54 protein-coding genes and 1 pseudogene (2 of these 55 running past the window's edge) are annotated in these 56696 nt (G+C 60.2%); 30 read left to right on the top strand and 25 right to left on the bottom strand.

Translation table 11 applies throughout. The annotated features are described in order from the left end of the window. A protein-coding gene (locus tag LOY70_RS04920; RefSeq protein ID WP_265033839.1) for a 2-hydroxyacid dehydrogenase crosses the window boundary here: on the top strand, positions 1-949 show its 3' portion. The gene continues 23 nt to the left of window position 1, outside the view; 949 of the gene's 972 nt are visible here — the last part of the coding sequence; its start codon lies beyond the left edge, outside the window; it ends in the stop codon at positions 947-949. 45 nt (positions 950-994) lie between these two features. Here the strand turns inward: LOY70_RS04920 and LOY70_RS04915 are convergent, their stop codons facing one another. Beyond that, positions 995-1897, bottom strand: coding sequence for a DMT family transporter (locus LOY70_RS04915; protein WP_265033837.1), 903 nt, complete (start codon positions 1895-1897; stop codon positions 995-997). A gap of 136 nt (positions 1898-2033) precedes the next feature. Here LOY70_RS04915 and LOY70_RS04910 point away from each other — a divergent pair, with 136 nt between their 5' ends. The 4 genes from LOY70_RS04910 to fecA all read left to right on the top strand — a co-directional run bounded on the left by LOY70_RS04910 (position 2034) and on the right by fecA (position 6932). Beyond that, positions 2034-2909 (top strand): helix-turn-helix domain-containing protein, encoded by an 876-nt coding sequence (locus LOY70_RS04910; protein WP_265033835.1) that lies wholly within the window; start codon positions 2034-2036, stop codon positions 2907-2909. A gap of 129 nt (positions 2910-3038) precedes the next feature. Further along, the gene (locus tag LOY70_RS04905; RefSeq protein ID WP_265033834.1) at positions 3039-3527 is read left to right on the top strand and encodes a sigma-70 family RNA polymerase sigma factor; all 489 of its coding nucleotides are present in this window, start codon (positions 3039-3041) and stop codon (positions 3525-3527) included. Between the two features lie 8 nt (positions 3528-3535). Further along, positions 3536-4483, top strand: coding sequence for a FecR domain-containing protein (locus LOY70_RS04900; RefSeq protein ID WP_265033832.1), 948 nt, complete (start codon positions 3536-3538; stop codon positions 4481-4483). A gap of 109 nt (positions 4484-4592) precedes the next feature. Next, on the top strand, positions 4593-6932 hold the full coding sequence (fecA, locus tag LOY70_RS04895) for a TonB-dependent Fe(3+) dicitrate receptor FecA (RefSeq protein WP_265033830.1): 2340 nt from the start codon (positions 4593-4595) through the stop codon (positions 6930-6932). A 100-nt stretch (positions 6933-7032) separates the two neighbouring features. On the opposite strand, the gene LOY70_RS04890 is transcribed toward fecA, so the two are convergent. Further along, positions 7033-7443 (bottom strand): HPF/RaiA family ribosome-associated protein, encoded by a 411-nt coding sequence (locus LOY70_RS04890; protein ID WP_060740719.1) that lies wholly within the window; start codon positions 7441-7443, stop codon positions 7033-7035. Positions 7444-7947: 504 nt separating this feature from the next. Between LOY70_RS04890 and LOY70_RS04885 the strand changes: the two genes are divergently transcribed. After that, on the top strand, positions 7948-8265 hold the full coding sequence (locus LOY70_RS04885; protein ID WP_123342718.1) for a DUF3509 domain-containing protein: 318 nt from the start codon (positions 7948-7950) through the stop codon (positions 8263-8265). On the opposite strand, the gene LOY70_RS04880 is transcribed toward LOY70_RS04885, so the two are convergent. Beyond that, positions 8262-8762, bottom strand: a complete 501-nt coding sequence (locus LOY70_RS04880) for a phosphate-starvation-inducible protein PsiE (RefSeq protein ID WP_123342719.1) — start codon at positions 8760-8762, stop codon at positions 8262-8264. The two genes, LOY70_RS04885 and LOY70_RS04880, sit on opposite strands and share 4 nt — an antisense overlap. Positions 8763-9020: 258 nt before the next feature. On the opposite strand from LOY70_RS04880, the gene LOY70_RS04875 reads away from it, so the two are divergent. After that, positions 9021-9281: a YebG family protein gene (locus LOY70_RS04875; protein ID WP_003205410.1), complete on the top strand. Its 261-nt coding sequence runs from the start codon at positions 9021-9023 to the stop codon at positions 9279-9281. 77 nt (positions 9282-9358) lie between these two features. On the opposite strand, the gene LOY70_RS04870 is transcribed toward LOY70_RS04875, so the two are convergent. Beyond that, positions 9359-10747, bottom strand: coding sequence for a PLP-dependent aminotransferase family protein (locus LOY70_RS04870; protein WP_265033825.1), 1389 nt, complete (start codon positions 10745-10747; stop codon positions 9359-9361). A gap of 342 nt (positions 10748-11089) precedes the next feature. Here LOY70_RS04870 and LOY70_RS04865 point away from each other — a divergent pair, with 342 nt between their 5' ends. Then, positions 11090-12295, top strand: coding sequence for a benzoate/H(+) symporter BenE family transporter (locus LOY70_RS04865; protein ID WP_265033824.1), 1206 nt, complete (start codon positions 11090-11092; stop codon positions 12293-12295). A gap of 69 nt (positions 12296-12364) precedes the next feature. Here the strand turns inward: LOY70_RS04865 and LOY70_RS04860 are convergent, their stop codons facing one another. Then, positions 12365-13384: a Glu/Leu/Phe/Val dehydrogenase family protein gene (locus LOY70_RS04860; RefSeq protein WP_123342722.1), complete on the bottom strand. Its 1020-nt coding sequence runs from the start codon at positions 13382-13384 to the stop codon at positions 12365-12367. Positions 13385-13570: 186 nt separating this feature from the next. On the opposite strand from LOY70_RS04860, the gene LOY70_RS04855 reads away from it, so the two are divergent. Beyond that, positions 13571-14374, top strand: a complete 804-nt coding sequence (locus tag LOY70_RS04855) for a SirB1 family protein (RefSeq protein WP_265033821.1) — start codon at positions 13571-13573, stop codon at positions 14372-14374. A 141-nt stretch (positions 14375-14515) separates the two neighbouring features. On the opposite strand, the gene maiA is transcribed toward LOY70_RS04855, so the two are convergent. The 3 genes from maiA to hmgA are packed head-to-tail and all read right to left on the bottom strand — an operon-like array spanning position 14516 to position 17777. Next, positions 14516-15154 carry a maleylacetoacetate isomerase gene (maiA, locus tag LOY70_RS04850; protein ID WP_265033819.1) on the bottom strand — a complete coding sequence of 213 codons (639 nt, stop codon included), beginning with the start codon at positions 15152-15154 and terminating at the stop codon, positions 14516-14518. Positions 15155-15164: 10 nt separating this feature from the next. After that, positions 15165-16469 (bottom strand): fumarylacetoacetase, encoded by a 1305-nt coding sequence (gene fahA / locus LOY70_RS04845; protein WP_265033817.1) that lies wholly within the window; start codon positions 16467-16469, stop codon positions 15165-15167. Positions 16470-16472: 3 nt separating this feature from the next. Further along, positions 16473-17777 (bottom strand): homogentisate 1,2-dioxygenase, encoded by a 1305-nt coding sequence (gene hmgA, locus LOY70_RS04840; RefSeq protein ID WP_265033815.1) that lies wholly within the window; start codon positions 17775-17777, stop codon positions 16473-16475. Between the two features lie 163 nt (positions 17778-17940). On the opposite strand from hmgA, the gene LOY70_RS04835 reads away from it, so the two are divergent. Then, positions 17941-18762: an IclR family transcriptional regulator gene (locus tag LOY70_RS04835; protein WP_265033813.1), complete on the top strand. Its 822-nt coding sequence runs from the start codon at positions 17941-17943 to the stop codon at positions 18760-18762. Here the strand turns inward: LOY70_RS04835 and LOY70_RS04830 are convergent. From LOY70_RS04830 to LOY70_RS04815, 4 genes are all read right to left on the bottom strand, one after another. Beyond that, positions 18727-19428, bottom strand: coding sequence for a hypothetical protein (locus LOY70_RS04830; RefSeq protein WP_265033811.1), 702 nt, complete (start codon positions 19426-19428; stop codon positions 18727-18729). The two genes, LOY70_RS04835 and LOY70_RS04830, sit on opposite strands and share 36 nt — an antisense overlap. 131 nt (positions 19429-19559) lie before the next feature. Then, complete coding sequence (locus tag LOY70_RS04825) at positions 19560-22112, bottom strand: helix-turn-helix transcriptional regulator (RefSeq protein ID WP_265033809.1); 2553 nt, start codon at positions 22110-22112, stop codon at positions 19560-19562. Between the two features lie 151 nt (positions 22113-22263). Beyond that, a complete protein-coding gene (locus tag LOY70_RS04820; protein ID WP_025211902.1) occupies positions 22264-23631 on the bottom strand; it encodes a DUF1329 domain-containing protein in 1368 nt (455 codons plus the stop codon). A 22-nt stretch (positions 23632-23653) separates the two neighbouring features. Then, entirely contained in the window at positions 23654-25447 is a 1794-nt protein-coding gene (locus LOY70_RS04815; RefSeq protein ID WP_123342731.1) for a DUF1302 domain-containing protein, read from the bottom strand. A 620-nt stretch (positions 25448-26067) separates the two neighbouring features. Between LOY70_RS04815 and LOY70_RS29970 the strand changes: the two are divergent. From LOY70_RS29970 to LOY70_RS04790, 5 genes and pseudogenes are all read left to right on the top strand, one after another. Beyond that, a pseudogene (locus LOY70_RS29970) lies at positions 26068-27685 on the top strand (S-type pyocin domain-containing protein); the annotation flags it as partial. A 57-nt stretch (positions 27686-27742) separates the two neighbouring features. Further along, complete coding sequence (locus LOY70_RS04805) at positions 27743-28156, top strand: HNH endonuclease (RefSeq protein ID WP_413776637.1); 414 nt, start codon at positions 27743-27745, stop codon at positions 28154-28156. Next, entirely contained in the window at positions 28153-28404 is a 252-nt protein-coding gene (locus tag LOY70_RS04800) for a bacteriocin immunity protein (protein ID WP_265033807.1), read from the top strand. The genes LOY70_RS04805 and LOY70_RS04800 overlap by 4 nt, the downstream gene beginning before the upstream one ends. A 123-nt stretch (positions 28405-28527) precedes the next feature. Continuing rightward, positions 28528-29316, top strand: coding sequence for an ATP-grasp domain-containing protein (locus LOY70_RS04795; protein WP_265033806.1), 789 nt, complete (start codon positions 28528-28530; stop codon positions 29314-29316). A 351-nt stretch (positions 29317-29667) separates the two neighbouring features. Next, positions 29668-30435 (top strand): N-acetylmuramoyl-L-alanine amidase, encoded by a 768-nt coding sequence (locus LOY70_RS04790; protein WP_265033804.1) that lies wholly within the window; start codon positions 29668-29670, stop codon positions 30433-30435. 42 nt (positions 30436-30477) lie between these two features. Here LOY70_RS04790 and LOY70_RS04785 read toward each other — a convergent pair whose 3' ends face one another. The 4 genes from LOY70_RS04785 to LOY70_RS04770 form a co-directional block, all read right to left on the bottom strand. Beyond that, positions 30478-31389, bottom strand: a complete 912-nt coding sequence (locus tag LOY70_RS04785) for an SDR family oxidoreductase (protein WP_123342736.1) — start codon at positions 31387-31389, stop codon at positions 30478-30480. A 266-nt stretch (positions 31390-31655) separates the two neighbouring features. Continuing rightward, a complete protein-coding gene (locus LOY70_RS04780) occupies positions 31656-32558 on the bottom strand; it encodes an alpha/beta fold hydrolase (protein ID WP_265033802.1) in 903 nt (300 codons plus the stop codon). Next, positions 32558-33340, bottom strand: coding sequence for a class II aldolase/adducin family protein (locus LOY70_RS04775; protein WP_265033800.1), 783 nt, complete (start codon positions 33338-33340; stop codon positions 32558-32560). The genes LOY70_RS04780 and LOY70_RS04775 overlap by 1 nt, the downstream gene beginning before the upstream one ends. Positions 33341-33505: 165 nt before the next feature. Beyond that, positions 33506-33958, bottom strand: a complete 453-nt coding sequence (locus LOY70_RS04770) for a flavodoxin (RefSeq protein ID WP_265033799.1) — start codon at positions 33956-33958, stop codon at positions 33506-33508. A 156-nt stretch (positions 33959-34114) separates the two neighbouring features. On the opposite strand from LOY70_RS04770, the gene LOY70_RS04765 reads away from it, so the two are divergent. Together LOY70_RS04765 and LOY70_RS04760 are read left to right on the top strand one after the other, a co-directional pair. After that, the gene (locus LOY70_RS04765) at positions 34115-34591 is read left to right on the top strand and encodes a PAS domain-containing protein (protein ID WP_123415421.1); all 477 of its coding nucleotides are present in this window, start codon (positions 34115-34117) and stop codon (positions 34589-34591) included. A gap of 54 nt (positions 34592-34645) precedes the next feature. Then, on the top strand, positions 34646-35251 hold the full coding sequence (locus LOY70_RS04760) for a hypothetical protein (RefSeq protein ID WP_265033797.1): 606 nt from the start codon (positions 34646-34648) through the stop codon (positions 35249-35251). Between the two features lie 21 nt (positions 35252-35272). Here LOY70_RS04760 and LOY70_RS04755 read toward each other — a convergent pair whose 3' ends face one another. Next, positions 35273-36232 carry a MerR family transcriptional regulator gene (locus tag LOY70_RS04755; protein WP_265033796.1) on the bottom strand — a complete coding sequence of 320 codons (960 nt, stop codon included), beginning with the start codon at positions 36230-36232 and terminating at the stop codon, positions 35273-35275. Between the two features lie 243 nt (positions 36233-36475). Between LOY70_RS04755 and folM the strand changes: the two genes are divergently transcribed. The 6 genes from folM to LOY70_RS04725 all read left to right on the top strand — a co-directional run bounded on the left by folM (position 36476) and on the right by LOY70_RS04725 (position 40429). Then, positions 36476-37186 carry a dihydromonapterin reductase gene (gene folM, locus LOY70_RS04750; RefSeq protein ID WP_265033795.1) on the top strand — a complete coding sequence of 237 codons (711 nt, stop codon included), beginning with the start codon at positions 36476-36478 and terminating at the stop codon, positions 37184-37186. Positions 37187-37206: 20 nt separating this feature from the next. Beyond that, positions 37207-37767, top strand: coding sequence for a GTP cyclohydrolase I FolE (gene folE / locus LOY70_RS04745; protein WP_265033794.1), 561 nt, complete (start codon positions 37207-37209; stop codon positions 37765-37767). Beyond that, the gene (gene folX / locus LOY70_RS04740; protein WP_025211888.1) at positions 37768-38148 is read left to right on the top strand and encodes a dihydroneopterin triphosphate 2'-epimerase; all 381 of its coding nucleotides are present in this window, start codon (positions 37768-37770) and stop codon (positions 38146-38148) included. A 99-nt stretch (positions 38149-38247) separates the two neighbouring features. Then, on the top strand, positions 38248-38544 hold the full coding sequence (locus tag LOY70_RS04735) for a DUF1244 domain-containing protein (protein WP_265033793.1): 297 nt from the start codon (positions 38248-38250) through the stop codon (positions 38542-38544). After that, entirely contained in the window at positions 38537-38875 is a 339-nt protein-coding gene (locus LOY70_RS04730) for a HopJ type III effector protein (RefSeq protein WP_265033792.1), read from the top strand. The genes LOY70_RS04735 and LOY70_RS04730 overlap by 8 nt, the downstream gene beginning before the upstream one ends. Before the next feature lie 303 nt (positions 38876-39178). Further along, complete coding sequence (locus tag LOY70_RS04725) at positions 39179-40429, top strand: aspartate aminotransferase family protein (RefSeq protein ID WP_265033791.1); 1251 nt, start codon at positions 39179-39181, stop codon at positions 40427-40429. Positions 40430-40612: 183 nt separating this feature from the next. On the opposite strand, the gene trxB is transcribed toward LOY70_RS04725, so the two are convergent. Continuing rightward, complete coding sequence (gene trxB / locus LOY70_RS04720) at positions 40613-41575, bottom strand: thioredoxin-disulfide reductase (protein WP_265033790.1); 963 nt, start codon at positions 41573-41575, stop codon at positions 40613-40615. A gap of 311 nt (positions 41576-41886) precedes the next feature. Between trxB and cysZ the strand changes: the two genes are divergently transcribed. Beyond that, positions 41887-42642, top strand: coding sequence for a sulfate transporter CysZ (gene cysZ, locus LOY70_RS04715; RefSeq protein WP_123342749.1), 756 nt, complete (start codon positions 41887-41889; stop codon positions 42640-42642). 40 nt (positions 42643-42682) lie between these two features. Further along, positions 42683-43882 (top strand): glycosyltransferase family 4 protein, encoded by a 1200-nt coding sequence (locus tag LOY70_RS04710; RefSeq protein ID WP_265033789.1) that lies wholly within the window; start codon positions 42683-42685, stop codon positions 43880-43882. Between the two features lie 137 nt (positions 43883-44019). On the opposite strand, the gene LOY70_RS04705 is transcribed toward LOY70_RS04710, so the two are convergent. The 3 genes from LOY70_RS04705 to LOY70_RS04695 form a co-directional block, all read right to left on the bottom strand. Then, positions 44020-45123 (bottom strand): NADH:flavin oxidoreductase, encoded by a 1104-nt coding sequence (locus tag LOY70_RS04705; protein WP_265033788.1) that lies wholly within the window; start codon positions 45121-45123, stop codon positions 44020-44022. 313 nt (positions 45124-45436) lie between these two features. Next, positions 45437-45919 carry a glutathione peroxidase gene (locus LOY70_RS04700; protein WP_265033787.1) on the bottom strand — a complete coding sequence of 161 codons (483 nt, stop codon included), beginning with the start codon at positions 45917-45919 and terminating at the stop codon, positions 45437-45439. A gap of 114 nt (positions 45920-46033) precedes the next feature. Further along, entirely contained in the window at positions 46034-46519 is a 486-nt protein-coding gene (locus LOY70_RS04695) for an FKBP-type peptidyl-prolyl cis-trans isomerase (protein WP_123342753.1), read from the bottom strand. Here LOY70_RS04695 and LOY70_RS04690 point away from each other — a divergent pair. Genes LOY70_RS04690 through LOY70_RS04680 form a run of 3 tightly spaced genes read left to right on the top strand, consistent with a single transcriptional unit; the run spans position 46488 to position 49895 of the window. Next, a complete protein-coding gene (locus tag LOY70_RS04690; protein WP_123342972.1) occupies positions 46488-46826 on the top strand; it encodes a DUF3565 domain-containing protein in 339 nt (112 codons plus the stop codon). The two genes, LOY70_RS04695 and LOY70_RS04690, sit on opposite strands and share 32 nt — an antisense overlap. A gap of 60 nt (positions 46827-46886) precedes the next feature. Next, positions 46887-48986, top strand: coding sequence for a phosphate acetyltransferase (gene pta / locus LOY70_RS04685; protein WP_025211879.1), 2100 nt, complete (start codon positions 46887-46889; stop codon positions 48984-48986). Further along, on the top strand, positions 48987-49895 hold the full coding sequence (locus tag LOY70_RS04680; protein WP_265033786.1) for an acyltransferase: 909 nt from the start codon (positions 48987-48989) through the stop codon (positions 49893-49895). Positions 49896-50070: 175 nt separating this feature from the next. On the opposite strand, the gene cysN is transcribed toward LOY70_RS04680, so the two are convergent. The 4 genes from cysN to LOY70_RS04660 all read right to left on the bottom strand — a co-directional run bounded on the left by cysN (position 50071) and on the right by LOY70_RS04660 (position 54393). Next, positions 50071-51969: a sulfate adenylyltransferase subunit CysN gene (gene cysN / locus LOY70_RS04675; RefSeq protein WP_025211877.1), complete on the bottom strand. Its 1899-nt coding sequence runs from the start codon at positions 51967-51969 to the stop codon at positions 50071-50073. Between the two features lie 53 nt (positions 51970-52022). Then, a complete protein-coding gene (locus LOY70_RS04670; RefSeq protein ID WP_265033785.1) occupies positions 52023-52364 on the bottom strand; it encodes a four helix bundle protein in 342 nt (113 codons plus the stop codon). Positions 52365-52467: 103 nt separating this feature from the next. Beyond that, positions 52468-53385 carry a sulfate adenylyltransferase subunit CysD gene (gene cysD / locus LOY70_RS04665; protein ID WP_003178041.1) on the bottom strand — a complete coding sequence of 306 codons (918 nt, stop codon included), beginning with the start codon at positions 53383-53385 and terminating at the stop codon, positions 52468-52470. Between the two features lie 249 nt (positions 53386-53634). Continuing rightward, positions 53635-54393: a Nif3-like dinuclear metal center hexameric protein gene (locus LOY70_RS04660; protein WP_265033784.1), complete on the bottom strand. Its 759-nt coding sequence runs from the start codon at positions 54391-54393 to the stop codon at positions 53635-53637. Positions 54394-54497: 104 nt separating this feature from the next. Here LOY70_RS04660 and algW point away from each other — a divergent pair, with 104 nt between their 5' ends. Beyond that, positions 54498-55658, top strand: a complete 1161-nt coding sequence (gene algW, locus LOY70_RS04655) for a Do family serine endopeptidase AlgW (RefSeq protein ID WP_265033783.1) — start codon at positions 54498-54500, stop codon at positions 55656-55658. 296 nt (positions 55659-55954) lie between these two features. Beyond that, positions 55955-56696: the 5' portion of a TonB-dependent siderophore receptor gene (locus tag LOY70_RS04650; RefSeq protein WP_265033782.1), read on the top strand. It continues 1364 nt past the right edge of the window; the window shows 742 of its 2106 coding nt (coding positions 1-742); the start codon lies at positions 55955-55957; the stop codon falls past the right edge of the window.

Raw genomic sequence — 56696 nt, 5'->3', positions numbered from 1 at the left:
CAGCCGTATCACGCCCCCCATGATCGAACGCCTGCGCCAGGACTTCGACGTGATCGTCCCCAACCCGTCGAACGGCGACATCAACGCGCAATTCAACGAAGCCTTGCCCCACGTCCATGGCCTGATCGGTGTCGGGCGCAAGCTCGGCCGCGAGCAACTGCAAAGCGCCACGAACCTGCAAGTAGTGTCGAGTGTGTCAGTGGGCTACGACAACTACGACCTGGCCTATTTCAATGAACGCGGGATCATGCTCACCAACACCCCCGACGTACTCACCGAAAGCACCGCCGACCTGGCCTTCACCTTGCTGATGACCAGCGCCCGTCGCGCCGCTGAACTGGACGCCTGGACCAAGGCCGGGCAATGGCAAGCGACCGTCGGCCCGCAACTGTTCGGCAGCGATGTGCACGGCAAGACCCTGGGTATCGTCGGCATGGGCAACATCGGCGCGGCCATTGCCCGGCGTGGTCGGTTGGGGTTCAACATGCCGATCATCTACAGCGGCAACAGTCGCAAGACCGAACTGGAAAACCAGTTGGGCGCACAATTTCGCGAGCTGGATCAGTTGCTGGCCGAAGCGGACTTTGTCTGCCTCGTGGTGCCATTGAGCGAGAAGACCCGTCATCTGATCGGCCAACGCGAACTGGCCTTGATGAAACCGAGCGCCATCCTGGTCAACATTTCCCGTGGCCCGGTGGTGGATGAGCCGGCGCTGATCGAAGCCCTGCAGAGCAACCGCATCCGCGGCGCCGGGCTGGATGTCTACGAGAAAGAACCATTGACCGAATCACCGCTGTTCCAGCTGAAAAACGCCGTGACCTTGCCCCACATCGGCTCGGCGACCCACGAAACCCGCGAGGCCATGGCCAATCTTGCTGTGGATAACTTGCGAAGTGCATTGATGGGCGAGCGACCGCAAAACCTGGTCAACCCGCAAGTCTGGAAATAAACCACCCGGCAGGCCCCACCGAACGGGCCTGCCATCTCCTTTGATTCAGCGGGCACCCAGCGCAACATTCGTCGCCACCGGCCGCGGCTTGCGGAACACCAGCACGTTCCCCAGCATCACCAGGACCAGCCCCACCAGCGCCGGCGCGGTCCATTGGTACCCTTCGGCAAACGCCGAGACATTCAAGGCCACCACCGGAAACAGCACCGTGCAATACGCTGCTCGCTCCGGGCCCATGCGCCCCACCAGCGTCAGGTAGGCGGTAAAGCCGATCACCGAGCCCGGGATCACCAAGTACAACAGCGAGCCGACGTAGCGCGCGTTCCATTCCATGTCGAACGGAATGCCTTTGAAAACACACCACACCGCCAACATCGCTGCACCATAAGCCATGCCCCAGGCATTGGTGGTCAACGGCTTGAGGCCGGCCTTCTGTTGCAGGCTCGAGAGCATGTTGCCCGCCGAGAAACACAAGGTGCCCAGCAACGCCAATGCCAACCCCAGCAGCGTCTGCGGGCTCGCGCTGTGGCCGGCCAGTTCCGGCCAGAACAACAGTGCCAACCCCAGCAGCCCCAAGGCGCCACCCAACAGCACATTACGGGCGATCCGCTGGCCGAAAAACACCCGGGCATTGAAAGCATTCCAGAGCGTGGCGGTGGAAAACACCACGGCAACCAACCCGCTGGGAATCCACTGGCTGGCCGTGAGGAAACACATGAAGTTGATGCAGAACAGACACAGGCCCTGGGCAACGCAAATCAAATGGCCGCGCCGGTTCATCACCTGCAGGCGCCGGCTGAGCAACAGCATCACAAACAGAATCAGGGCCGCGAGGCCAAAGCGATAGACAATCGACACCGGGATGGCGACAACACCCAACTGCAGTTTCAGGGCAATCCACGTGGTGCCCCAGATGAGCACGGTAAGCAGGTACAACGAGAGGTTCATGGTGACAACTCCTGACAATGACCCTCAGTGTCACGCCGTTGTCCCTCCCGCACTTGCGTAAACTTGCGCTTTTATCGGTTTGCAGGCTGGCATGGGTCGGCCGACGGAGTAGGATTCGAATCGGAGAGAACCGATCATGCCGACACTGCAAACCCTGCAAGTCTTTCAAGCCCTCAACAGTTCGCCCAATGCTCGTCTGGAGCACAGCGCCGAGCTCGGGGACGGCATGGCGGCCGCTTTGTGGAGCAATCATCACGACGCCCGGGACTACGAGGCGCCGACCCACCATACGCTGTCGTGCTACATCGCCGGCGGCACCGGCACGTTTCGCCGCGAACGGCCCGACACCACGGGGGCTCCCGACAAGCTCTGCATCCTGCCGGCCGACCATGAGTCGGCCTGGGTCATCAACGGCGATATTCGTCTCGCTCACCTGTACTTCAGCCCCGAACAATTCGCCCTTGGTTGCGTCACGCTGCTGGACCGCGAACCCCGCCAGGTGCAACTGCACGAGGCGACCTTCCTCGACGACCCGCAACAGGCACAACGCTTTCGCCAACTGATCGCCCTGAACTGGGACGAGCCCGGTGAACGCCTGCTGACCACCAGCCTGGCCCATGAACTGCTCAACCATCTGTTGCTCAGTCAGGTTGGCCAGCGCCAGGGACTTCGCCTCAAGGGCGGGTTGGCCGCTCATCAACGGCGCTTGCTGGTGGACTACATCGACAACCATCTAGCCGATGCCATCAGCCTCGGGCAACTGGCGGCGCTGTGTGCGCTGTCCGAATACCACTTCGCGCGGATGTTCCGCGAAAGCTTCGGGCTGCCACCTCATCAATATGTGTTGGCCAGACGCCTGGCACGCGCGCGGCACTTGCTGCGCAGCACTTCACGACCGCTGGGCGACGTGGCACTGGCGTGCGGATTTGCCAGCGCCAGTCACTTTACCAACCGTTTTCGCCAAGTCTTGGGCGCCACGCCCGGAGAGTATCGGCAGGCGTTTTTGCGCTAGGCGCCACCGTGCCCCAATCAAATGAAACAACCAGGCACTCATCCCGATTGCCGTAGCCTCCATCGCGCCCCTACAATGCGAACAATTCTTGTTCTCTAGAACAGCTCATCGCTGTCGGGATGTTTCTCGTTGCCGCCTGTACACACCGTCGAAGTGCTCTACAACGCCCATCACAGTTGGCTCAACGGCTGGCTGCGAAGAAAGCTCGGCTGTCCCGACAGTGCGGCCGACCTGGCTCAGGACACGTTCATGCGCGTACTGACTGCCCGCAATCCACAGCCTGCCCTGGAACCTCGCGCGTTCCTTACGACCATTGCCAAGCGCGTACTGTTCAACCATTACCGGCGCCAGGACCTTGAGCGCGCCTACCTCGACACCCTCGCCCAACTGCCGGAGCAGGTGGCGCCGTCGGAGGAGGAACGGGCAATCATCCTGCAAACCCTGATGGAACTGGACCATTTGCTCGATGGATTGCCACGGGCGGTCAAGCAAGCGTTTCTGCTGGCCCAGGTCGATGGCCTGACCTACAACGAAATCGCCCGTGAACTGGGGATTTCCCTGGCAACGGTCAAGCGCCATCTGAACAAGGCGGCGATGCGCTGCTACTTCGCCTTATGATCCCACCGATGAATGGCGCGCCTAACGTCAGCGCACAGGTGGCCGAACAGGCCGTGCACTGGCTTCTGGAAATGCAGCAAGGCCCACTCGATCCCCGCCAGCAGCAAGCCTGGGAACAGTGGCTCGATGCTCATACCGAACATCGCCGCGCGTGGGAGCATATCCAGCGTGTCAATCAACGGCTGCGCGGCGTGTCCCCGCCGTTAGCCCATGCGGTCCTCAATGCACCAAAGTCTGCTGCGCGACGCCGGGCACTCAAAATGTTGCTGGTGCTTGGGGCCGGCTCAGCGCTGACCTGGGGCCTGCGTGAACGCCAACTGCTGCCACCCTTGATGGCCGATTTCCGCAGCCCGGTGGGCGAACGACGTCGCCTGGTGCTGGATGACGGCAGCCAGTTGCAGCTCAACAGCGGCAGTGCGATAGACGTTCGCTTCGACGCTCAACGCCGCTTGATCCGCCTGCTGGAGGGGGAACTGTTGTTAACCGCTGCCCGGGACTCAAGGCCCCTGCAAGTGCTAACCGCCCAAGGTCTGCTGGAAAGCCGCAACGCCCGCTTCAACGTACGCGAGTATCCGGACCACACCCAGGTGGCGGTGTTTGAAGGCGAGGTGGACGTTCGTAGCCGACACGGCCCGGCTTTGTTGCTGGCGACATCACGGCAACTGAGCCTTGGCATCAACGGCGCCGGGCCCGTCACGGCGCTGGATGCGAACAGCGGCGCCTGGACGGAGGGCATGCTGGTAGCAACGCACATGCGCCTGGCGGATTTTCTCGACGAGCTCGGCCGTTACCGGCGTGGCCAATTGCACTGCGACGAGGCGGTCGCCAACCTGCTGATCTCCGGAACGTATCCGCTGGACAACAGCGAACGAATCCTCGATCTGCTGGAAGTCAGCCTGCCGGTAAAAGTGCGGCGCTTCACTCGCTATTGGGTCACGGTCGAGGCCCGCGCTTGAACCATGGCCGCCCCCCTGAAAAAAAATGATGCGCCAGTGAGCCGTTTTCCACACCTCGGGTGACAGAGAAGGAAAGCACTTCGATACAACCTTCTCGGGACTCTCATCCATGCCGCAGCAATCCATCCGTCTCACCCCGCTCGCCCGTACCCTGCGTCAATGGCTCCTGGGGGCCAGCCTGGGCTGCGTCGCACTGCCTTGCGTGCAGGCCGCAGATGCCAAGACTTATCACATCGCGCCGTCGTCACTGGAGAATGCCCTCAATCAGTTCGGACGCGAGGCCGGGGTGTTGATTACCTTCGGCTCGCAGACAACCGCAGGCCTGCAGAGTCGTGGTCTGGAAGGCAACTACAGCCCAGAGCAAGGTCTGAGCGCGCTGCTCGAAGGCACAGGCCTGCAAGCCCGGCCCGAGGGAGACACCGCCTTCAGCCTGCAACCGGTCGCCAGCACCGCGCTGGACATCGGCACCACCACCGTGGTCGGTGACTGGCTCGGCGACGCCGCGCAGGCCAATGTCTTCGAACACCCCGGCGCCCGTGACGTCATCCGCCGTGAAGCGTTCGAACGTCAGGGTGCGACGCAGGCCCGGGATGTGCTCAATCGAATCCCCGGCGTCAACGCACCGGAAAACAACGGCACCGGTAGCCATGACATGGCGCTGAACTTTGGTATCCGCGGGCTCAATCCACGCCTGGCTTCACGCTCCACGGTGCTGATGGACGGCATTCCGGTGCCTTTCGCACCTTACGGTCAACCGCAGCTATCGTTCGCGCCGGTCAGCATGGGCAACCTGGACGCGGTGGATGTCGTGCGCGGCGGCGGCGCGGTGCGCTACGGCCCGCAGAACGTTGGCGGCGTGGTCAATTTCGTGACCCGGGCGATTCCCGATACGCCAACGGTAAAGGGGGGCTTGCAGACCGAGACGAGCCCGTCCTCCAGCCACGACGGTTTCAAAACGTCCTCCAATCTGCTGGCGGGCGGCACCGCCGACAACGGCTTGGGCGGTGCGCTGCTATATTCCGGCACCCGCGGCGGCGACTGGCGCGAACACAGCGACACACAAATCGATGACCTGATTCTCAAGGGCAACTACCAGCTGGACGAGGCCAACAGTTTCAATGCCATGGCCCAGTATTACGAAGGCGAGGCCGACATGCCCGGCGGCCTGAATGTGGCCGACTATGATGCCAACCCGTATCAGTCCACGCGTCCGAACGACCGTTTCTGGGGCCGTCGCACCCTGGTCAATTTCGGCTACCGCTACCAACAGGACCGCCGGGAATTCACCGCCAGTACGTTTTTCACCAAGACCTTGCGCAGCGGCTATCTGGACCAGGGCACCTTCCTGTCCCTGTCACCTCGCGAATATTGGGTACGCGGCCTGGAAACCCGTTTCGCCCAAGGTTTCGACCTCGGCCCGACCAGCCACGAGGTTGGCATCGGCTATCGCTACATCAACGAGGCCGGCCACGAACTGCGATACCGCACGCCGATCGCCAGCAACGAATTGCCGACCACCTCCAGCCGCAACGACCGTGATACGCGTGGGGGCACCGAGGCCAATGCGTTTTTCATCGATGACCGGATCGACATCGGGAAATGGACCATCACGCCGGGTGTTCGCTACGAAATGATCGAATCCCAGCAAACCAACAACCTGACGAATGTGAAGTACAAGGGCGACTACAACACGGCCTTGCCGGCATTGAACGTGCTGTATCACCTGACCGATGAGTGGAATCTGTATGCCAACACCGAAGGCTCGTTCGGCAGTGTGCAGTACAGCCAGATGCCCAACCGTGTCAGCAGCGGTGAAGTGAAACCGGAGAAGGCCCGCACCTGGGAGCTTGGCACCCGCTATGACGATGGCAACCTGCGGGCGGAGATCGGCGCATTCCTGATCAACTTCGACAACCAGTATGAAAGCAACCAGACCAACGATTCGGTGATCGCCCGTGGCGAGACTCGCCACCAAGGCATCGAAACCAGCATCAACTACGCCCTTGATGGCCTGAGCCCTGCACTGGCCGGTTTCGACGTGTATGCCACGTATGCCTTTGTCGATGCCACCATTCGTGAAGACGGGCCGAACAAAGGCAACCGCGTGCCATTCTCTTCGAAGCACAAAGGCACACTGGGCGTGGGTTATACGGACGGGCCGTGGAAGCTGAACCTGAACAGCACCTATCAGAGCGCGCAGTTTGCCGACAACGCCAACACCCGCACTGAAAGCGCCGACGGCAGTACCGGCAATATCCCCGGCTACATGCTGTTCAGCAGCCGCGCTGCCTATGATTTCGGCCCGCAACTGTCGGTCCTGAACGTGGCGGTGGGCGTGAAGAACATCTTCAATACCCAGTATTTCACCCGCTCGTTCGACGACAACAACCGGGGCAAGTATGTCGGTGAACCGCGCACATTATATGTTCAGACGTCCGTGGCGTTTTGATTCGGGGCCAGGGTGAACCGCTGAAAGATGGACCGCTGAAACAGGACGGGCCTGCGATTGCAGGCCCGTCTGTTCGGTGAGTAATTTTAAGTGATCGGGCTCAGCCGTTGAGTGCGGCCCGTTCGTTCTCCAGGAATTCTTCTTCCAGCAGCGCATCGGCCAGGGCAACGGATTCGGTCGGTGTCGCGATGGCAGCGCGTTTGCCGCGCAGTTTGCCGAACAGATGCTCCAGGGCGTTTTCAAGCTTGGTGGCCGCCCCCTCGATCGCCAGTTCCAGCGTATCGGCCTTGTGCGTCACGGAAATCGGCTGATGGCCTTTTGGCCGGGCTTCCAGCTGGCAACGCAAATCATGGGGACCGGGCTTGTCGCCGTTCTCGTCCCGCAGATGAACCTCGACCCGTGTCAGGTCCTCTTCATAACGTTCGAGCGTGCTTTCGATGGTAGTACGTACCCACTCCTCCAGTCGGATGCTGCTTTGAATATGGTTATCGCTGTTGACTTGGATTTGCATAGTTCATCCCTTATTTCAGCTAGCTCGCCGGGGGCCATCGACGTTAATGCAACGGCCCCTTGAATACAGAGTCGGGCTGGTGGAAGAACAATTCAACCCCTGTAAAAAGATAAATATTGATTTGCAAATAAAGCCGGACAACGGGCAAAAGCGCTGTTAATGTCGGGAGTTACCTCGCCTCGCCCATCCCCCGTAAATTCCCCCTCGCCCTGCACCGTCAGCGAACATCCGCGCGTTATTGCCCCGAAACGGGCAGCCGCGACAGCCGTATTCCAGAGCCTTCAGCGCTTAGGCGCCGCGATCATTGTCCGACAGTTTTTCCGGCATGCCCCTTGCTAACTCCCTGTACGAGCCCCGCAGGTCGCGATCCTTCGATAGACCGCCTGCCCGGCTTCGCAACCTTGAGATGAATACGATCATGGAATGGCCGATGGTCCGGTGTTGCGAACTAATCCCGATCAAGGCCGGTCAACAACTGCACGTTCAATCAGGCGGTGACGCATCATGGACAACCCTTTTCAGATCATTACCGACGCTTTTGCGCCGCACTATCAAATCAACCTGAGCATCCAGGGCCTGGACGGGAGCATCATGCTGACGCTGTCCAAGGCTGGCCGCATCGTCGCCAAACGCATGATCAGCGCCCAGCAGCGCAACGATCCGGAACGGCTCAAACGCTTGGTGCAGAGCATTCAATTCGGTATTGCCATCGAGCAGGGTCACAGCGCCGTGGCGATCCTCGAAGCCATGACCGGCGGTGACAACATCAAGCTGCCACCGCCGCACGTACAGGGTTCGGCGTCCTCCGCTGCCGGCCTCTAGATCTCGCCCTTCTCCACTTCGGCATGCTCGCTGGAACCCGCGCCGAGCTTGCGGTGCGGGTGCTCGATCTTGACCGAAGGGAATTGCGACGAGGCGTAACGCACCACCAGGATCGAAAACGCCAGCAGCAGGATGCCACCGCACAGGTAGATGATCCCCAAGTCTGGCGGGCTGTGGTGGGAGACGTTGGAAATCAGCAGGCGCGTCAACGCCGTGATCGCCACGTAGATCAAGAACCGCACGGGCATGTGATTGGTCTTGAAGTAAATCCCGACCATCGCCCCCAATTCCAAATAGATAAACAGCAGCAGGATGTCATCGATCTTGATGTGCCCCGCCTCGATCATCTGCAGGAACTCCATCACCGCCGCCCAGGCAGTCACCGCACCAATGGCGAACAACGCCAGGTAGTGAAAGGTCTCGACGAACAGGTTTCCCAGGGATTCAGCCAGCTGATGCACGTTCTGGCGCAGATTCTCGGCCCAGTTGATTTTCACGATGTAGTTTCCTTAGGTCGACTCGACCGAATGATGCAGATTGGACGTGACGGTTATTCTGCATGCAGAAAAAAGGCCAGCGCTTGAAGATGAGATGGCAATAGGCTGGTAGTCGACACGTTGCTTGCGCGACAAACCTCGAAAGCGGTCTACATTAAAAAGCCACTATCCAAAGAGAAAGGATTCGCTTATTCTTTGGCCTGTATATAAATACAGTAGTCACAACGATAACCAATGTGAAGGCATGTGAGGTGGTGAATGGCCGTCGAAGTGGTATACCGCAGCAGCCGAGATCTGGAGCGCTTGTTCATGGATAAAGCCGAAGCTGATCGTCATGACAAAATGCTGGAACTCGCCGAGTTGCTGGCCGAGGTGTTGCAAAAAGCCGTTCCATCGCTGAGCGAGCAACAGGTGGAAGAAGCCGGGATCTACATGGCGAAGAATCGCGATGTGTTCGCCAAGGCGTTCAAGAGCCAACCGGACGCCTTGTCCGAACTGCTCAATCCGTCGGACGAATAACCAAAAAAGATCGCAGCCTGCGGCGGCTTCTACAGGAAATGCACCTTGTGGAAGCCGCCGCAGGCTGCGATCTTTTTTCAATAGTAACGGCGTGGATCGGAATCGATCAGGCTGGCCAGCTTGGTCAGGGCGAAGCGCAGTTCGTCCTGGCTGGTGGGCGACATCAACACCAGCCGCACGCAGCGAGTGCTCCCGGACCGCTCAGCCTGAAACTGAGTGCCACTGAGCACCAGCACGCCGTTGGCCCGAGCCAGCATGGCGAATTCGTCGCTGGTCCAAGGCTCGGGCAGCGTCAACCAGACGTGATAGGCATGAGGCTGGGCCTTGAACTCGACATTGGCAAAGATTTCCCGGGCAATGGCTTGCCGTTCGGCGGCTTCGTTGCGCTGGATGCGGACCAGTTTCTTGTCCAGGCCTTCGGTGATGACATTGCTGGCCAGTTGCGCGGTCAACGGCGACGGCATCCAGACGCTGCTGCGCACCATGGAGGTCAGTCGTGAGAGCAGTTTCGGCGGGCTGTAGAGATAGCCGATGCGAAGCGCCGGCATGACCGACTTCGACAAGCTGGTCAGGTACACCGAACGATCCGGCGCAAAGGCCGACAGCGGTTTGATCGACGGGTCAGTGGCGAGGAAACCATAAATATCATCATCCAGGATGATGAAGTCGAACTCCTCGGCAAGCGCCGCGATCTGGGCCCGGCGTTTTTGCGACATGATCGCCGCCGTCGGGTTCTGGCAGGTCGCCACGCAGACCAGCATCGCCGGTTTCTCTCGCAGGCACAGTTCCCGCAATGCTTCGGGAATGATCCCTTCGTCATCCATTGGCACGCCACGCAGGCGGCGCTCAAGGCCGTGGGCCAGGGAAATGATGCCGGGGTAGCAAAGCGCCTCGCAGAGCACCAGGTCGCCGGCGTTGGTCAGGGCACTCATCGCGACCATCAAGCCATGCTGGGCGCCGGCGGTGATTACCACTTGCTGCCATTGCGCGTCGGGCAATGAATGACGCAACCATTGCGCCCCCGCCTCGCGATGCGCCGGGTGCCCGCCATCCGGCGCGTAATCCAGGGCGCGGGCGAAATCAGTGCTCTTGGCCATGCCCACCAGCGCGTCGCGCAACCAATATTCCAAGGTTTCGCTGGAAGGCTTGATGATTGAAAGATCGAGCCATTCGGATTGCCCCAGATTCAGCGACGCGGCGCTATTGCTCGCCGGCAACTCCGGCGGCTTCTGGTTGAGCACATAAGTGCCTCGCCCTACTTCCCCCTGCACCAGGCGACGCCGATGGGCTTCGCTATAGGCCCGGCTGATGGTGCCCGGCGTGACATTCAGGGTGGTGGCCAGCTCCCGCAACGTCGGCAGGCGATCACCTGCGCTCAACACCCCGTTGCTGATATCGCGCGCCAACGCATCGGCAATCGACAAATACATCGGCTGGTTGAGCTCGCTTAGCTGGGGGACCCACATGAATGATCTCTGCCATCGTAGAAATGATGAGGGTCCGAGCATATCACATGGAGGTTAGGTCCCTAATCAATCGATCAAGACCACAAATTGAGTCGATTGAGTCGATCTAACAAACTTCAAAGCATCATCACCCAACGCCATGGAGATAATTTACATGATTGAAAATCAGCTGATTAAGCCCATTAAACTAGGAAAACAAAGGTCAATTCGAAAAAACATTTCACACCAACAAATCCCCTTATTGAATCAACTCAATCATTTCAAATACACTGCCCACGAATCGAATCAATCGACTCACCCCCCTGATCACTGCGCGCCCTTGCCGCGCCAAGTCGAGACATCATGGACACACTCAGAAAGGATCTATCGCTGTCAGCAGTCATCGCGGGCCTTATCGCCGTGATCATTTCCTACGCAGGCCCGCTCATCATCGTGTTCCAGGCAGCCAGGGAAGCACACCTGCCTAACGACGTGGTGTCTTCGTGGATCTGGGCGATCTCCATCGGCAGCGGGATCACCGGCCTGCTCCTGAGCTGGCGCCTGCGTGTCCCCGTGATTACGGCGTGGTCGACACCGGGCGCTGCGCTGCTGGTGTCGATGCTACCCAACGTCACGCTGCCCCAGGCCATCGGCGCCTACGTGGTGGCGTCGGTGATCATCGCCGTGGTCGGTTTGTCCGGGGCCTTCGACAAACTGATGAATCGCCTGCCCAAGGCCATTGCCGCCGCCATGCTCGCTGGCATTCTGTTCCGCTTCGGTGCCGAGCTGTTCACGTCCATCAAGCTGCAACCGGCGCTGGTGTTGGCGATGATCGCCGCCTACCTGGTGTTCAAGCGCTTTTCGCCACGCTATGCGATTTTGTCGGTACTGATCGTCGGCTGTGCGGTAGCCGCCTCGTTCGGTGAGCTCAACAGCAGCTCGATCACCGTCGCAGTGGCCCACCCGGTCTTTATCGCCCCTGAATGGAGCTGGCACGCGATCATCAACATTGGCTTGCCACTGGCGCTGGTGACCTTGACCGGCCAACACGTGCCGGGCATGGCAGTGTTGCGTACCTCGGGCTACAACACGCCAGCGCGCTCGATCATTTCAGTCACCGCGATAGGCTCAGTCTTGATGGCCCCCTTCGGCTCCCATGGTTTTAACCTGGCAGCCATTACCGCAGCGATCTGCACCGGCCGCGAAGCCCACGAAAACCGCGACAGGCGCTACATCGCCGGGATCGCCTGCGGAGTGTTCTACATTTTGATGGGCACCTTCGGCGCCACCCTGGCCTCGGTGTTTTCCGCGCTGCCCAAAGAGCTGATCGCATCCCTTGCCGGCCTGGCCTTGTTCGGTGCGATCAGTGCCGGGCTGACCGGCGCCATGGCCGACGAGAAACAACGGGAAGCCGCATTGCTCACCTTCCTGGTGACGGCTTCGGGCATGAGTTTCCTGGGCTTGGCCGCAGCGTTCTGGGGGCTGATATTCGGGCTTGTGGCGCATTTCGTGCTGACCTACACCCGGGAACACAAAGCCACTGTCATCGCCGAGGGTGGCCGCCCCTGATCGCTCGCCTTCGCCAGCGCCCACGGACGCCTGCAACTAGCGGGTAGCGACTGGCGAAGGCGGCCATTTTTATCGGTACAACAAACGCTCCGCCAACTCATCGGCCACCCGGGCCGGTGAGCGCTTTTCCGCCTGGGCGTGGGCGAAGACTTCCGTGAGCCGCGCGCCGATCTTGGACAGGTGCGCCGTGATGGTTGGCAGCTCTTCGCCGCGATGCTTGAGGGCGACGTAGATCAGCCCGCCGGAATTGATCACGTAGTCCGGTGCATAGAGTATCCCGCGCCGCTCCAGTTGATCGGCCACTTGCAGATTGCTCAACTGGTTATGGGCAGAACCAGCAACGGCCGAGCAGCGCAGTTGCGCCACGCTGTGGCTGTTGAGCACACCGCCCAACCCACAAGGGGCGAGAATGTCGCAGGGCGTGCTAAGCAACGCGTCGTTGGCGATCGGATGGGCGCCCAGTTGCTCCATCGCCAGTTGCACCTTGCCAGGGTCGATATCGCTGACCAACAACTCCGCGCCCGCCGCGTGCAACTGTTCGGCCAGGGCGTAACCGACGTTGCCCAGTCCCTGGATCGCGACCCGCAGGCTTTCCAGGTTATCGCTACCCAGACGGGCCATGGCCGTGGCACGAATGCCGGCAAATACCCCCATCGCCGCATGGGGCGCCGGGTCTCCCGAGGCCGTGGTGCTGGTGACATGACGGGTCTGCTGAGCGATGCAATCCATGTCGGCCACCGAGGTGCCGCTGTCGATGGCGGTGATGTAGCGACCATCCAGTTGCTCGATGCAGCGACCAAAGGCTTCGAACAGCGCGGCCCGGCTTTCGACATGGGCCGGACGCATGATCACCGCGACCCCGCCTCCCACCGGCAAGCCGGCCAGGGCCGCCTTGTAGCTCATGCCTTGGGCCAGGCGCACGGCGTCGACCACGGCACTTTCGTCGTCGGGGTAGGCAAGGTAACGACAGCCTCCCAGGGCGGGCCCCGGACGGCTGCAATGAATGGCAATCACCGCCTTCAACCCGGTCGCCGGGTCTACGCTTAGGTGCAGCGATTCAAGGCGGGAGCTTTGCATGAGAGCAAACATCGTAAGGCTCCCGAATCACTTTTGTTTGTTTCGCCAGTATAGGCGTGCAGTCGAAATTTGCTGGAGCACGCCGGAATAAGTCGCCGGGGCCGTCCGTCTTTTTCGGCATAACCCGTCACTGAGTCTGTCCGAGACTGGACGAAAGTCCATGGCAGAGCTACAACGGGGCATAGCCCGGAGAGTTTGATGAAACCGCGCCAAGCCTTTTTTGACTGTCTTCACCGCTCGCCACCGGCGCTGTTCGAAGCGGCGTTATGGATCGCTGCCGAACATGATCGCGACGTGGATGTACCGACCTTGCTGAAGGATTTCAAGGATCTGCAGCAACGGGTCAGCCATGGCCTGCCGATGCTGCCTGTGAGCGAACTGGGCCAACCGTTGTTGCGGCGCCTCAATGACCTGGGGTTTGCCCAGGACGATTTCACGCCTCTGCGCCCGCGTGCGGCGCTGCTCAACGAAGTGCTGTCGCGCAAACGCGGCCAACCCCTGGCGCTGGGCCTGATCGCCCTGGAATTGGCCCGAGGCCTGGAAATTCCGATGGTCGGCGTCAATTTTCCCGGCCATTTCCTGCTGCGAGTGCCCGGCGCCGATCATCTGCTCGACCCGTGCGGTGGTCGTCGGCTGTACCCCAATGACTGTCGCGAACTGCTGCAACGCCAATACGGCGCGAACATGCTGCTCAAGGCCGAGCACCTGGTCACCGCCGAACCTGCGCAGATGCTCCAGCGCCTGTCGCGCAATCTCCGCCAATTGCACCTGTCGAACGACGATTACATTGCGGCGCTGATCGACGCCGAACGCGTGCTGGAGCTGGGCAACGCCAGCGCCGCCGATTACCTGGCCCGCGCCAGCCTGTACCAGCGACTCGATTGCCCCAATGCCGAACGCTTCGACCTGGAGCATGCGCTCATGCTCAGTGACGACCCGATCCAGCGAATCCGGCTGACGGAGCGGCTGGGGCATTTGCCGCCGAATTCGGTGGTGCATTGAGCGGTTGCAGGCATGCAGATTCAGGTTGCTTGTTGAATCGCTATCGCGAGCAAGCTCGCTCCCACAGTTGATCCGAGCGTACGCAAATCAAATGTGGAAGCGAGCTTGCTCGCGATGGCGATGGAACGGCCCACATCACTATCAAACCGGGGTGTCCGGCTGCTTCGCCGGGTGCGCTTGCTGGAACGCCGGATGCCCGGCCGCCAATGCTGCAACCCGACGAATCCGTGGATAGGTTTGCAAAGACACATTGAATCGCTCGGCGGCGTACAACTGTGGGATCAAGAACACATCCGCCAACCCCGGCACCGCACCGAAGCAATAACCCTCATCGCCAATCAACTGCTCTACCGCCGCCAGCCCCTGGCTGATCCAATGCCCGATCCACTCCGTCACCTGGGTTTCATCGTGGCCCCACTGGCGCAGTTTGTTGAGCACGCTGACGTTGTGCAGCGGATGGATGTCGCAACCGATCAACGCCGCGACGCCTCGCTCATGGGCGCGAACCGCCAGGTCTGCGCTGAGCAACGGCACCTGTGGGTAACGTTCCTCCAGGTATTCGATGATGGCGGGTGATTGCACCAGCAACGCCCCTTCATCGGTGCGCAGCGCCGGTACACGGCCCTGGGGGTTGATCGCCAGGTAAGCCGGCTGGCGATGTTCGCCCCCAGGCACAGCGATCAGGTTGACCGGCAGGGCCTGGTAATCCAGGCCCTTGAGCGCCAGTGCAATGCGCACCCGGTAGGAAGAGGTGGAACGGTAGTAGGTATAGAGTTCCATGCCCTGACCCTCAACGCGCCGGCAGGATCTTGCCCCGGCATTCGCCGAAGCCGATGGACGTGACGCCCTCCCCGCGGCAACGGGCCCGCAGGATGATTTCGTCGCCGTCCTCGAGGAATTTACGAACTTCGCCGCTAGCCAGTTCAATCGGCTTTTTACCGCCCTCGGTGATTTCCAGCAGGCTGCCAAACTGGCCGCTTTCAGGTCCCGACAAGGTGCCTGAACCGAACAGATCACCGGCCTGCAACTGGCAGCCGTTGACGCTGTGGTGGGCGACCATTTGGGCCACGGTCCAGTACATGTACTGGGTGTTGCTCAGGGTCAGGCGATGGGCGGGCAGGTTCTGCTCGCGCATGGTTTCGGTCAGCAGCAGGACCTCCAGCTCGATATCGAATGCCCCGGCGGCCTGGTCACGCTTGTCCAGCAGATACGGCAGCGGCTGCGGATCGCCTTCCGGACGTGCCGGTTGAGGACGGCGGAACGGTTCGAGGGCTTCGGCCGTCACGACCCATGGCGAAATACTGGTCAGGAAACTCTTCGACAAAAAAGGCCCCAGCGGCTGGTATTCCCAGGCCTGGATATCCCGGGCCGACCAGTCGTTGAGCAGGCAGAAACCGCCGATGTGCTCGGCGGCATCGCCGATGGCGATGGGTTCGCCCAAGGCGTTGCCCTTGCCGATCCAGATGCCCAATTCCAGCTCATAATCCAACCGCGCGCACGGGCCAAAGGTCGGCTCGGTCTGGCCGGCCGGCAGGGTCTGGCCCTTGGGACGGCGCACGTCGGTGCCGGACGGGCGAATGGTCGAGGCACGGCCGTGATAACCGATGGGTACGTATTTGTAATTGGGCAACAATGGATTGTCGGGACGGAACAGCTTGCCGACGTTTTGCGCGTGCTCGATACCGACGTAAAAATCGGTGTAGTCGTTGATCTTCGCCGGCATGTGCATCTGGCAATCGCTCGCCAGGGGCAGCAGCTTCGCGCCCTGGGCTTCGACCTTGCCCCGCAGCGGACTGTCCTCGCGCAGCAACTCCAGCAACCGTTCACGCAAGGCCACCCGGGCGGCGCGTCCCAGGTCGAAGAACGCGTTCAACTGGCCGCCCTCCATGGCTTCGACGGCTTCACGCGCCGCACCGTCAAACAGGCCCGCTTGCAGCGCGGCGGGTAAATCGAAAATCCGCTCGCCGATCGCCACGCCGCTGCGCGGGGCACCGCCGTCGATGCTGAAGATTCCCAGCGGCAGGTTTTGCAGTGGAAAATCGGCATGGCCGTTGGCGGAGGTAACCCAGCTACGGGCAGTGGAAAGTTGAGTCATGAATTATCTCCGGGTCGGGTCGAACGTGACAGGCAGTGAGGCCCAACAAGCATCGTAGTCGGTTTGCAGTTGCGGGCAGTCCAGGGCGAAACGGCTTGGGCGCAGGACCTGGCTGGTCTCGAACATGAAGGCCATGGTGTTGTCGATTTTCGCAGGCGTCAGCTGGGCATTGATCGCCTTGGTGCAGGTTTCGCCGTCCGGGCCATGGGCACTCATGCAACTGTGCAGGGACGCACCGCCGGGCAAGAAACCTTCGGCCTTGGCATCGTAGGCGCCCTGGATCAGCCCCATGAATTCGTTCATCAGGTTGCGGTGGAACCACGGCGGACGGAAGGTGTTTTCCGCCACCATCCAGCGCGGCGGGAAGATCACGAAGTCGAGGTTGGCCAGGCCGTGGACGCTGGTGGGCGACGTCAATACGGTGAAAATCGACGGGTCCGGGTGGTCGAAGCTGACCGTGCCGAGGGTGTTGAAGCGGCGCAGGTCGTATTTGTACGGCACGTTGTTGCCGTGCCAGGCCACCACGTCAAGCGGCGAATGATCCAGTTCACAGCCCCACAACTCACCGAGGAACTTCTGCACCAGCGTGGTCGGCCGGGCGAGGTTTTCGTAATGAGCGACCGGTGTCAGGAAATCTCGCGGGTTGGCCAGGCCATTGCTGCCGATGGGCCCGAGGTCCGGCAAGCGCAGCGGTGCGCCATGGTTTTCAGCGAGGTAACCACGGGCCTGCGGGTCGAGCAGTTCGACGCGAAACTTCAAGCCCCGGGGCAGCACGGCAATCTCCAGTGGTGCCAATTCCAGCACGCCCAGTTCGGTGGCGATTCGCAGCCGTCCCAGTTGCGGCACGATCAGCCATTCCCCGTCGGCATTGAAGAACACCCGCTCCATGGAACGGTTGGCGCGGTAGTGGTAAAGGCTGATGCCGGCCGGCTTGTCCGAGCTGGCATTGGCCGCCATGCGGACCAGTCCATCGATGAAGTCAGTCGGTTCGGCGGGAATTTCCAGCGGGTTCCAACGCAGGCGATTGGGCGTGACCTCACCCAACGGACCGCCGGCCATCTGCCGGTCAAGCTTGACGAAGGCCGGGTGATTGGCCGACGGCCGGATGCGATACAGCCAGGTACGCCGCGCTTCGCTGCGGGCCATGGTGAATGCGGTACCGGAGAACAACTCGGTGTAGAGGCCGTACGGGGCTTTTTGCGGGGAGTTCTGGCCGACCGGCAGTGCACCGGGCAGTGCTTCGCTGGCGAATTCGTTGCCGAAACCGGATTGGTAAACCAGGTCCGACGCTGTGGAGTCGAGGTGCATGGAGCCTCCTGAACACAGGACTGAGTGCGGCCCGTCGCTCTATGGAGGAACGTGAAGCGCACTGGGTTATTTTTATCGTAATTCAATTACGCATAACGTAATTTGCTCGGCAGCGACCGTCAAGCTATAAAGACGCCCACTCGCCTCTGGACCCTGCGCTTCCATGGAAAACCCGCCCAACAACGGTAAACAGAAAGTCCGCTCGGCCGAAGTCGGCACCGACATCCTCAAGGCCCTGGCCGAGCTGTCGCCCTCCACGTCGCTGTCGCGCCTGGCCGAGCACGTGCAAATGCCGGCGAGCAAGGTTCATCGCTACCTGCAGGCCTTGATCGCCAGCGGTTTTGCCGAACAGAACACCGCCACCAACCACTACGGCCTGGGTCGAGAGGCCTTGCGCGTGGGCCTGGCCGCGCTGAACGGCATGGACGTGTTGCAAGTGGCGGCACTGCCCTTGGCCGAGTTGCGCGACGATCTGAACGAAACCTGTTTCCTGGCGGTGTGGGGGAATCACGGCGCGACCGTGGTGCGCATCGAGCCCGCTGTGCGGGCCGTGACTGTGGTGACGCAACTGGGTTCGGTATTGCCGCTGCTCAGTTCATCCACGGGGCTGGTCTTCAGCGCCTATCTGCCAGAGCGCGAGACGATCGAGTTACGCGTGCAGGAAGTGAACAGCACCAGCAACCATGCCTTGGCCGACGACACGGTTTATGCCGACCTCTGCGAGCGGATCCGCAGTCGCGGCCTGCATCACGTGCATGGCTTGCTGATGCCGGGAGTGGACGCCCTGTCCGCCCCGGTATTCAACGCCGTCGGCCAAGTGACGGCGGTCATGACCATCGTTGGCCCGACCTCGCTGTTCCATGCCGACGAACACGGCCCGGCGGCGCAACGCCTGCTGGCGGCGACCCGGGCCGTGAGTTGGCGAATGGGCTATGAGGCGAATCCGGGATCAGCCCAGGAAATCCGGGACAACCCTGATCATTAGATCATTGAGGTGAGCCGGGGCCAGTTGCGGATGGAGATGGCGGTCCTCCCCACTGAAGGGAACCACATAAATAGCCTGGTGATCGCCTTTGGAGTGGTAGGGAATATCATTGTTGCTGAAATGGTCCAGTAGATAGTCCACCAGCGGCTCGGAAGAAGACATCACCCGCTCACCCGAGTCGTGGGTTACAAAACCAGTGATGTAGGCTTTATCCAGATCGATCCCGGGCAATTGCTCTTTCAATGCACCATGAACATCCTCAACGGACAAAGGCCTGATAGAGCGCCAGGATAAATCCATCGAAGGTTTTTCAGTCAGGCGGCTGACGATATCCGCAACGATTCTTTCAAACGCTATCAAATCCAGCGCCTCGACACGGTCTTCAGCGGCAAAAGAATAACGCTTATTGAACACGTTACTGACGCCCTGCGTATAGCTGGGCATCTGCTGCTTTTCGACCCAGGCCAACGCTTCCTCGAACAAGGTTTCGGACGACCCCACTTCGGGATTCGGAAAGTTCGCCAGTGTATTCAGATAAGTGCTGAACGGGTTGACCCCCAGCGCCTCCAGATAACCACCTAACAACACCTGCACGGCAAAATCCACACGGGTATTCTTCAGTGCGAGCAGTTTTTCAGAGTAAGAAGAAAACAACTTAGTATGCATAAGACATCCTTGTCATATCATGGACCGAACTTCCTGTTCGTTCCGCCGGGCTTAGTTATACATCAGCCAACCCCTTACTGTAAAAAGACAAATGTAAGCGTGCGTAAAGACTGCCCGGAATTGTTTTCAATCTACCCCATCACGCCCATGACTTTAGCCTTGGCTACTGCTTGAGTACGCCGCTGCACGCCCAACTTGCTGTGTATCCGACGCGCATGGGTTTTTACCGTGTGCAGCGATATGAACAGCTGCTCGGCAATTTGTTGATTGGAATGACCTTGTGCAATTAATTCCAGCACTTCAAGTTCCCGGTGACTGAGCAACGCATCTTCAGTGCCAGCCGCTGGCGGCTCGATGGGCTCCGCCGACTGCGTCCAGTGCAACAGGTCAGGTTGGCGCAAGCGCAACTCACACAACGCTTGCTGCGCCCGATAACAAGCCACTCGCTTGAGCCCTTCTTGCACCAGCGTTCGAACCTGGGAACGGTCGGCGGACAACCAGACCACTTCAACCAGCGCTAGCTGCAATTCGGCTTCCAGACCATGCATTTCAAGGCATTGCGCCTGGCTGATCATGGCTTCCAAACGAGCCTGCGGATCTTGCGCCCGATGCAAGTAGACCTCAGCCAGCACCAGTAGATATTCAAGTCGCGGAATCAACTCCAGCGTCGCGGGAGGCGCGTGCTTGGCCTGCGGCCCGCGAAAATGCCGCAACACCCGGGTCAAGGCTTCATGGGCCAGTTCCGGACGCCCTTGCTGCAACCAGAACTGGCAACTGGTTTGCAGCAGCACGCCGCGGTACACCGTGTCGGGGATGTGTCGCTGCTGCATGATCCGCTCGGCGTCGCGCAGTTGCATGAACGCTTCGCCGTAGTCACCTTGGTTGGCGGCCAGGCTCGCTTTGCCGAGAAAACCATAGAGCACTTGTTTGTCCTGGCTGCGCAGGCCGGTTTCCAGGCCCATTTGAAATTGCTCGGCGGCCAACTCATCAAGCCCCATGCGCAGTGCCAGGCGCCCACGGCGCAGGGCAATACGTCCCAACAACGCGGAAAAGTCCTGGCCGGGCTTATCGAGCAAGGCCTGGACGGCGCTCAACAGATGGTCGGCCCGATGGGGGGCACCGCGTTGTTCCAGCACCTGGGCGTGGTCCAGTTCCAGCAACCCTTCAAACACCAGCGAGCCTTGGGCACGCGCCAGGCATAACGCCTGGCGGTTGATCCATTGGGCAGAGGCCAGTTCACCTTTGAGCAGCGCCTGCTGCGTGAGCCCGCGCAGGCACAGCAATCGCAGGGACCAGGCTTGTGGATCGAGACTGGCCTGGGCCTGGAGAAAATGCTCGCGCGCCTGATCGCCGTCTCCCGAGAGATGCAGCAACCAACCACGCAGGACCTGCCAGCGCGCCAGCACTTGTCGCTGCTGGCAGGCCTGGGGCTGGGGCACGAACCGGGCCAGTTGTTCGATACACGCCGACGCCTGTTCGAAGCGTCCGGCAAACAACAGCGCCGCCGTCACCAACCCCACCGATTGCGGCGTACCCAGCGTCAACGCTTCACCTTGTTGATCATGCAGGTTGAGCAATAGCACCACGTTGCTGCGTTGCAATACATGCTCGAAGCTCAGGTGCTGCAAAAAGCTGACGGCGGTCTCGAATTCCTCCGCCTGCATGGCTTGCTCGAATGCCATTTGCCAGTCCTGCTCGGCGGCGAACCACTGACAGGCCCGGCGGTGCCAGGACCGTCCTTGCGGCCAGGGCTCGTCGCGTACCAGGCGGGCCAGGGGCGGGAAAATGTGCAACCAGTCCAAGGACTGTTCCCACGGCTCGATAAAACACCCCAGGTCCAGCAACAAGGGAAGGCACTCAGCGCCCACAGTATCGCCAAACAGGTGCTCGCAAAGCCGGGCATTGAAGCGTGGTAAATGGGCCAGCACGCGCCAAGCCTGGGCCAGGTCCGGGGTCAGCGTGCTGAACAGCTCGTACTCAAGGTAATCCAGCAGGGTGCCGGGCCGCCCCGGCGACGCGTGACGGCGCGCCCATTCACAACGCTCAAGCAAGGCGATGCGCACCCCGGCGCACCAACCGCCGCTGCGCTGCAGCACCTCACGGGCCGTGCGGGTTGCCTGGGGGGCCGGCAGATGACTGAGCAATTGCTGGACATCGTCCAGGGTGAAGGCCAACGCCTGTGTGTCGAATTCGTGCAGCTCGTCATCGAGCAGCAGGCGCGGCCAATTGCAGTGGGGCCGGCGGCGGCTATTCACCCACACGTGCAGCGCCGGGCTGCTGACGTTCAACAGACGGTCGAGCCACTGGTCCAGCTCGGGATTCGGTACCCGGCAATAATCATCCAGAAACAGCCAGGTCGGTGTTTGCAATCGCGCCAGATGGGCCATCAGCCCGGCCTCATCCATCACCGGCAACCCGAGGGTTTGCGCCAGGTGCTCGCACATTTGTCCGACGCTCAGCGCCGCGCCTGCCAAGGGTAGCCAGTGCAGCCGATACTCGGCGGGGGCCTGGAGGAAACATTCGGCGAACAACGCACTCTTGCCACTGCCCGCCGGCGCGCACAGCAGCTTTACCCGCGCCTCGGAGGCCAGCAAGGGTTCGCTCAAGGACCGCCGCGGTAGATGCGTCGAGGACAGGCGAGGGAGCAATCCTGGACGGTCCGGACACGGGGTCATGGCGGTCATGTCAGCAGAGTCCTGTTTATTGTTGTTTCATCACCCTAGTCCTGTGTCGCTCACCTTAGGAGAAGTATTCAGCGCGCTGATTAGCACTCATAAAAAAACGACCGGCAGGTTTGCTGCCGGTCGTTCATGAGCATTTCAAGTCAGTCAGACCTTAACGAACCCCAGTCGAACGCAGCGCCGCCGGTGTGTAGTCGGCTGCCCGGGCTTCGAAACCGTACTCGTAGCTGTGCTTCTCTTCGTTCTTCATCCCCAGGGCAATGTAGCGGCCGGCGATGATGTCGTAGAGCGCCTCGAGGGTGTAGCCCGGGTTCTGGTGGTCGTAGTAGAACTGGGCATGACCTTCGGCCACCCGCCACAGTTGACCGCGACCGTCGTAGTGGTCCACCAGCGCGGCCTGCCAGCTGTCTTCGTCGAAGTACATGTGGCGTTTGGCGTAGATGTGCCGCTCGCTGGGCTTGACGGTCCCGACCACTTCCCAGACCCGGTGCAGTTCATAGCGGGTCAGGTCCTGGTTGATATGGCCGGCCTTGATCACGTCGTCGTACTTGAGGCTGGGCGAGTCGAGCTTGTAGCTGTTGTACGGGATGTACATTTCCTTCTTGCCGATCAGCTTCCAGTCGTAGCGGTCCGGTGCGCCGGAAAACAGGTCGAAGTTGTCGGAGGTGCGCAACCCGTCGGCGGCGGTGCCCGGGCCGTCGTAGGCCACTTGCGGGGCGCGACGCACGCGACGCTGGCCGGCGTTGTAGATCCAGGCCAGGCGCGGCTCCTTCACTTGGTCGAGGGTTTCGTGCACCAACAGCACATTACCGGCCAGGCGTGCCGGGGCGGTGACTTCCTGCTTGAAATAGGTCAGTACGTTGCTGGCCTTTTCCGGGTCGGCATCCTTGATCAGGAACGGCACGGCGATTTCTTCTTCGAAGCGGATCGGCGTGAAGCCGCCATTGGTCTGCGGCGTGGCCTGGGTAATGATGCGGCGCAGGTTGCCACCGTGATAACGGGTGATGTGGTTCCATATGACTTCCACGCCGTTCTTGGGAATCGGGAACGCGTAGTAGCGGTTGCCGGTGAAGTTGGACAAGCCGTTACCGTCGTTGATGGACGCCACGTTGAGTGCACTGCGCTTGGCCGATTCGTAGATTTCCGGCGGCAGGGACACGCTGCGATGGGTCGGATAGACCGGGATCTTGTAGGTTTCCGGGTAGCGCTTGAACATCGCGACCTGGCCTTCGGAGAGTTTGTCCTTGTACTTGTCCACCGTCGCGGCGGTGATGGTGAACAGCGGTTTTTCATTGGCGAACGGGTCGGCCAAAAAGCCCTTGCTGTCCACTGCTCCAGCGTTTTTCGGAATGCCGCCGGTCCAGGCCGGGATCGAGCCATCGGCATTACCAGCCTTTTCCGCACCGATGGGAGTGAGACTGGTGCCCAGTTTGTTCGCTTCATCCGGCGAAACCGCCGCCATCACGTTCGCGGCCAACAGGCTCAAGGCCAGGGCACCGCATTGCAGGATCATCTTGCGCATTGGGTTTTCCTTGTCAGCCAGATCAGAAGTTCACGCCGAAGCTCAACGCGAGGAAATCGCGGTCTTCGAGAACGTTGTAATCGCCGCCAAAAAAGTCGGTGTAGCTCAGGCTGGCGGTGTACGTGTTGCGGTAATCGGCATCGACACCGAGGCTGACGGCCTTGGCGCCTTCGTTGAACAAGCCGTTGGGACCGTAGCCGGCCACGTCGTGGGACCAGGACACGTTAGGCTTGAAGTTCACCCCGCCGATCACGTTGGAGTAGTCGAGAATCGCCCGGGCGCGGTAACCCCAGGAGGTCGAGGTGACGAAGCCATCGGTGTCACCGTTGAACCCGTATTGGCCGTAGACCGAATCACGGCCGTAACGCAACTTGTCCTTGGACTCCAGCCCGCCAACGTGCACCACCGCCGCCTCGCCCACCAGGGTCAGGCGATCGGCACCCAGTACCTGATCGAAGAAGTGCGTCAGGGTGCTCTGGACCTGGGTGATTTCCTTGCGGCGGTAGCCGGTGTTGTCTGCCCCCGGCCTGGTCGCAATGGGCGAGGCCGCACCGCCGGCAATCGGGTTGACCAACGCCAGGGTCAGGTCATTGGTATTGACCTGTACCGGCGCGTTGGGACGGTAGCTGACTTCCCCGGTCCACGCGGTGCCGGTGGGCAGAGTGGTGGAGAAGCTGGCGCCGTACAGGCGGATGTCCTCGGGGTATTCGAGGTAGTACTGGCCGCGTCCCAGCATCACGCTTTGCGCCAGGCCCGCGCCGCTGCCGGGCGCTATGCCGTTGGCAGTCGAGACCATCCCCGGCAAGGCTGCCAGCGTGGACAGCCCTGCCGTAGTCGTCCCCACCGTAGGCGTGCGGCTGTGGTAATTCATGAAGTACAGACCGTACTCGGTGTCGTCGCCAAGCCAGCGCAACGCCGTACCCCACTGGCCGGAATCCCGCGCATCGCGGTCACCGCTACGAGGAATGATCACCCCTTCCCTGGACACCTGGATCTCTTGGCCGAACGCCCGGGTCAATGGCACGAATGGCGCAATCGCCGGACTGCCCACGGTGTAGCCGCTGGTGCAACCATCGGCCACCACGTCATTGCCGAAGAATGTGCCGCAGTTATCGACAACGGTCTGGTCCCACTCCAGTTGGTAGAACCCTTCGATGGTGAGCTTGTCGGTCAAGCCCTGGGAGGCGAACAGCATGTTCACCGGGATCAGGCCTTCCTTGATCTCCGCGCCCGGGCGACGGAACGCGGACACGTCCACCGGGTTGATGCTGTTGATGGAGTTACCGATGAAAGTACTTTCGCCCCAGCTGACCACCTGCTTGCCGGCGCGCACCGTGCCGGGCAAATCGGCGATGGAATAGTTGTGATAGACGAAGGCATCGAGAATCTGCGCCCCTGACGACTTGGCGCCTTCCTTGCGATTGCTGTCGCTGATGTCCTTGAACTCGCGCCCTTCATCCTTGAGCTCGAAGTCGTACCAGTACTTGCCACGTACGAACACACCGGTGTCGCCGTACTTGAGTTCGAGGTCGTGCAGGCCTTTGAAGATCTTGGAAAAGGTTTCGCCCTTCTTGAAGTTCAGCCGTCCATCGTCACCGGTGGACGACTGCCCCCTACCGCCGTTGACAGTACCGACCAGGTCCTTGTCGGCGTCGCGCATGCCCCAGCTCGCGCCCACGGACAGCGAAGAGTCGAATTGACCCTCGATCTCGCCAATGTTGAATGAAACGGCCTGCGCCTGGGCACAGCAACCCAAGGCCACCGCAACGGCCAGCGCCTGCGGCTTGAAGATGGCGCGCATTGTTATTGTTGTCATGCGTCTTCCCCGGTGAGTGACAGAGGCTTCACCCTACTGCCGCACGCCATGGGCGATAAGCGCACCAAGGAGGTATTCGCGTTGTACCTAAAAAGGATTACTGCCCATGCGAGGCGGGCCTTTGCGTCGAGCATGGACGGACTGGATGATGGGTTATCAGCCGTGCGCATATTCATCGCCGCCATTGCGACTGTTGCATCCCCCGTAACGGTGCATGTCCGAATCCAGGCTGTTTCCTGGTGCACTCGATCCCTATGCTGGCCGGGCTTGCAGGGCAACGGGCCTGCAAGCGCAAGCCGCCACGGCATCCCTCACGCCTGGCGTACCGTCCTTCGGATGGATTGGCGTATCGATCCATCATCCCGTGTTTACCGACGTTGATTTGTAGCTCCTTTGCAACGTCATGTTCAGGCCGCTGCTTTTTGCAGCGGCCTTTTTTATTTGCGGGTTATTTCTCGATAGAAACTTCTCGATTCCTACAACACTGTCGGAAACGCTCACCTGCCCAACTTATGCAATTAACGCCATAGTTTTTTCGCGACTTTAGACGGGGACTATTTGTCTCCGGCGATTCAAGCCGCCCTATTTATCCGAATACATGCATCGATAAGGAAGTCGACATGCCCCAGGAAAAAAATATTCGTGTCACCCACGGCAGGCCTATGACGCCAACTTCATCTTCCGGCAAGGGAGCCGGCGGACTGGGCGTCTCGGCAGGAGGCGGAAGTTATTACTCCGGTTTCGAGCACGGCGGTTTTGACACGGGAGAGGCACAGGTTGCCATTACGGTGGCGGGGACTGCGGAGGAAACCCAAAGAGACTATCAGGCCCGTTCACAGCAACTGCTCAACACGATCGAATACGAACTGGCCGCTACCCGACTGGAGGGTTCGACGCTCCCACTTCCCCCGGTGGAAACCATTAACCGCGAATTGGCAGTGCGCGAAAAACTTCTGGCACGCAAGACTGCTGAACTCCAACGGCAAACAGCACTGGCCCATCTTTTTTTCGGCGCTGACCCCCTTGGCAAACCTAAGTCGGAGTTTTACCGAAAAGCCCAGACCATGGAGAAGCCAATCAAGCCGAAAGGCGCCGCAATACAGTCTTGGACCGCGTCCTACAAGGCGGCGCATGAGGCAAAGCTGCTGTCCCAGACAATCAGCGTGCTGAATCAACAGCAAGCCGAGTTGCTCAAAAGGCTGGCGGTCGCTCAAGCGCAGGAACAGGCTGAAAACGCTCGCAAGGCGGCCGAGGCCGAGGCTAAACGCGCTCTTGAAGAACGAGCTCGGCTTGCAGCGCAGGCACAACGCCTGGCAGCGGCTGAGAAAGCTGCAGCTCTGGCAAAAGCCCAGGCCGAAGCCAAACGTGTTGCCGCAGAGGCGGCGCGCATGGCAGCCGACGCCGAGGCTAAACGCGCTGCCGAAGAACGAGCACGGCTTGCAGCGGAGGCACAACGCCTGGCGGCGGCTGAGAAAGCCGCAGCTCAGGCAAAAGCACGAGCACGAGCCAGAGCCAGAGCCAGAGCCAGACGCGTTGCCGCGCAGAAGGCACGCATAGCAGCCGAGGCCCAGCGTACTGCCCAAGAACAGGCCCTGCGAAACGTCCTGGCGAGTCGCGCATTCCCAATGCTGGGCGCGGCAGCCGCAACCGGTCCGGTGTTCACGCTCGTTGGCAGTAGCCTGGTCATAAGTTCGGAAGCAACCTTGGCAATCCAGGCTGCACTGCGAGCCGCGGTCGCCATGGCCGTCGAATCGCTCACGGCAGTGGCTGCGCCGACCTTGGCGGGTGTTGCGGCGCTGCTCTATTCACCCAAGCTGGCGAACGGTGAATTACCCGAGCGATATGCGTTCAGCACGCCACTCTCAGACCTCGCACCGACACCACACTCCGATTTGCAAGCCATCGCGGCGGCCGGCGGGACCGTTGACTTACCCGTACGCCTCACGTCCCAAGCGACGGCGGATGGTCAGTCAGAAATCCTCGTGATCAACACTGACGGTGTAACCCACCCGTCGAAAGTCCGGGTGCTACCGGTTACCTACAACGCACAACAGAACCTCTACACCGCTACAACTGAAGACACCCCACCCAGAACCTTGACGTGGACCCCGGCCGTTCAACCCGGAAAGTTCCACTGCACTTCCAGCCGAACCACCCACCCCACCTGCTTATACAGGCGCATCGGTAACGCCCGCGGTGGGGCGAATCGATCCATTCCCTGAGATAACCCAAAACAGTTTCGATGATTATGTTTTTGTTTTCCCAATCGACTCAGGCCTGCCGCCCCTGTACGTCATGTTCAGGGATCGACGGAAAGACCCTGGGATTGCAACGGGAACAGGCGCCCCGGTTTTAGGCGTGTGGACGGACGCAGCATCGAAAGGCGAAGGGGCACCCATTCCGTCGCAGATTGCGGATCAGTTGAGGGGGAAAGGGTTTGGGAATTTCAAGGAGTTTCGGGAGGCTCTTTGGAAAGCCGTCGCTGACGATCCTATACTTTCTCAACAGTTTAATTTACGCAATCGGGCTCGTATGAAGAACGGACGCTCTGCCTACGTCAGGAAAACTGAAAAAATTGGCGGCCGAACAAAATATGAACTTCATCACAAACATTTCATTTCTTTAAATGGTCAAGTTTACGACATCGACAACATGACTCTCACCACCCCTAAAAGACACATTGAAATTCATAGAGAATGCAAGCAATGAAAAAATCAATAACAGATATAACCGAGAAAGAATTTCTCGCCTTTGTAATAGAAATTTCAGAGGGGAATTATCCTTCAGAAGAAGCGGATATCGACGCGGTACTAGAATTCGAGAGAATCTCAGAGCATCCCGCCGGGTCAGATTTACTATTCTATCCAGAGCCTGGCAAGGAAAGCTCAGAAGCAATAGTAGATGAGATAAAGAACTGGCGCACCGCCAACGGAAAACCGGGATTCAAACAACCCTGACCTTCCAGATACTTAAACGACCCTGCTGCTGAATAATCGGCAGCAGGTTCTCTCGACTCCATGTCATGATGGTACCGAATCCAGCAGCATTTGACCCTCCACTTCTCATCGGTAAAAAGCATTATGCACCTCCTCTATCCTAGCGACCCATTTGATAAAAAACGTCCCGATGAGCAGTACGCTGAAGAGTACGAAGCGGTAATGACTGCGGGACTGAGGACTGCGCTGTTCTCTTTTGAAGATTTCGAAGCAGGTCTTTTCAGGACTTCTGCGCCCCTCACGTCTGGAGACTCGACTTTATATCGCGGGTGGATGCTGACACTCGACGCGTATGCCGCTTTGGTTAGCCACCTGTGCGAAAAGGGCATCATTGGAATGACCGACGCTACGCAATATCGACTCTGTCATCACTTGCCGCAATGGTATCCATTGCTGGTTGCCAACACGAGCGAAACGGTGGTGTTGGCCAGTGATGCAAACTTCACTCAGGCACTCGAAGGCCTGCAATGGCCAGGTTACTTCATCAAGGACTACGTAAAATCGCTTAACACCGGTAGTGGCAGCTTGGTGAACACTCCCGAAGGTATAGCGCCGCTTGTTGAAAAGATGCGCCAATATCGTGGCCAGATTGAAGGCGGTATATGCGTCAGACGACGAGAGGAATACCTTGAAGAAACCGAGCGTCGTTACTTTGTGCTCCACGGGCAGGCCTATGGCGTCACCGACGAGGTGCCTGAGTTGGTGATCGAATGCGCACGGCTGATCGACAGTCCTTTTTTCTCGATCGACGTCGCGCTCAGGTCAGACGGTGTACTGCGGGTAATCGAGCTGGGCGACGGCCAGGTGTCAGACCGCAAGGAATGGTCCGCCGAGCGCTTTGCCTGGATGTTGAGCCGTGCGGGAGAGGTATGACCTGATGGACTCCACGTTATGGGTAATGCTGTTCACTTGAGGTTTTCTTCAATCATCGTGGCGAGGGAGCTTGCTCCCGCTGGGCTGCGTAGCGGCCCCCTTTTGTGAGCGCTTTGCACTCAAGCGGGAGCAAGCTCCCTCGCCACGGAATCATTTCATCCGCGTAAGCAAGTATTCAGAGGACTCTTTGGCTTATCACTCCATTACATCCACCACAATCAATTCCCAAACACCCAAACGCCTATTCCTACAACAATGTAAGAACCCCACTACAAGCTCATAAAAAATCCACTGATACGCTGAAAGTCAGTCGCAGCATTCTGCTTCGACTTTTAACTTCAGTGAGTTCTTATGACGCCAATCAACTACAGCAGCTATCGATCAAATAACGGCTATAACAGCCGAATCCGCTTTCTGGTCTTTCACTACACCGCCGCGAACTTCTCTTCTTCCGTCAACGCATTGACCGGCGCTTCGGTCAGCGCTCACTACCTTATCCCGGACTTCACCGACCCAAGTTACTTGAAAGCAGGTTTCAACGAGCCGCAGATTTTCAATCTGGTGGACGAGGACCAACGTGCCTGGCACGCAGGGGTGAGCAGTTGGGGTGGTCGAAATAATCTGAACGACACCTCGATTGGCGTTGAAATCGCCAATCTCGCCACGGACAACCAGGGGCAGTTCACGTTCCCGCCTTATTCGCCCCAGCAAATCGAGGCGATCGAATTCCTGGCGTTGAACATACTCAAGCGTTATCCGGACATCAGCCCGGTCAATGTGGTGGGGCATTCGGACATTGCGGCCGGCAGGAAAAGCGACCCAGGCCCGATGTTTCCCTGGCAGGCGTTGTACGCCAAAGGCATCGGCGCCTGGTTTGATGGGCCTACGCAAAAGGCTTACACGCAGGCTTACCAATGCAACGGCTTGCCGACTCGCGAACAACTGCTCGGGCTGTTCAAGAAATATGGGTATGACACGTCAGCCGCCACGACAAGTTCGGGCTTTCAGCGTCTGGTGCGCGCGTTTCAGCTGCACTTTCGTCCGGCGAAACATGACGGCGTGATGGATATCGAGACCGCTGCGAACCTGGCAGCGCTGGTGAAAAAATACGTCCCCTGACCGGCGTTGCCGTCGCTGACGGCAACCGGTCGAGGCCGCGAGTCAAACGGCGTAGCGTTGCAGATTCGCCATCATTTCCTTCAACGCTTCCAGGTTGTCATTCGGGTGCACCGCATCCTCGAAATCACAGATCTGCTGCCAGTGGGCGGCGACGTCTTCAGGCGAGAAGCCTTTGCGCGGATCGAACCCGGCACCCAGGCTGCGCTCCCAACGCACCTTGCCCATCCAGCCGCCGCCCACTTCGAACAAACCAGAGGTTTCCTGGCAGGTTTCACTGGCCAGGTACACCACCAGCGGGCTGACCAGTTCAGGCTTGAGTTGTTCGAATACCTGCGGCGGGATCAGGCCTTCGGTCATGCGGGTACCGCCGGTGGGGGCGATGGCATTGACCAGGATATTGTTCTTGCGGCCTTCGATGGCCAGGGTTCGCGTCAAGCCATAGAGGCCGAGTTTGGCCATGCCGTAGTTGGATTGGCCGAAGTTGCCGTAGATACCGGATGTGGAGGCCGTGAAGATGACCCGCCCATAGTTTTGTTCACGCAGGTGCGGCCACGCAGCGCGGGTGACTTTGTAAGCGCCTTCGACATGGACACGGTAGACCAGGTCCCAATCGGCATCGTCCATTTTGTGAAAAGTCTTGTCCCGCAGGATACCGGCGTTGTTGACCACCACATCGACCCGGCCGAACGCGTCGAGGGCGTTCTGCACCAGTTTGTCGCCATCGGTGACGGAGTCGTGATTCGCCTCGGCGATGCCGCCGGCTGCGCGAATTTCGGCGACTACCCGGTCCGCCGCCGAGGCGTTGGCCCCTTCCCCTTGCGCCGAGCCGCCGAGGTCGTTGACCAGCACTTTCGCGCCCTGTCTGGCGAACAGCAGCGCATGGGCGCGGCCCAGGCCACCACCGGCTCCCGTGACGATCACGACTTTATCTTCGAAGCGCACAGACTCACTCATGGCAGAACTCCAGCAGGCCGATAGGACAATGGGCACGAGTGTCCGGCACAAGTCGACCGGTCACAATCAACACGGTTGGGAGTGAATGGTGGGCGATAAGGTGGGGGGATGATGCGAGCCAAAGCCTGATCGCCGTAGCTTGCATCCACGGCGGCACATTCAATGTCTTCACCGGCAGAACCAGCGCCATCGCGAGCAAGCTCGCTCCCACACGGGTCGCGGATGCCCGCGGATTCTGTTGTGGGAGCAAGCCTCGCAAGGATTGCTCAGCAATAGGCCATCTGCCTGAGCGGGGTGGCGATGGTTTCGCGAAACGCCAGGTAATGCTGGAGCACCTGCACCGGCGCCTCGGTGTGGGGGTAATGGCCGATGTCTGGCAACAGCACCGTGTCAGGGTTTGGGATCAGCGCCTCGTAGCGCGCCACCATGTGCTCACCGGATATCGGATCGACCGCCCCGTCGATCACCCGCAGCGGCACTTCGCCGCGCTGCATCGCACGCACCCAGCGATCACGCTGCACCCGTCGCTCGGGGATATAGGCGATGAGTTTGTGCATGATCCGCGGGCCGCGATGGACTTCCACCAAACTCCAGAAATCATCCAGCACACTTTCGGTGGGCGCGGTCCTGGGGCCGGAAATCTGGCGAAAACTCTTGACCAGGCTTTGCCGGGAGAACAGCCGCCCCAGCAACCAACCCACGGGGCTAAGCAACAGTTTTTGAGCCAGTAACGGACGATGGGTTTCCGGGAACAGACCACCATTGAGAAACACACAACTGGCGACTTGGATGCGCGCCTCACAATGCCGGGCGATCAGTTCCTGGGCCACGCTGTCGCCATAGTCATGGGCCAACACATGCACCGCTTGCTTGACGTTCAGATGCGCCAGCAAGGCCTGTTGCAGATCCGCCTGCTCCAGCAGGCTGTAGGCATGATTCAACGGCTTGGCGGAGTCACCAAAACCGAGCATGTCACAGGCGATTACTCGATAGCGTTGCGCCAATGGCTGCCACAGGTAATGCCAATCCCAACTGGCGGTGGGGAAACCATGGATCAACAACAGCGGCTCGCCCTGCCCTGCCACCCAGTAATGAATGACATGGCCACGGAACATGAAGGTCTGGCTGCGCTGGCGCCAGATACGCAGGGGAATCTGGACCAGAGGCATCAACTTCTATACCCCGCGTCTTGTTGATCAAGCTTGCGCAGCAACGCCGGCCAGGCCAACGCGCCTCCCATGCCCTGTGCGCTCCTGGTCACCCCGGCGATCATCGCCCGGGCGCCAGCCAGGATCTGTGGCTCGATGGCGATCAGCTCGGCCCCACCGCCCTGGGCCAGGACCTGGATGTCACAGGCCCGCTGGAAGGTGAACATCATCAGGAAGGTATCGGCGATGGTGCCGCCACAGGTCAGCAGGCCATGGTTGTGCAGCATCAGGAAGTTGCTGTCACCCAGGTCCGCCTGCAAGCGAGCTTTTTCCTCGTGATTCAAGGCCACCCCTTCGTAGGCGTGATAGGCCAGGCTCGACAGCACGAACAGCGATTGCTGGCTGATCGGCAGCACGCCCTGCTTCTGCGCCGACACTGCGACACCGGCCGCCGTGTGGGTGTGCAACACACAGGTCACATCATGGCGAACCTCATGCACCGCACTGTGGATGGTGTAGCCGGCCGGGTTGATCTCGTAGGGGCTATCCATCAACTTATTGCCGGCCTGGTCGACTTTAACCAGGCTCGACGCAGTGATTTCATGGAACATCAACCCGAACGGATTGATCAGGAAATCCTCCGTGCCGGGAACCTTGGCGGAAATATGGGTGAAGATCAGGTCATCCCAGCCATGCAATGCGACAAGCCGATAACAGGCGGCAAGGTCGACCCGGGTTTGCCATTCGGCGGCACTGACTTGGTCTTTGATGCTGAGTGTCGGTTGGATGGGCGCTACGCTCACGGCTCGGACCCCCTGGTTTCTTATTATATGAAGCTCATTAACAAAAACTTCGTACGCAAGAAAATCAGTCTAGTCAGCTCTTGGGGGAGCGGTAGTTGCATTAGCAGCCAGCTTACTGGCCGAGCGGGTCATCGCAATGGATACCCTGACGCTCGGCCAACGTCTTCAACGCAAGGCTTCGATCAACTCGCCAAGCCACGGTTCGGCATCGGTTTCCGGGGTGACGCTTTCACTGGCGTCCAGCCGTAGCATCGGCAACACCTCGCGCACGCCCAGCTCGGCGTACAACTCGCGCATTTGCTCGCCCCCAGCGCAAAAGGTATCCCCGTAGCTGGCGTCGCCCAGGCCGATCACCGCGCCGGGCAAGCCGCGAAAGAATCCAGGCAACTGGTCGCGGAGGGTCGAGTACAACGGCATCAAATTGTCCGGCAGCTCACCCATGCCCGTCGTAGAGGTCACCGCCAGCAAGGCCTGTGGACCGAATGCCTGGATATCCGCCAAGGTGGCGCGAGGGTTGTGCCAGGCTTCGAAACCTGCGTCGCTAAACAGTTTGGCAGCGTGTCGGGCGACTTCTTCGGCGGTGCCATAGACCGAGCCGGAGAGAATGGCGACTTTCATCAATCTGATCCTGAACCAAAATAAGAGAGCTGCGATAGTAACAGCAGCGCTCGCCGGACTGCGAATGGCTCTCAATAGAGCCGTAATAGCAAGTGGACAGCTTATCGATTTCCTCTAAAGTATGATTTCAACAAGGATGTTTAAAGGGGCCTCTACATGATCAACGCTCAACTGATGCAACTGGTCATCAATGCTTCGAACGACGGGATCGTCATCGCTGAAAAAGAAGGCGACGAAGACAATATTCTCATCTACGTGAACCCGGCCTTCGAACGGCTGACTGGCTACAACCGCGACGAAATCCTTTATCAGGATTGCCGGTTCCTGCAATCGGGTGATCGCGACCAACCCGCTCTCGAGCTGATCCGCAATGCTTTGAAGCAAGGGGGGGCGTGCCGGGAGGTGCTACGCAACTACCGCAAGGATGGCACGCCCTTCTGGAATGAATTGTCGTTATCAACGGTTAAAAGCGAAGCCGACGGCCATACCTATTTCGTCGGCGTCCAGAAAGACGTTACCGTCCAGGTCAAGGCCCAGCAGCGTATCGCCCAGTTGGAACAGCAACTGGCCGAAGCCCGGGAAACGATTGCCCGGCTCGAAGCGACGAACGGCACAAACAAACCGGCGAATTAACGGTCAGTCACTACAATCACCAGTGAAAATGTAAATTATCATTTCGAGTAGACCATGCAGCGCGATGCCCTATTGACTCAGGATGAACTGGATTTCATCCGGACCATGCAGCACAACCCGCAATTGAACGAGCGGGATGTCACGTCGAGCTTGCTGGTCAACGGTGGGTCGCAGATCCGTGACCTGCTGACGCGCCTGGCGGCGAATGAGCAAGTAACGCTGCAAGCCAATTTCGAAAACCAGCAAATGACCTTTCCGTTGCATCTGGTGGAAGACGAATTCCATGCGATGCACTTGCGTTTGGGTGTGCCGAGTATCTACGAGGACGGACCGAAGATACGCCCATGGCGCCTGACCCTCAAAGAGCCCGTGGCGCTGGAAAATATCAAGGGCCAGCTAGGATCTCTCTGGGTCCACGAGGTGTCCTGCAAAGGCGTCTTGCTGGAAAACCGCAGTCGTATCAAGCCGCTGAAGCAGTTCGCCTTGTGGTTCAGCCCGTCAGGCTACGAGAGAATTTCATTGCGAGGCACCTTCGAACGGGAGACCGATCAAGGTATGTTTGCCTACCATCTGAACCAGAATGACCAGGACGAGACTGAACGCCTGCGCCAGTACATCCTGCAGCAACATCGGCTGACCCATCCGGCCATGCATCTTTAACGTGTGAGACAGGGCACCCGTTCAGGTGTCCAGATTGCCCGTCAGAAATTGACGCAAGCGATGGGACATCACCGCTCCCTCATTACCCAGGCAACCGATCGACGATCCAGCCAGGCTGTCCTGCGCCAGATCGGAGACATCACCGGCCAGCATTAACGGACAATCCAGGCTCATCGCCAGTTTCCCCAAGCGTTTGGGGAATTCGGAAGTCGGCGCATGGTTGGAAACCAGCACCAGCGCCAAAGGCTGGATCTTCTGGCATACCAGGGTCAGTTCGTCGAATGGCAGGCCGATCGTCAACATCCTCACGCCCACGTCCGCCTTGGACAGGTACAGCGCCGTGACCAGCAGCTCCAGCTCACGGCATTGACCGGAAATGGCGCTGATCAGGACACGGCGCGACAGTCCTTCGCGCTTGAGCAAGAGCCGCTGGATGATGCGCGAGCGCAGGAAACCGTCGAGGAAAACCCACTCACTGGTTTGCCCGAATTCCTGCTGGCGTTGCAGAAGTTGCCGCCAGAGCGGCATCAGGATGTCCTGGAAGATGATCGGAACCGTGTAGGTGGCAAAGATCTGCCCGTAGATGCGATCCAGCTCTATATCGTCGAAATTGCGTACCGCGTCCACCACCTGCTGTTGCCACTCGGCGTAATCAGCCCTGACCAGATCGGGTGAAATCAGCGCAGAGACCGGCTGCACCGATTCGGTCTTGGCCAGGATCTTACTCACTTTACTCACCGCCACGCCGCGCTCGATCCAGGCCAGGATGTTGCGCACCTTTTCGATATCGCTCAAAGAGTACAGGCGATGCCCGCTTTCGGTGCGGGTGGGCTGGATCAAACCGTAGCGACGCTCCCATGCGCGCAGGGTCACAGGGTTTACACCGGTCAATCGGGCTACTTCGCGAATGGGAAACAAATCTTCGCGTTTCAAGGCACTTGGGGCTTGGAAAACGAAGTTATCGTCTGTGATTACGCTCATTTTGGCAGACAAATCCGGCTGGCAAATTGGATCCCAGTTTACTCCCTCCTAGTCATAGGATGACAAGGGAAACATTGGCGATAGGCGGTTTCGTTGCGTTTCGTTCGCAAAAGCCTGCATTTTGACGGCGTTTCGGCACCCAGCGCGTCGCCAATGCTCGCGAAAATGCAATGGCAGGCAACATGTGGGTCGAATGTACCGGTCGCTGTTATAGTTTGCTCTTGCCGTGAACCGAGCCGCCCTATGTCCAGCGCCACCGCTCCCATCCTGATCACTGGCGCAGCCCAGCGCGTCGGGCTGCATTGCGCCCGTCGATTGCTGGAAGACGGTCAACCGGTGATCGCCACCTATCGCACCGAACGCCCAGGCGTGCAGACCCTACGGGACCTGGGAGCGACCGTGCTGTTCGCCGATCTTTCCAGCGAAGCCGGGATCCTGGGTTTTATCGAACAGCTCAAGCAGCACACCGATCGGTTGCGGGCCATCGTACATAACGCCTCGGCGTGGCTGGCCGAAGTCCCGGGCGCCGAAACGGACGCTTTCAGTGCGATGTTCGGCGTGCACATGCTCGCGCCCTACCTGATCAACCTGCACTGCGCCGAACTGCTGCAACGTTCAACGCCTGCGGATATCGTGCATATCAGCGATGATGTGACACGCAAGGGCAGCAGCAAGCACATCGCCTATTGCGCCACCAAGGCCGGGCTCGAAAGCCTGACCTTGTCGTTCGCGGCGAAGTACGCACCGGCCATCAAGGTCAACGGCATCGCCCCGGCCCTGCTACTGTTCAATCCCGAAGACGACGCAGCTTACCGCGCCAAGGCCCTGGCCAAGTCTGCCCTGGGCATCGAACCCGGCAGCGAAGTACTCTACCAGAGCCTGCGGTATCTGCTGGACAACCCCTATGTCACCGGCACGACCCTGACCGTCAACGGCGGAAGGCACGTCAAATAGCCTTGTTTCGAGGAAGTACCATGACGCTATCCCTGCCTGAGAACTACCGCGAGATCCTGATCGGCCTGGGCGAAAACCCGGAGCGCGAGGGCTTGCTCGACACCCCGGTGCGCGCGGCCAAGGCCATGCAGTACCTTTGCCATGGCTACGAACAAAGCGTCGATCAGATCGTCAACGGTGCCCTGTTCGCCTCGGACAGCGATGAAATGGTGATCGTTGCCGACATCGAACTCTATTCCCTGTGCGAACATCACCTGCTGCCCTTCATCGGCAAGGCCCATGTGGCTTATATTCCTACGGGCAAGGTCCTGGGACTGTCGAAGATCGCCCGGCTGGTGGACATGTTCGCCCGCCGCCTGCAGATCCAGGAAAATCTCACCCGGCAAATCGCCGACGCGGTGCAGCAAGTCACCCAGGCCGCCGGCGTTGCGGTGGTGATCGAAGCCCAGCACATGTGCATGATGATGCGCGGTGTCGAAAAACAGAACTCGACCATGAACACCTCGGTGATGCTCGGCGCCTTCCGGGAATCCAGCACCACCCGCCAGGAGTTCCTGCAATTGATTCGACGGAGCCAATAAATGCCACAACTTCAGCCAGCCATGGCACGCATCAAGGTCAAGGACCTGCGCCTACGCACCTTCATCGGCATCAACGAGGATGAAATCCTCAACAAGCAGGATGTGTTGATCAACCTGACCATCCTCTACGCCGCCCAGGAGGCGGTGCGCGACAACGACATCGACCACGCGTTGAACTACCGCACCATCACCAAGGCGATTATCGCCCACGTGGAAGGCAACCGCTTCGCGCTGCTCGAACGCCTGACCCAGGAGTTGCTCGACCTGGTCATGGCCAACGAGTCGGTGCTGTACGCCGAAGTCGAAGTCGACAAGCCTCACGCCTTGCGATTTGCCGAGTCGGTGTCGATTACGCTCGCAGCAAGTCGGGCTACTTCGTAGCCGCTGCAAGCCTCAAGCTGTAAGCTTCAAGCCTGACCAGCGCAAATCCACTCTTGCAGCTTGAAGCTTGCCCCTTGAAGCTGCCTTGCAGAGACCTCCATGAACGATCAACAACGCCTCGAACTCGAAGCCGCCGCTTTCCGTCGGCTGGTTGCCCACCTGGACAGCCGCAAGGATGTGCAGAACATCGACCTGATGAACCTCGCCGGTTTCTGCCGCAACTGCCTGTCCAAGTGGTACAAGGCCGCCGCCGATGAACGCCAGATCGAGGTCAGCCTCGACGACGCCCGCGAAGTGGTCTACGGCATGCCGTACGCCGAATGGAAAGCCCACTACCAGCAAGAAGCCAGCGCCGAACAGCAAGCGGCGTTCGCCAAAGGAAAACCCGATGCCTGACCTGAACACCCTGCGCACCCGTCTCAAGAGCGGCGAACACGCCTTTGCCGACACCCTGGCCTTTATCGCCGCCGGCTACGACTACCAGCCCCAGGCCTTCAACAACGGTGGCGTGCAAAACGCCGCCGGGCAGAACGAAGGTTCTTGCAAGACCCTGGGCCTGGCACTGCTTGAAGGCTTGAGCGATGAAGAAGCGCTGCTGGCGTTTGGCGAACATTACCGTTCGGTGCTGGCCACGCCCGAAGGCAGCGATCACGGCAATATCCGTGCGCTGATGGCCCATGGGTTGGACGGGGTGAAGTTCGAGGCGCAGCCGCTGCAACGGCGCTGATCGATCCTGCCGGTGTGGTGAGATCCGCTTTTGTGGCGAGGGGATTTATCCCCGTTGGGCTGCGTAGCAGCCCTAAGACCTGCTGCCTCGGTGTGTCAGACTGATTGGGTAAGTGCTTTGGGGCTGCTTCGCAGCCCAGCGGGGATAAATCCCCTCGCCACAAGGGCTCCATTCATCCTTATTGAAGAACACCTCACCACATCCCGACTTTTAAGATTGACCCGGCAACTTTATTTCGTTTGCCGGGCCCCTCTGCTCGCGGCTTAGATAAAGGAAATCCTTCCTCCCTCCGAGCCGTCATCCATGAGCAGCGAAACCATCAGCCAGTCGATCTCCATCGTGCACCCCGTCAGCCTCAGCCATGGCAGGAATGCCGAAGTCTGGGACACCGATGGCAAGCGCTACATTGATTTCGTCGGCGGCATCGGCGTGTTGAATCTCGGCCATTGTCATCCGCGCGTCGTCGAGGCGATCCGCGAACAAGCCACCCGGCTGACGCACTACGCGTTCAACGCCGCGCCCCATGCGCCCTACATCGAACTGATGGAGCGCCTGGCGGCGTTTGTCCCGGTGGATTACCCGGTCAGTGGCATGCTCACCAACAGTGGCGCAGAAGCGGCGGAAAACGCCTTGAAGATCGTGCGCGGTGCCACGGGCCGCACCGCCGTCATCGCCTTCGATGGTGGTTTCCATGGTCGAACCCTGGCCACCCTCAACCTCAACGGCAAGGTCGCGCCCTATAAACAAAAGGTCGGTGTGCTGCCTGGGCCGGTCTATCACCTGCCCTACCCCAGCCAGGACAACGGCGTAACGTGTGCCGAGGCCTTGAAGGCCATGGAACGGCTGTTCAGCGTCGAGATCGACGTGAACGATGTCGCCTGCTTCATCGTCGAGCCGGTCCAGGGCGAAGCCGGTTTCCTGGCCATGGACATACCATTCGCGCAGGCCCTGCGGCAGTTCTGCGACGACAAGGGCATTGTGCTGATCATCGATGAAATCCAGTCCGGCTTCGGTCGCACCGGCCAGCGTTTTGCATTCTCGCGCCTGGGCATCGAGCCCGACCTGATCCTGCTGGGCAAAAGTATTGCCGGCGGCGTCCCCCTCGGTGCGGTGGTGGGGCGCAAGGCGCTGCTGGACAACCTGCCCAAGGGCGGACTGGGCGGCACCTACTCAGGCAACCCCATCGCCTGCGCTGCCGCACTGGCAACCCTGGACGAAATGACCGACGCGAACCTGCACGCCTGGGGCACGCAACAGGAAGAGGCGATCGTCAGCCGCTACGAATCCTGGCGCCGCCGAGGGCTGTCACCGTTCCTCGGCCGCCTGACCGGTATCGGCGCCATGCGCGGTATCGAACTGGCCCACGCCGACGGCACCCCGGCACCGGCGCAACTGACGCAATTGCTGGCGCTGGCGCGGGAGTCAGGGTTGCTGCTGATGCCCAGCGGTAAATCGCGGCACATCATCCGGCTGTTGGCGCCGCTGACGACCGAGGCGCAGGTGTTGGAGGAAGGGTTGGATATTCTGGAGGCCTGCCTGGCGAAGCTGGCCTGAAATGCAGCGTTGCTGACCACACAGAACCTGTGGGAGCGAGCTTGCTCGCGATAGCGTCAGGTCTGCCGACATCGATGTTGACTGATACATCGCCATCGCGAGCAAGCTCGCTCCCACAGGGGTTCACCGGCAGGTACCCAGGCATTAAAAAACCGGCCGAAGCCGGTTTTTTATGTAGATGAATCAGAACGAAGCGTTCTGCAGGTCATCCAGGTAACGCTCTGCGTCCAGGGCCGCCATGCAACCGGCACCGGCCGAGGTGATGGCTTGGCGGTAGACGTGGTCGGCCACGTCGCCGGCGGCGAAGATACCTTCGACGCTGGTGGCGGTGGCGTTGCCGTCGCGGCCGCCCTTGACCACCAGGTAGCCGTCCTTGAGCTCCAACTGCCCTTCGAACAACGAAGTGTTCGGGGTATGGCCGATGGCGATGAATACGCCATCGACTTTCAGCTCGTCAAAGCTGCCGTCGTTACTTTTCAGACGGGCGCCGGTCACGCCCATGTTGTCGCCCAGCACTTCATCCAGGGTCGCGTTGAGCTTGAGGATGATCTTGCCTTCGGCGACGCGGGCATTGAGCTTGTCGATCAGGATCTTCTCGGCGCGGAAGGTCTCACGACGGTGGACCAGGGTAACCGTGCTGGCGATGTTGGCCAGGTACAGGGCTTCCTCGACGGCGGTGTTGCCGCCACCCACCACGGCCACTGGCTTGTTGCGGTAGAAGAAACCATCGCAGGTCGCGCAGGCGGAAACGCCTTTGCCCATGAAGGCTTCTTCCGACGGCAGGCCCAGGTAACGCGCACTGGCACCAGTGGCGATGATCAGCGCATCGCAGGTGTAGGTCGCGCTGTCACCCTTCAGGGTGTACGGCTTGGCGGCGAAGTCCACGGCATTGATGTGATCGAAAACGATTTCAGTCTCGAAACGCTCGGCGTGCTCTTTCATACGCTCCATCAACGCCGGGCCGGTCAGGCCGTGAACGTCGCCCGGCCAGTTGTCGACTTCGGTGGTGGTGGTCAATTGACCGCCGGCCTGCATGCCGGTGATCAGCAGCGGCTTGAGGTTGGCACGGGCTGCATAAACCGCAGCGCTGTAACCGGCAGGGCCGGAACCGAGAATAATCACTCGCGAATGACGGACTTCAGACATGACCTGCTCCTGTTGACCGGACCTTGCGGGCCGGAACGCCGGGTGAGTGGCGTGAATAAAAAAGGACCGTTGACGCACTTGGGAAGGCTTGGTTCGACAGTCCTGAAAAAAGAATGGGTGCAGCGTATCGAGGGTGCGAAGATTAAGGAAATACGGTTTAACAATCCAGCTCATAGGTGAGCTCTATCCGCAGCGGCCCTTTCAATAGGTGGCATCCGCTGCAATAAAGGTTGTTACGCGCCATGTCGCCGCTTTCCCGCGCACGGCAAAGCCGGTAAGGTCGGCGCGTTCACCTTCGCTCGGAGTCACCTATGCCCGCCCCCGTCCTGTCCGGCCCGCAATATTTGCGAGAAGGCCTCAAGCTGGTCTTGAGCCCGGGCCTGCGTTTGTTCGTACTCTTGCCCCTGGCCATCAACCTGGTGCTGTTCGTCGGATTGATTTACCTGGCCGGCCATCAGTTCAGCCTGTGGGTCGACACACTGATGCCGTCGCTGCCGGACTGGCTGAGTTTCCTCAACTACGTCCTTTGGCCGCTGTTCGTGGTGCTCGTCGTGCTGATGGTGTTTTTCACCTTCACCATGCTCGCCAACATCATCGCCGCGCCGTTCAACGGTTTTCTCGCGGAGAAAGTCGAGGTTGTCGTCCGGGGCACCGATGATTTCCCCGCCTTCAGTTGGGGCGAGTTGGTCGCCATGATCCCACGGACCCTTGCCCGGGAGGCGCGTAAGCTCGGCTATTTCCTGCCCCGTGCCCTGGGGCTGTTCGTGCTCTCGTTCATCCCCGTGATCAATATCGTGGCCGCACCGCTGTGGCTGCTGTTCGGTGTGTGGATGATGGCGATCCAGTACATCGACTACCCGGCGGACAACCACAAGCTGGGCTGGAACGAAATGCTCGCCTGGCTGCGGGAAAAACGCTGGCAGAGCCTGGGCTTTGGCGGCAGCGTGTACCTGGTGCTGTTGATCCCGGTGGTGAACATCCTGATGATGCCGGCGGCGGTAGCCGGGGCGACCTTGTTCTGGGTGCGCGAGCAAGGCGCCGAAACCGCTTTGGCCCGGCAAGGCTGAGCCTGTCACAAATCCATCATCCTGGCGTCACAATGACGAAATGGCCCCGGTCGACACTGGGGTCATGACCACATCTCTGCACATTACCCTGATCACCGAAACCTTCCCGCCGGAAATCAATGGCGTGGCCAATACCCTGGGCCGCCTGTATGACGGCTTGCGCGCCCGCGGGCATCGGGTGGAGCTGATCCGCCCCCGCCAGGTCGATGACCAACGCCAGGCCAGTGATGAGCAGTTGTTGCTGTGCCGAGGCTGGCCGCTGCCGGGGTATCCGGGTTTGCAGTGGGGCCAGGCGTCGATGCACAAGCTGCTGCGGCGCTGGAAACGTCATCGTCCGGATGTGCTGTACATCGCCACGGAAGGCCCCCTGGGTTTGTCGGCGTTGCGTGCAGCGCGGCGCCTGGGCATCTCGGTGGTCAGTGGTTTCCACACCAATTTCCAGCAATACACCCAGCAGTACGGCCTGGGCTTGTTGAGTCGCGTGCTGACCCATTACCTGCGCTGGTTTCATAACCGCTCCAACTTGACCCTGGTCCCCAGTCTCAGCCAGCGCATGGAGCTGGAGCGTCGGCATTTCGAGCGGGTGGCGCTGCTGTCTCGCGGGGTGGACAGCCAGTTGTTCCATCCCATCAAGCGCTCGGCCACCCTGCGTGAGGCCTGGGGCTTGGGCGAGGAAGACATCGCCGTGATCCATGTCGGGCGCCTGGCACCGGAGAAAAACCTCGGGTTGCTCAAGCGCAGTTTCGACACGCTGTGCAGCGCATTTCCGGGTCGGCGGATGAAACTGGTGGTGGTCGGCGACGGCCCGCAACGATCCGCGCTGGAGCAGGAGCTGCCCGACGCAATCTTTTGTGGCTCACAACGTGGCGAGGCGCTGGCCTGTCATTATGCGTCCGCCGATGTGTTTGTCTTTCCAAGCCTGACCGAAACCTTCGGCAATGTCGTGCTGGAGGCATTGGCGTCCGGGCTGGGTGTGGTGGCCTATGATCAGGCTGCGGCGGCGCAACACATCCGCCACGGCTACAACGGCGTGCTGGCAATGCCGGGGGACGAAGAAGCGTTCTGCGACGGGGCCCGCTGGCTGCTGGAAGAGCGCGAGGCCTTGCGTTGCGTGCGGCTCAATGCGCGCCAACATGCCAGTCGCCAAGGTTGGGCGGCGGTGATCGAGCAATTTGAGGCGCAGTTGCGTGGGGTTTGTGTCGGCGAATCAGTGATGCCCGCTGCGCCGACAGTGCGCTGAGTCTTCGGCGATATTGAGATCGCCATCGCGAGCAAGCTCGCTCCCACATTTGATCTTCAGCGAACATGAGTCTGGTGTTCGACAAAGATCCCCTGTGGGAGCGAGCTTGCTCGCGATGGCGTCAGATCAGGCGCCGCTTAAACCAGCGTCATCAACGCCTCACGACTGAACGGCAAGATCTCCTGCTCACGCCCTTCGCGCACTTTTTGCGCCCAGTCCGGATCCACCAGCAGCGCACGTCCCACCGCCACCAGGTCGAACTCATCGTTGTTCAGGCGTTCCAGCAGTTTCTCCAGGCTGGCCGGCTGCGCGACTTTGTCGGTGTTGACCATGAACTGCAGGAACTCGCCGTCCAGGCCGACGCTGCCAACGGTGATGGTGGGCTTGCCGGTGAGCTGACGGGTCCAGCCGGCCAGGTTCAACTCGGAGCCTTCGAATTCCGGCTCCCAGAAACGGCGTGTCGAGCAGTGGAAAATATCCACGCCAGCGTCGGACAACGGCTTGAGGAATTCACCCAGGGCTTCAGGGGTCTGCACCAGGCGCGCGGTGTAATCCTGCTGTTTCCATTGGGAGAACCGGAAAATGATCGGGAAGCCCTCACCCACGGCCGCGCGCACGGCGCGAATCAATTCGATCGCAAAGCGCGAACGGTTGGCCAGGCTGCCGCCGTAACCATCGGTGCGCTGGTTGCTGCCTTCCCAGAAGAACTGGTCCACCAGGTAACCGTGGGCGCCGTGGATTTCCACGCCGTCCATGCCGATGCTCTGGGCGTCTTTCGCGGCCTGGGCGAACGCAGCGATAACCTCGTCGATATCGGCCTGGGTCATGCCATGGACCACCACCTGACCGTCCTTGAGCTTCTCGGTCGGGCCATAGCCCGGCACGCTGGCATCAGGCTCGGTCCCGGCGCGTCGTACACTGCCCACATGCCACAGCTGCGGAACGATCTTGCCGCCTTCGGCATGCACCGCATCAACCACTTTTTTCCAACCGGCCAGCGCGGCATCACCATAGAAATGCGGCACGTTCGGATAGCCGTTGGAGGCCTTGTGTCCGACAGTCGTGCCTTCGGTGATGATCAGGCCAACCCCGGCCGCCGCGCGACGACGGTAATACTCGATCACCTTGCTGTTCGGCACGCCGCCTGGTGAAAAGGAACGGGTCATCGGCGCCATTACCACGCGGGTCGGCAGCTCGAGCGTGCCGAGGTGGAAGGGTTTGAACAGGGCTTTTACAGGCATGGGGCACTCCACGGGACAAGGTCGCAGGTCTATATGACAAGGATAATATGTGGCGTGCCTAGTGCTGGGTAGCACTATTGATTGGAATGATTAAGGATTAGAAGGGAGCAGACGGATCGCGATTAGGTGGACTGAACCGAATGCACAGCCGGGTGCAGAACTTGTGGCGAGGGGATTTATCCCCGCTGGGCTGCGCAGCAGTCCTAAAATCTGATATCCGGGTGTGTCAGCCTAATCAAGTCGCTTGCTCTTGGGGCTGCTTCGCAGCCCAGCGGGGATAAATCCCCTCGCCACAGGGTGCCGTGCCTGGCTTTCAACCCAACGCTTTTTCGATGGCCTGGATCACCGTAGGGTCATCCGGCGCCGTACGCGGCGAGAAACGCGCGAGTACGCGACCGTCCTTGCCGAGCAGGAATTTTTCGAAGTTCCAGGTAATCTCCCCGGGAAACTCGGCGCCCTCGCCCGCCAGCAGGCGGTACAACTGATGACGGTCAGGGCCGTTCACGTCCAGCTTGCCGGACAGCGGGAACGTCACGCCGTAGTTGAGGCTGCAGAACGCCTGGATTTCCTCCTCGGTCCCCGGTTCTTGCCCGGCGAACTGATTGCAGGGCAGGCCCAACACACTGAAACCCCTGGCCTTGTATTGCTGGTAGAGACTTTCCAGCGCAGCGTACTGAGGCGTCAGCCCACACTTGGAGGCGACGTTGACCACCAGCACGACTTGCCCCTTGAAAGGCGCCAGAGCAAGCTCCTGACCATCCAGGGCTTTCAGTTTAAGGTCGTGAAAAGCACTCATGACGAACTCCAGGTTTGCGGATCTTTTCGAAACAGCCATGGGTGATGCTAACAGCAACCGACTAAAAAGGCGCCGTATGGCGCCTCTCCAGTTCACTTGAGCGTAGCGCAGAAATCAGTGGTGATGGCCACCTTCGCCATGGACGTGACCATGGGCGATTTCTTCCTGGCTGGCGTCACGAATGTCGACGATCTTGACCTTGAAGTTCAAGCGCTGGCCGGCCAGTGGGTGGTTGCCGTCAACGGTGACATCGTCGCCTTCCAGATCGCGGATGGTGACGATCTGCATCTGGCCATCGGGCGCCGAGGCGTGGAACTGCATGCCCACTTCCAGCTCGTCCACGCCTTCGAACATGCTGCGGCTCAGGGTGCTGACCAGTTCGGCGGAGTATTCACCGTAAGCGTCTTCCGGCTCGACGGCAACGTTCAGGTCGTCACCGACCGTTTTGCCTTCCAAGGCTTTTTCCAAGCCCGGGATGATGTTGCCTGCGCCATGCAGGTAGACCAGCGGAGCGCCGCCGGCAGAGCTGTCGATGACCTCACCAGCGTCGTTGGTCAGGGTATAGTCGATGGAGACAGCCTTATTGGCGGCGATCAGCATGGGGCGAGACCTTTTGCATAAGAATGAAGAACGGACAAGTCTAAACAAGGATTTGCCCGAAAGCGAACGGAACCCGGACAAACGGGCTTGCTCGAACAGACCAACGGTCACCGGTTTTCATCAGGACGAGGACGGTCACTGGGTGGCCGAGCTGTCCTGCGGTCACACCCAGCACCTGCGCCACCAGCCACCGTGGCAATCCCGGGCCTGGGTGCTCGACCCTGCGCAACGTATTGAAAAAATAGGCCAGCCCTTTGCTTGCGGCTGGTGCGCTCAAGGCCCGGTTAGCGATAACCTTGGCGACTGAATTGTGGGTAGACGGCCAGTCATAGGCCGCGCCATTGCCATGCTCCTTTAGAGAATCCGCATGCAAACTTTTTTTATCGCACCCACCGATTTTGGTGTGGGTCTGACCTCCATCAGCCTCGGGCTGGTGCGTACACTCGAACGGGCCGGGCTGAAAGTCGGCTTTTTCAAACCCATCGCCCAGCCTCACCCCGGCGATACCGGGCCGGAGCGCTCCACTGAACTGGTGGCCCGCACCCACGGCCTCAAGCCACCGCAGCCCCTGGGCCTGGCTCACGTCGAGCGAATGCTGGGGGACGGCCAGCTCGATGAGCTGCTGGAAGAAATCATCACCCTTTACCAGCAAGCAGCCATCGGCAAGGACGTGCTGGTTGTCGAAGGCATGGTCCCGACCCGCAACGCCAGCTACGCCGCCCGGGTCAACCTGCACCTGGCCAAGAGCCTGGACGCCGAGGTCATCCTGGTGTCGGCGCCGGAAAACGAAGTGCTGACCGAGCTGTCCGGCCGGGTAGAGCTGCAGGCGCAACTGTTCGGCGGACCGAAAGATCCGAAAGTCCTCGGAGTGATCCTGAACAAGGTCCGCACCGACGAAAGCATGGAGGCGTTTTCCGCGCGCCTCAAGGAGCACTCGCCCCTGCTGCGCAGCGGCGATTTCCGCCTGCTCGGTTGCATCCCGTTTCGCCCCGAACTCAACGCCCCGCGCACCCGCGACGTGGCCGACCTGATGGGCGCACAGGTGCTCAATGCCGGCGACTACGAAACCCGGCGCATGAGCAACATCATCATTTGCGCCCGCACCATGCGCAACACGGTGGAACTGCTCAAGCCCGGCGTACTGGTGGTGACCCCCGGCGATCGCGACGACATCATCCTGGCCGTGAGCCTGGCGGCGATCAACGGCGTGCCACTGGCCGGCCTGCTGCTGACCAGCGACACCCTGCCCGACCCACGCATCATGGACTTGTGCCGCGGCGCCTTGCAGGCCGGCTTGCCGGTGCTGTCGGTGAGCACCGGCTCCTATGACACCGCCAACCTGCTCAACGGCCTGAACAAGGAAATCCCGATCGACGACCGCGAACGCGCCGAGATCATCACCGATTTCGTCGCCAGCCACCTGGATGCCAAATGGCTGCACCAGCGCTGCGGCACGCCACGGGAAATGCGCCTGTCGCCAGCGGTGTTCCGCTATCAATTGATCCAGCGCGCCCAGGCCGCCAACAAACGCATCGTGCTGCCCGAAGGCAGCGAACCGCTGACCGTCCAGGCCGCCGCCATTTGCCAGGCCCGGGGCATCGCCCGCTGCGTGTTGCTGGCCAAACCGGCCGACGTCGAGGCGGTGGCCCGCGCCCAAGGCATCGAGCTGCCGCCGGGGCTGGAGATTCTCGACCCGGATTCGATTCGCGAGCGTTATGTCGAACCGATGGTGAGGCTGCGCAAGAGCAAAAGCCTGAACGCGCCGATGGCCGAGCAGCAACTGGAAGACACCGTGGTCATCGGCACCATGATGCTCGCACTGGATGAGGTCGACGGCCTGGTGTCCGGGGTCATCCACTCCACCGCCAACACCATCCGCCCGGCCTTGCAACTGATCAAGACCGCGCCGGGTTGCACCCTGGTGTCTTCGGTGTTTTTCATGCTGTTTCCCGAAGAAGTGCTGGTCTACGGCGACTGCGTAATGAACCCGCATCCCAGCGCTACGGAACTGGCGGAGATTGCCCTGCAGAGCGCCGACTCGGCCGCCGCGTTCGGCATCACCCCACGGGTGGCCATGCTCAGTTATTCCAGCGGCGAGTCGGCCAGCGGCGAAGAAGTGGAGAAAGTCCGCGAAGCCACGTTGCTGGCCCATGAGGCGCAGCACAGTTTGCTGATCGACGGCCCGTTGCAATACGACGCCGCCGCCAACGAAGCCGTGGCACGGCAACTGGCGCCCAACAGCCAGGTGGCCGGCCGGGCGACCGTCTTCATCTTCCCGGACCTGAACACCGGCAATACCACCCACAAGGCGGTACAGCGCAGCGCCGATTGCGTCAGCCTCGGGCCGATGCTGCAAGGCCTGCGCAAACCGGTGAACGACTTGCCTCGCGGCGCCCAGGTCGACGACATCGTGTACACCATCGCCCTGACCGCGATCCAAGCCGCCAACCGACCCATGGATATTTAAATGCTGGATTTCCTGCCTGCCGCCGCGCGCGGCGTCATTGCCTCGCTGCTCTTGGCGCTGAACACCATCGCCTGCTGCACGCCGCTGTTCATCGTGGCGATCTTCAAGCTGTTGCTGCCCTTCCCGGCCGCCCAGCGCTTCACTGACTGGCTGATGGGCCACATCCACGAAACCTGGATCAGCAACAACAAGGCCTGGATGAACCTGCTGCGCCGCACCCGCTGGCACCTCAGCGGCCTGGAGGGCCTGGACTACCAGCATTCCTACCTGGTCACCAGCAACCACCAGAGCTGGGTCGACATCATGGTGCTGCAATACGTGCTGAACCGACGCATCCGCCCGTTGAAGTTTTTTCTCAAGCAGGAGCTGATCTGGGTACCGGTGATCGGCCTGGCCTGGTGGGCGCTGGGGTTCCCGTTCATGAAACGCTACTCCAAGGCTTACCTGGAGAAGCATCCGGAAAAGAAAGGCAAGGACCTGGAAACCACCCGCAAGACCTGCGCGAAGTTTCGCAACAATCCGGTGGGCATTTTCAACTTCGTCGAAGGCACGCGCTTCACCGAAGGCAAGCATGCCCAGCAACAGTCACCGTTTCGCTACCTGCTCAAGCCCAAGGCTGGCGGCATCGCGTTTGTGCTTGATGCCATGGGTGAGCAACTGGAGTCGATCATCAACGTGACGATCCATTATCCGGGCGGGCGTCCGGGGTATTGGGATTTGCTGTGCGGCAAGATGGGCGAGGTGGTGGTGCATTTCCAGGAACTGAAGATTCCAGCGCAGTTCATCAGGAAAAACTACGATCAGGACGGCGCGTATCGCCTGGAATTCCAAGGCTGGATCAACCAGTTGTGGCAGGACAAGGATGCGTTGCTTGCGCAGATGCACCGCGAGTATCCAGATCACCGTTAATCCCTGTGGGAGCGGGCTTGCTCGCGAAAGCGGTGTGTCAGCTCATGAAGATGTTGGATGTTCCATCGTCTTCGCGAGCAAGCCCGCTCCCACATTTGATCTAGTGCCCCTCTGGAAATGAAAAAGCCCGCAGATGATCACTCACCTGCGGGCTTTTTATTTACAGCGGCGTTCCTTAGATCGCCCCACGCTTGCGCAGCAGATCCAGGACCTGCTTGACGCTCTCTTCCAATGTCAGCGATTGGGTGTCGATCACCAGGTCGGCGTCCAGCGGCACGTCGTACGGGAAGGACTCGCCCGGGATGTTGTCGCCAGCAGCGGCATACAGCCCTTGCGGATCACGCTGGGCGCACACAGTCGGCGAGGCCTGGACGTAGACCGTCAGCAGACGCTCCCGGCCGATCAGGTCTTTGGCTTGCTCACGTCCTTCGGCATTTGGCGCAACGAAGGCGGCGAGGGTCAGCAGGCCGGCTTCGTTGAACTGGCGGGCGACGTGAGCCGCACGGCGCCAGTTCTCGGTACGCCCGGCGCGATCCTGCGGCAAGCCCTTGTTCAGGTCATGACGCAGGTTCTGGCCATCAAGGACGAATACCGCACGCCCCATGTCGAACAACTTGCGTTCCACCGCATAGGCCAGCGTGCTTTTACCCGCGCCCGACAGGCCACTGAACAACACCGTGGCCGGCTGCTGGCCGAAGCGCTGGGCGCGTTCTTCCACCGACACATGGGCCAGTTTGCCGTGGTGCGTGCTGCTGCCATGGGCCAGCGGCTGGGCGACGATCATGCCGGCGCCGACCGTGCCGTTGGTCAGGCGGTCAATGATGATAAATGAGCCGGTGGTGCGGTTGCTCTCGTAACCGTCCAGGGCGATCGGCGCATCCAGCGCGATCTTCACCTTGCCGATTTCATTGAGCTGCAACGCGCTGGCCGGACCTTCTTCCAGGGTGTTCACGTCGACCTTGTTGACAATGCTGGCAATCGAGCCCGGCACATAACTGGTGGCGCGCTTGATGTCGTATTTCTTGCCCGGCAGCATCGGCTCTTCAGCCATCCACACCAGCATCGCTTCGAAGCTGTCGGTCACTGGCGGCACGTTGTCGGCATGCACCAACAGGTCGCCACGGGAGATGTCGATCTCGTCTTCCATGGTCAGCGTGACTGCCTGACCGGGACCGGCGTGTTCCAGCTCGCCTTCGAAGGTGACGATGGATTTGACGCGGCTGCTCTTGCCCGAGGGCAGCACCACCACTTCGTCGCCCTTGTGCACGATGCCGCTGGCGAGGGTGCCGGCGAAACCGCGGAAGTTCAGGTTCGGACGGTTGACGTACTGCACCGGGAAACGCAGGTCGGTGAAGTTGCGGTCGCCCGCCACTTCCACGGTCTCGAGGATTTCCATCAGCGACTGGCCGGTGTACCACGGCGAGCGCTCGGATTTGTTCACCACGTTGTCGCCCTTGAGGGCCGACATCGGCACGAAATGCATGCTGGTGGGCTTCATCTTCAAGCCTTCGGCGAACTTCAGGTAGTCGGCCTTGATCGACTCGAACACGCCCTGGTCGAAGTCCTTGAGGTCCATCTTGTTGATGGCCACGACGATGTGCTTGATGCCCAGCAACGAGGCGATGAAGCTGTGGCGACGGGTCTGGGTCTGCACGCCGTAGCGGGCATCCACCAGGATGATCGCCAGGTCACAGGTGGAGGCACCGGTGGCCATGTTGCGGGTGTACTGCTCATGGCCGGGGGTATCGGCGATGATGAACTTGCGCTTGGCGGTGGAGAAATAGCGGTAGGCGACATCGATGGTGATGCCTTGCTCGCGCTCGGCCTGCAGGCCGTCGACCAGCAACGCCAGGTCGATATCGTCCCCGGTGGTGCCGACTTTCTTCGAATCGCGGGTGATGGCTTCCAGGTGATCTTCGTAGATCATCTTGGAGTCGTGCAGCAGGCGCCCGATCAGGGTGCTCTTGCCGTCGTCGACGTTACCGCAGGTCAAAAAGCGCAGCAGCTCTTTACGCTCGTGCTGGCCCAGGTAGGCGAGGATGTCCTCGCTGATCAAATCAGATTGGTGGCTCATTGTGTTCAAGCTCCGAGCTGTAAGCTTCAAGCGGCAAGCTTGTCGGCGTACAGCTAGTCAGAAATTTTGTTTATCAAGCCGCAGAGCATTTTTGATAGCTCGCGAGTTTCTGCAATCCAGTTATCAGCCAGCGGGGGGGCGATGTAAGCAATGTCGCTGCCGATGAGAATCTGTGTTCGTAACTCTCCACAAGAGGCCTTCGCGATCCAAAGAAAACGTACCTTTTCTTTGGCGCTGCGCCGCTCCATTCCCTCAGCAATATTGGAAGGCACCGAAAGTGCTGAGCGGGTGATTTGGTCTTTAAAACCAAGATCCCTGCATTGAGCAAACTCTCGGTAGATTCCCACCGCCAGACACTTGCTTCTCTGCCAAACAACCAACTTCTCGAAATCCATTACGAGTCACTCAATCGCGGCTCGCAACAACCGGCTGCAAGCACCAAGCTACAAATTACGCATACCGCCTTTAACTTGCAGCTTGCCGCTTGTAACTCGAAGCTTAAAAGTACCCTTGACGTTTTTTATCTTCCATCGAGCCTGCGCCATCGTGGTCGATGACCCGGCCCTGGCGCTCGGAAGTTCGCGTCAGGAGCATTTCCTGGATGATGTCCGTCAGGCTCTCGGCCTCGGACTCCACCGCGCCCGTCAACGGGTAGCAGCCAAGGGTACGGAAACGCACTTTCTTCTTGACGATACGGGCTTTGTCTTCATCGGACAGGTGCTCGAGGATGCGCTCGTCGTCGATCATGATCAGCGTGCCGTTCTTCTCGATCACTTCTCGCTCGGCGGCGAAGTACAGCGGCACGATCGGGATGCCTTCGAGGTAGATGTACTGCCAGATGTCCAGCTCGGTCCAGTTCGACAGTGGGAATACGCGGATCGACTCGCCCTTGTTGACCTTGCCGTTGTAGACGTTCCACAGCTCCGGACGCTGGTTCTTTGGATCCCAGCGGTGCTTGCTGTCGCGGAACGAGTACACGCGCTCCTTGGCGCGGGATTTCTCTTCATCGCGACGGGCACCGCCGAACGCGGCGTCGAAACCATATTTGTCCAAGGCCTGCTTGAGGCCTTCGGTCTTCATGATGTCGGTGTGCTTGGCACTGCCGTGGGTGAACGGGTTGATGCCCTGCGCCACGCCGTCCGGGTTCACATGGGTGATCAGGTCCAGGCCCAGTTCCTCGACCATGCGGTCGCGGAACTTGTACATTTCCTGGAATTTCCAGCGGGTGTCGACGTGCATCACCGGAAACGGCAGCTTGCCGGGGAAGAACGCCTTGCGTGCCAGGTGCAGCATCACGGCGGAGTCTTTACCGATGGAGTACAGCATCACCGGGTTATCGAACTCGGCGGCCACCTCGCGGATGATGTGGATGCTTTCCGCCTCCAGCTGTTTCAGATGCGTCAGTTTGTCGACCATGGCTACTCACGAAAACTTTCTTATGAACGGCCAGCGGGCCGTGTTCGAGCGGGGAATCCTAGCACAGCGACCTCTTCTAATCAGGGCGCCAACTAGATCGAAACAGCATATGGATATGCCTGGGTGTTCGGGTGTTGCACCGAGCTTTGTGGGAGCGGGCTTGCTCGCGAATGCGGTGGGTCAGTCAACAGATATGCAACTGAACCACCGCATTCGCGAGCAAGCCCGCTCCCACAGGTTCGGTTACAGTCAAATAGGATTCGGGCAATCGATGAAGATATGCTCCAGGGCAAACCGTCGCGCCAGGTAATCGCCCAATGCCTGGACACCGTAGCGCTCGGTCGCATGGTGCCCGGCGGCGATGAAGCTGATGCCGTTTTCCCGGGCGCTGTGGAAGGTCTGTTCCGACGCCTCGCCGCTGAGGTACAGGTCGACCCCGGCCAGTACCGCCTGATCGATGTAGCCCTGGCCGCCGCCCGTGCACCAGCCGACCCGGCGAATCATCTGCTCGCCTTCGATCAGCAATGGCTCGCGGCCCATCACTTCCTGGACCTTGCGGGCAAAATCCCGCGGCGTCATCGGCTCGGACAGGGAGCCAACCAGGCCGACCACCTTGGGGTTGTCCGGATCCAGCGGTCCCTCGACAGTGATGTCCAATTGACGAGCCAATTGCACGTTATTGCCCACCTCGGCATGCAAATCCAGTGGCAGGTGATAAGCCAGCAGACTGATGTCATGCTTGAGCAAGGTTTTGAGGCGACGTTGTTTCATGCCGGTGATGCAGGGGTTTTCGCCTTTCCAGAAGTAACCGTGATGCACCAGCACCAGATCGGCGTCGGCTTCCACCGCGGCCTCGAGCAACGCCTGGCTGGCAGTGACGCCGCTGACGATACGCCTCACCTGCGGCGCGCCTTCGACCTGCAGGCCGTTGGGGCAGTAATCGGCAATCCGGCTGCTGGCCAGGTAACGGTCCGCTTCTTCGACCAGGGTGTTCAGGGCTACGGCCATGAAAAGACTCCTAAATATCCCGTTCAGAGGCACGCGCGGCCTCGTATAATGCGCGACATTATGGGCGGTCTCATACCGCCTGCAACCTTTGTAGGACGTGCTTAATGCTCAAGGCGCTGCGTTTTTCCGGCTGGCCGCTATTGGCCGGCGTGCTTGTCGCTCTACTGATTATCCAGCGCTACCCGGAATGGGTCGGCCTGCCCAGCCTTGACGTCAACCTGCAACAGGCGCCGCAAACCAAGGCGGTGCAACAGGGGCCAGTGTCCTATGCCGACGCCGTGACCACCGCGGCACCGGCGGTGGTCAACCTATACACCACCAAGGTCATCAACAAGCCCAGCCATCCTTTATTCGAAGACCCGCAATTCCGACGTTTCTTCGGCGACAACTCGCCCAAGCAGAAACGCATGGAGTCGAGCCTGGGGTCGGGCGTGATCATGAGCCCGGAAGGTTATATCTTGACCAACAACCACGTCACCAGCGGTGCCGACCAGATCGTGGTAGCCCTCAAGGATGGCCGTGAAACCCTGGCCCGGGTGATCGGCAGCGACCCGGAAACCGACCTCGCGGTGTTGAAGATCGACCTGAAGAACCTGCCGGCCATCACCATCGGCCGCTCCGACAGCATCCGCATCGGCGATGTCACCCTGGCCATCGGCAACCCGTTCGGCGTCGGCCAGACCGTGACCATGGGCATCATCAGCGCCACCGGACGCAACCAGTTGGGCCTGAACAACTACGAAGACTTCATCCAGACCGATGCCGCGATCAACCCCGGCAACTCCGGCGGCGCGCTGGTGGACGCCAACGGCAATCTCACCGGGATTAACACGGCGATTTTCTCCAAGTCCGGCGGCAGCCAGGGCATCGGTTTCGCCATTCCGGTGAAACTGGCGATGGAAGTGATGAAGTCCATCATCGAACACGGTCAGGTGATTCGCGGCTGGCTGGGGATTGAAGTCCAGCCACTCACCCAGGAACTGGCGGAGTCCTTCGGCTTGTCCGGGCGGCCTGGCATCGTGGTGGCGGGGATCTTCCGCGATGGCCCGGCGCAGAAGGCCGGCTTGCAGCTGGGCGACGTGATCCTGAGCATCGACGGGGAGCCGGCTGGCGATGGCCGCCGCTCGATGAACCAGGTGGCGCGGATCAAGCCCACCGACAAAGTCACCATCCAGGTGATGCGCAATGGCAAGGAGCTCAAGCTCACCGCTGAAATCGGCCTGCGTCCACCGCCGGCACCGGTGGTGCTCAAGGAAGAAGAGTAGCTGCGGAGCACATCCTGTGGCTGGCAAAACCCTGTGGCGAGGGGATTTATCCCCGCTGGGTTGCGCAGCAACCCCAAAATCAGACACCGCGGTCCATCAGATGAACCGCACCAACTGATCTACGGCTGCTGCGCAGCCGAACGGGGATAAATCCCCTCGCCACAAAGATTCCTACCTGCATCTCCAATGTGATCCCCTTGGCAAACTTATCCAGATTCCAGTTCAAAATACAGATAGCATAAATTCTCATTAGTAGTGTTATATTGTTTCAATACTAAAAATTGGAACAACATAACATGTCATCCTTAAAACGGATTTCAGCTGCCAGCCTTGCCCTGGGCCTACTGGGCGATCCGGCCTACGCCGAGGAAATCCAGCCGCTGGAGCTGGACGCCATCAGCGTGACGTCCGACTACGAATCCCCCACCGGCCCCGTCACAGGCTATCGCGCGACCCGCTCGGCCAGCGCCACCAAGACCGACACCGCCCTGCGCGACATCCCGCAATCCGTCAGCGTGATCCCCGCCAGCGTCCTCAAGGATTTGGGCAGCACCAGTGTCGAGCGGGCGCTGGAGTATGCCGGCGGCGTGTCCAGGCAAAACAACTTCGGCGGCCTGACGCTCTACGAATACAGCGTGCGCGGTTTCACGACGTCGGAGTTCTACAAGGACGGCTTCAGCGCCAACCGCGGCTATCCGAGTACGCCGGATGCCGCCAACATCGAACGCATCGAAGTGCTCAAGGGCCCGGCGGCCAGTCTGTATGGACGAGGCGATCCCGGCGGCACGGTGAACATCGTCACCAAGAAGCCCCAGCCCGAAGCCTTCACCACCCTGCAGACCAGCGCCGGCAGCTGGGATCGCTATCGCACCGCGCTGGACGTCAACACACCACTGGACACCGAGGGCAACCTGCTGTCGCGGGTCAACCTGGCGGTCGAGGACAACCACAGTTTCCGCGATCACGTCGACAGCAAGCGCGTCTTCGTCGCACCCTCCATCAGTTGGCAATTGAGCCCCGACACCCGCCTGTTGCTGG

It is taken from the genome of Pseudomonas sp. B21-054, from assembly GCF_026016345.1.
Classification (GTDB): domain Bacteria; phylum Pseudomonadota; class Gammaproteobacteria; order Pseudomonadales; family Pseudomonadaceae; genus Aquipseudomonas.
Note: the sequence above shows the minus strand (reverse complement) of the source record. Positions and strands in the feature narration are given on the sequence as shown.

What these genes read in the sequence shown, in the direction of transcription:
- LOY70_RS04915 (WP_265033837.1), bottom strand. Translation starts at nt 1,897, where the DNA reads ATGAACCTCTCGTTGTACCTGCTTACCGTGCTCATCTGGGGCACCACG.
- LOY70_RS04910 (WP_265033835.1), top strand. Translation starts at nt 2,034, where the DNA reads ATGCCGACACTGCAAACCCTGCAAGTCTTTCAAGCCCTCAACAGTTCG.
- LOY70_RS04900 (WP_265033832.1), top strand. Translation starts at nt 3,536, where the DNA reads ATGAATGGCGCGCCTAACGTCAGCGCACAGGTGGCCGAACAGGCCGTG.
- fecA (WP_265033830.1), top strand. Translation starts at nt 4,593, where the DNA reads ATGCCGCAGCAATCCATCCGTCTCACCCCGCTCGCCCGTACCCTGCGT.
- LOY70_RS04890 (WP_060740719.1), bottom strand. Translation starts at nt 7,443, where the DNA reads ATGCAAATCCAAGTCAACAGCGATAACCATATTCAAAGCAGCATCCGA.
- LOY70_RS04885 (WP_123342718.1), top strand. Translation starts at nt 7,948, where the DNA reads ATGGACAACCCTTTTCAGATCATTACCGACGCTTTTGCGCCGCACTAT.
- LOY70_RS04875 (WP_003205410.1), top strand. Translation starts at nt 9,021, where the DNA reads ATGGCCGTCGAAGTGGTATACCGCAGCAGCCGAGATCTGGAGCGCTTG.
- LOY70_RS04870 (WP_265033825.1), bottom strand. Translation starts at nt 10,747, where the DNA reads ATGTGGGTCCCCCAGCTAAGCGAGCTCAACCAGCCGATGTATTTGTCG.
- LOY70_RS04865 (WP_265033824.1), top strand. Translation starts at nt 11,090, where the DNA reads ATGGACACACTCAGAAAGGATCTATCGCTGTCAGCAGTCATCGCGGGC.
- LOY70_RS04860 (WP_123342722.1), bottom strand. Translation starts at nt 13,384, where the DNA reads ATGTTTGCTCTCATGCAAAGCTCCCGCCTTGAATCGCTGCACCTAAGC.
- LOY70_RS04855 (WP_265033821.1), top strand. Translation starts at nt 13,571, where the DNA reads ATGAAACCGCGCCAAGCCTTTTTTGACTGTCTTCACCGCTCGCCACCG.
- maiA (WP_265033819.1), bottom strand. Translation starts at nt 15,154, where the DNA reads ATGGAACTCTATACCTACTACCGTTCCACCTCTTCCTACCGGGTGCGC.
- fahA (WP_265033817.1), bottom strand. Translation starts at nt 16,469, where the DNA reads ATGACTCAACTTTCCACTGCCCGTAGCTGGGTTACCTCCGCCAACGGC.
- hmgA (WP_265033815.1), bottom strand. Translation starts at nt 17,777, where the DNA reads ATGCACCTCGACTCCACAGCGTCGGACCTGGTTTACCAATCCGGTTTC.
- LOY70_RS04835 (WP_265033813.1), top strand. Translation starts at nt 17,941, where the DNA reads ATGGAAAACCCGCCCAACAACGGTAAACAGAAAGTCCGCTCGGCCGAA.
- LOY70_RS04830 (WP_265033811.1), bottom strand. Translation starts at nt 19,428, where the DNA reads ATGCATACTAAGTTGTTTTCTTCTTACTCTGAAAAACTGCTCGCACTG.
- LOY70_RS04825 (WP_265033809.1), bottom strand. Translation starts at nt 22,112, where the DNA reads ATGACCGCCATGACCCCGTGTCCGGACCGTCCAGGATTGCTCCCTCGC.
- LOY70_RS04820 (WP_025211902.1), bottom strand. Translation starts at nt 23,631, where the DNA reads ATGCGCAAGATGATCCTGCAATGCGGTGCCCTGGCCTTGAGCCTGTTG.
- LOY70_RS04815 (WP_123342731.1), bottom strand. Translation starts at nt 25,447, where the DNA reads ATGACAACAATAACAATGCGCGCCATCTTCAAGCCGCAGGCGCTGGCC.
- LOY70_RS04805 (WP_413776637.1), top strand. Translation starts at nt 27,743, where the DNA reads ATGTTCAGGGATCGACGGAAAGACCCTGGGATTGCAACGGGAACAGGC.
- LOY70_RS04800 (WP_265033807.1), top strand. Translation starts at nt 28,153, where the DNA reads ATGAAAAAATCAATAACAGATATAACCGAGAAAGAATTTCTCGCCTTT.
- LOY70_RS04795 (WP_265033806.1), top strand. Translation starts at nt 28,528, where the DNA reads ATGCACCTCCTCTATCCTAGCGACCCATTTGATAAAAAACGTCCCGAT.
- LOY70_RS04790 (WP_265033804.1), top strand. Translation starts at nt 29,668, where the DNA reads ATGACGCCAATCAACTACAGCAGCTATCGATCAAATAACGGCTATAAC.
- LOY70_RS04785 (WP_123342736.1), bottom strand. Translation starts at nt 31,389, where the DNA reads ATGAGTGAGTCTGTGCGCTTCGAAGATAAAGTCGTGATCGTCACGGGA.
- LOY70_RS04780 (WP_265033802.1), bottom strand. Translation starts at nt 32,558, where the DNA reads ATGCCTCTGGTCCAGATTCCCCTGCGTATCTGGCGCCAGCGCAGCCAG.
- LOY70_RS04770 (WP_265033799.1), bottom strand. Translation starts at nt 33,958, where the DNA reads ATGAAAGTCGCCATTCTCTCCGGCTCGGTCTATGGCACCGCCGAAGAA.
- LOY70_RS04765 (WP_123415421.1), top strand. Translation starts at nt 34,115, where the DNA reads ATGATCAACGCTCAACTGATGCAACTGGTCATCAATGCTTCGAACGAC.
- LOY70_RS04760 (WP_265033797.1), top strand. Translation starts at nt 34,646, where the DNA reads ATGCAGCGCGATGCCCTATTGACTCAGGATGAACTGGATTTCATCCGG.
- LOY70_RS04755 (WP_265033796.1), bottom strand. Translation starts at nt 36,232, where the DNA reads ATGAGCGTAATCACAGACGATAACTTCGTTTTCCAAGCCCCAAGTGCC.
- folM (WP_265033795.1), top strand. Translation starts at nt 36,476, where the DNA reads ATGTCCAGCGCCACCGCTCCCATCCTGATCACTGGCGCAGCCCAGCGC.
- folE (WP_265033794.1), top strand. Translation starts at nt 37,207, where the DNA reads ATGACGCTATCCCTGCCTGAGAACTACCGCGAGATCCTGATCGGCCTG.
- folX (WP_025211888.1), top strand. Translation starts at nt 37,768, where the DNA reads ATGCCACAACTTCAGCCAGCCATGGCACGCATCAAGGTCAAGGACCTG.
- LOY70_RS04735 (WP_265033793.1), top strand. Translation starts at nt 38,248, where the DNA reads ATGAACGATCAACAACGCCTCGAACTCGAAGCCGCCGCTTTCCGTCGG.
- LOY70_RS04730 (WP_265033792.1), top strand. Translation starts at nt 38,537, where the DNA reads ATGCCTGACCTGAACACCCTGCGCACCCGTCTCAAGAGCGGCGAACAC.
- LOY70_RS04725 (WP_265033791.1), top strand. Translation starts at nt 39,179, where the DNA reads ATGAGCAGCGAAACCATCAGCCAGTCGATCTCCATCGTGCACCCCGTC.
- trxB (WP_265033790.1), bottom strand. Translation starts at nt 41,575, where the DNA reads ATGTCTGAAGTCCGTCATTCGCGAGTGATTATTCTCGGTTCCGGCCCT.
- cysZ (WP_123342749.1), top strand. Translation starts at nt 41,887, where the DNA reads ATGCCCGCCCCCGTCCTGTCCGGCCCGCAATATTTGCGAGAAGGCCTC.
- LOY70_RS04710 (WP_265033789.1), top strand. Translation starts at nt 42,683, where the DNA reads ATGGCCCCGGTCGACACTGGGGTCATGACCACATCTCTGCACATTACC.
- LOY70_RS04705 (WP_265033788.1), bottom strand. Translation starts at nt 45,123, where the DNA reads ATGCCTGTAAAAGCCCTGTTCAAACCCTTCCACCTCGGCACGCTCGAG.
- LOY70_RS04700 (WP_265033787.1), bottom strand. Translation starts at nt 45,919, where the DNA reads ATGAGTGCTTTTCACGACCTTAAACTGAAAGCCCTGGATGGTCAGGAG.
- LOY70_RS04690 (WP_123342972.1), top strand. Translation starts at nt 46,488, where the DNA reads ATGGAGACAGCCTTATTGGCGGCGATCAGCATGGGGCGAGACCTTTTG.
- LOY70_RS04695 (WP_123342753.1), bottom strand. Translation starts at nt 46,519, where the DNA reads ATGCTGATCGCCGCCAATAAGGCTGTCTCCATCGACTATACCCTGACC.
- pta (WP_025211879.1), top strand. Translation starts at nt 46,887, where the DNA reads ATGCAAACTTTTTTTATCGCACCCACCGATTTTGGTGTGGGTCTGACC.
- LOY70_RS04680 (WP_265033786.1), top strand. Translation starts at nt 48,987, where the DNA reads ATGCTGGATTTCCTGCCTGCCGCCGCGCGCGGCGTCATTGCCTCGCTG.
- cysN (WP_025211877.1), bottom strand. Translation starts at nt 51,969, where the DNA reads ATGAGCCACCAATCTGATTTGATCAGCGAGGACATCCTCGCCTACCTG.
- LOY70_RS04670 (WP_265033785.1), bottom strand. Translation starts at nt 52,364, where the DNA reads ATGGATTTCGAGAAGTTGGTTGTTTGGCAGAGAAGCAAGTGTCTGGCG.
- cysD (WP_003178041.1), bottom strand. Translation starts at nt 53,385, where the DNA reads ATGGTCGACAAACTGACGCATCTGAAACAGCTGGAGGCGGAAAGCATC.
- LOY70_RS04660 (WP_265033784.1), bottom strand. Translation starts at nt 54,393, where the DNA reads ATGGCCGTAGCCCTGAACACCCTGGTCGAAGAAGCGGACCGTTACCTG.
- algW (WP_265033783.1), top strand. Translation starts at nt 54,498, where the DNA reads ATGCTCAAGGCGCTGCGTTTTTCCGGCTGGCCGCTATTGGCCGGCGTG.